Genomic DNA, 55,400 nt, shown 5'->3' with positions numbered 1-55,400 from the left:
TCGGCGTACGGGCCGAGCCGGCCGCGGATGATCTCCGCGGCCCGTCCGAGCACCGCGGCCCGCTCCGCCGGGCCGGTCCGCGACCAGGCCCCGAACGCCTCCCGGGCCGCGGCACAGGCCGCCCGCACCTGCTCCACCGACGCCTCCGGCGCCTGCCCGACGGTCTCCTCGGTGGCCGGATCGATCACCGGGTAGTACCCGGCGTCCGGCTCCACCCACTGTCCGCCGACGAACAGCCGCTGCCCCTCGCTCACCTGGTGCTCACCGTCCCGGTGTCCCGCCCGGACCGCAGCACCCGGCCCGGTACGGCGCCGCTCACCACGTCGTCCCGGATCGCCTCGACCCCGTTGACCCACACGGCCCGTATCCCGAGCGCCCGGGAGTCCAGCCGCGGGCTGTCACCCGGCAGATCGCGCACCAGGGTGGCCTGCCCGGCGTCGATCCGCTCCGGGTCGAACAGCACCAGGTCCGCATGCCAGCCCTCCCGCACCCGGCCCCGCTCCCGCAGCCCGAAGAGCCGCGCCGGGTCGTCGGTCAGCATCTTCACCGCCTGCTCCAGACCGACCAGCTTCCGGCCCCGCAGACAGTCACCGAGGAACCGGGTGGTGTACGGCGCCCCGCACATCCGGTCCAGGTGCGCACCCGCGTCCGAGCCGCCGAGCAGCACGTCCTCGTGCTGCCAGGTCTCGGCGCGCAGGGCCCAGGAGGCGGGGTCGTTGTCGGTGGGCATCGGCCACAGGACCGTACGGAGCTCGTCGTTGGCGCAGACCTCCACCAGGCAGGAGAAGGGGTCCTGCCCGCGCTCGGCGGCGATGTCCCGCACCACCCGCCCGGTCAGCCCGCGGTTGGCCTCGCTGTACGTGTCCCCGATGACATACCGCCCGAAGTTCGCCAGCCGCCGGAAGACACCCGCCTCCTTCGACTCGGCCCGCCGCAGCATCTCCTTCCTGACCTCGGGGTCCCGCAGCCTGGCGATCCGCTCCGACACCGGCAGACCGAGGACCGGCCCCCACCCCGGGATGAGGTTCAGGGCGCAGAACGTACCCAGGGACATGTTCATCGGGGTCAGGATCGGCATGGTGAGCGCCACGACCCGCCCACCGGCCTTCCGTGCCCGCTCACTGGCGCTGAGCTGGCGGGGCACCCGCTCCGGAACGGCGGCGTCGATGGTCAGGACGTTCCAGTTCAGGGGCCGTCCCGCCACCGCGCTCATCTCGACGAACAGATCGATCTCTTCATCGCTGAACTGGTCCAGACAGCCGGCGACGATCGCCTCGATCTGCGTGCCCTCGTGCTCCCCGACGGCCCGGGCCAGCGCCAGCAGCTCCGCCGGCCGCGCGTGCCGGGAGGCCACGGGCTGCCCGTCACCGTCGGAGTGCGTACTGGACTGGGTGGTGGACAGCCCCCAGGCCCCGGCGTCCATGGCCTCGTGGAACAGCCGCAGCATCTGCTCCAGCTGCTCCTCGCTCGGCTGCCCGCCGACCGCGTCGGGCCCCATCACATACCGCCGGAGCGCGCAATGCCCCACCATGAACCCGGCGTTGACCGCGATCCGCCCCTCCAGGGCGTCCAGATACTCCCCGAAGCCGCTCCAGCTCCACGGCGCCCCGTCCTCCAGCGCCACCAGGGACATCCCCTCCACCTTGGACATCATCCGCCGGGTGTAGTCGGCGTCCTCGGGCCGGTCGGGATGCAACGGCGCGAGCGTGAACCCGCAGTTCCCCGCGGCCACGGTCGTCACTCCGTGGTTGAGCGAGGGCGTGGCGTACGGATCCCAGAAGAGCTGGGCGTCGTAGTGGGTGTGGGGGTCCACGAAGCCGGGGGCGAGGACGAGACCGTGCGCGTCCTCGGTGGTGCGGGCGTCTTCGGTGACCTTGCCGACGACGGCTATGCGACCGCCGCGTATACCGACATCCGCGGTGAAGGCGGGGGCACCCGTGCCGTCGACAACGGTCACTGCCCTGATCAGGTGGTCCAACATGCCGGGAGCCCCCCTTTACACGGCCTGACGGAACCGCGACGTCCGATGCACCGGATCCGTGTCGATCTTCGGAATCACATGCTCACCGATGAGCCGGATCGTCTGCAGCGTCTCCTCCTTCGGTACTCCCACCGGCAACCCGAAGCTCAGCTGATCCGCCCCCGCCTGCTCCCACCGCTTGCACTGCCGCAGCACCTCGTCGGGATCCCCGCAGATCAGCAGCTCCTCCTCGATGAGCAGCTCCACGAACTCCGGTGTGTACTGGGGCAGCGTCTCCGGCCACACCGGGAAGCCCTCGGGCCGCGGGAACGTGTCGTGGTACCGGAACACCAGCGAGGGCAGATAGTGCAGCCCGCCGTTCACCGCGATCTCGATCGCCTCGGCGTGCGTGGGCGCACAGATCGCCGTGGTCGTCACCATCACGTTGTCGTTGACGAAGTCCCCGACGGGCTCCGCGTTCACGACCGCCGTCTTGTACTGCTCCAGCACCCACTCCATGTCGGAGACCTTCTGGATGCTGAAGCCCAGCACGCCGAGCCCCTTCCTCGCGGCCATGGCGTACGAGGGCGGCGACCCGGCCGCGTACCACATCGCCGGATGCGACTTCCCGTACGGCTTCGGGAGCACCTTCCGCGGGGGCAGCTGCCAGTGCTTGCCCTGGAAGCCCACGTACTCGTCCTGGAGCCACATCTTCGGGAACTCGGCGATGGTCTCCTCCCAGATCTCCTTCGTGTAGTTCATGTCGGTGATGCCGGGCAGGAAGCCGAGGATCTCGTGGCTGCCCGCGCCCCGCCCGCTGCCGAACTCGAAGCGGCCCTCGCTGAGGTGGTCCAGCATGGCGACCTTCTCGGCCACCTTCACCGGATGGTTGACCTGGGCGAGCGGGTTGAAGATGCCGGAGCCCAGATGGATGCGCTCGGTCGCGTGGGCGAGGTAGCCGAGGAAGACGTCGTTGGCGGAGAGGTGCGAGTACTCCTCCAGGAAGTGGTGCTCTGAGGCCCAGGCGTACTTGAAGCCGGACTTGTCCGCCTGGATGACGTACTCGGTCTCCTCCATCAGTGCCTTGTGCTCGGCCAGCGGGTCGGTCTCGGCGCGCTTGCCCACATATCCCTGTACAAAGAGCCCGAATTCCACGGCGGTTCACCTTCCCCGGTTCAGGTTCTTACGAGTGCTACGAACTTTCTGACGTTGCGTCAGATTCGTCAATAGGTGACGGGCCGTCAGATCACGCTGACCCCGGCCAGCCAGCCCCCGTCGATCACGAACGGCTGCCCGGTGATGTAGGACGAGTCGTCCGAGGTGAGGAAGAGGGCCAGCCGGGCCACCTCCTCCGGCCGGCCGACCCGGCCGAGCGGCACGAGCTTGCGGTACAGCTCGTCCAGGGCCCGGCTCATCTCCTCCGGGTCCGCGTCCGGGTCCAGCCGGGCCGGGTTCGACATCGCGGTGTCGATGGCACCCGGACAGATGGCGTTGACCCGGATCCGCCGGCCCGCCAGCTCCAGCGCGGCCACCCGGGTCAGCCCGAGCACCGCGTGCTTGGTGGTCGCGTACGTCCCCACGGCCGCCATCCCGGTGAGCGCGGTGTAGGACGCGGTGTTGACGATGGTCCCGCCGTCCGCCATCTCCGGCGCGACCGTCTTCATGCCCAGGAAGCAGCCGACCTGGTTGACCTGCACGACCTGCATGAACTCGTCCAGCGGGGTGTCCACCAGCGCGTTGAAGCGCAGGATGCCCGCGTTGTTGACCAGCCCGTCGATGCGCCCGTACGCCTGCTTGACGGCGCCGACGGCCTCCCGCCAGCCCTCCTCCGTGCCCACGTCGAGATGGACGTAGAGGGCCCCTATCTCCTTGGCCAGGGCCTCTCCCTGGTCGTCCAGCACATCGGCGACGACCACCCGCGCGCCCTCCGCCCGGAAGAGCCGCGCCTCCTGTTCGCCCTGTCCGCGCGCCGCCCCGGTGATGATGACGACCCGCCCGTCCAGCTTGCCCATGTCCGCTCCTCAGTCCAGCCGGGGCGCGACCTCCGCCCCGAACACGCCGATCTGGTCGATGAGTTCGCTGCGGCTCCGGCTGCGGAACCGCACCTGGATCTGGTGCACGCCCAGCGCGCGGTACGCCCGCAGCGACTCGGCGATCTCCTCCGGCGCCCCGACGAGGGTGCGCCGCCCGACGTGCCAGTCGGCCCGGCCGATGTACAGCGGCTCGGTGATCGCGCCGATGGTGCAGGGCGCCTCGACTCCGTGCTCCTCGCGCAGCCGCCGCAGCCGCTCGATCTGCGCGGGCAGCCGGTCGCGGGGATCCCCCTGCGGCAGCCAGCCGTCACCCTTCAGCGCCGCCCGGCGGACGGCCGCGGTCGAGGAGCCCCCGATCCAGATCGGGACGCGCTCCTGCGCGGGCCGGGGCCGCTGGCCCAGGTCGGCGAAGTCGTACAGCTTGCCGTGGTGTTCGGGGAACTCCTCGGGCCCGAGGGCCGTCCGCAACGCGTCGATCGCCTCGTCCAGCACGGCTCCGCGCCGCTCGAAGTCCACCTGGAGGACCTCGAACTCCTCGCGCACGTGCCCGGCGCCCACACCGAGGATCAGCCGCCCGCCGGAGAGATGGTCGAGGGTCGCGTACTGCTTGGCGCTGAGCAGAGGGTGTCGCAGGCCCACGACGGCCACATGGCTGAGCAGCCGGACGCGCTCGGTCACGACGGCCAGATGGGCGAGGGTGGCGACCGGGTCGTACCAGACCGTGCTCATCGCCGGGGCCAGCCGGCGCGGGATGGCCACGTGGTCGCAGCAGGCGAGGTAGTCGAACCCGGCCCGGTCCACGGCCCGCGCGATCTCGACCAGGTCGGCGGGCCCGCCGGCGGCCTCCCAGCCCTCCGTGTAGAGGGTGCTCTGGGACTGGACGGGCAACTGGATGCCGTAGGCGAGACTCACGCGGACCCCTCCCACAGCCCCTCCGCCGTCAACCCCAGCAACTCGATGGCGTTCCCCCGGACGATCCGCTCGACCACGTCCGCCGGCAGATGCCCCATCTGGGCCTCGCCGACCTCGCGGGACTTGGGCCAGGTCGAGTCGGAGTGGGGGTAGTCGGTCTCGTACAGGACGTTGCCGACACCTATGGAGTCGAGGTTGCGCAGCCCGAAGGCGTCGTCGAAGAAGCAGCCGTAGACGTGGTCGGCGAAGGACTCGGACGGGGGCAGGTGGACCTTGTCGGCGACGCCGCCCCAGCCGCGGTTCTCCTCCCACACCACGTCGGCGCGCTCCAGGATGTACGGGATCCAGCCGATCTGGCCCTCCGCGTACATCACCTTCAGGTTCGGGAAGCGCTCGAACTTGCCGCTCATCAGCCAGTCCACCATCGAGAAACAGCAGTTGGCGAAGGTGATGGTGGAGCCGACGGCGGGCGGCGCGTCCTCGGAGGTGGAGGGCATCCGGCTGCTGGAGCCGATGTGCATCGAGACGACCGTGCCGGTCTCGTCGCAGGCCGCGAGGAACGGGTCCCAGTCGTCGCCGTGGATCGACGGCAGGCCCAGGTAGGGGGGTATCTCGGAGAAGGCGACGGCCCGGACGCCGCGGGCGGCGTTGCGCCGGACCTCCTCGGCGGCGAGGCGGGCGTCCCAGAGGGGGACGAGCGTGAGCGGGATCAGCCGCCCGTGCGCCTCGGGCCCGCACCACTCCTCCACCATCCAGTCGTTGTAGGCGCGGACGCAGAGCAGGGCGAGCTCGCGGTCCCGGGCCTCGGTGAAGGTCTGGCCGCAGAAGCGCGGGAAGGTCGGGAAGCACAGGGCGGACTGGACGTGGTTGACGTCCATGTCGGCGAGGCGCTGCGTGACGTCGTACGACCCGGGTCGCATCTGCTCGTAGGTGATCACTTCGAGCTTGATCTCGTCCCGGTCGTACCCGACGGCGGTGTCCAGCCGGGTCAGGGGCCGGTGCAGGTCCTCGTAGACCCACCAGTCGCCGACGGGGCCGTCGTCGCCCGGCTCACCCATGACGGGCTTGAACCGCCCGCCCAGGAAGGTCATTTCCTTCAGGGGCGCCCGGACCGTCCGTGGCCCGGTGTCCAGGTACTTCTTCGGGAGCCGGTCCTGCCAGACGTGCGGAGGCTCCACGGTGTGGTCGTCGACGGAGATGATCCGCGGAAAGTCACTCGGGATGTGCTGAGCGTCCTGGGTGTCCATGGCGCTCACGGTAGCGCCGATCTGACGGTCCGTCAGCTAGTGAGTCCGGCCTACTGTGTGCGAAGACCCTGTGAGGACCTTGTGTACTGAGGTGTACCGGTCTGCGATCGGCGTCTCCCCCGGCTGACGGAACCGCCAAGAACAAGGCAAACTGACGGGGTTGTTCGTGATGCCTAGGGGGGCGAACGCATGGACGGTCGGCCGCGAGTGCCTGAGCAGCGACGTCCCGGCTCCGCGGCCATCGCGGAGCCGGTGGCGTTGCGCTTCAGCGTGCTCGGTCCGGTGCGGGCCTGGCTCGGCGAGGAGACGCTGAACACCGGCTCCCCGCAGCAGCGCGCCCTGCTGGCCGCCCTGCTGCTGCGCGAGGGCCGTACGGCGACCGCGGCGGAGCTGATCGACGCGCTCTGGGGCGCCGAGCCGCCGTCGCAGGCGCTGGCGGCGCTGCGGACGTACGCGTCCCGGCTGCGCAAGATCCTGGACCCCGGGGTCCTGGCGAGCGAGTCCGGCGGCTACGCGGTACGGGGCCTCGGCGAGGGCGCCCTGGACCTGGCGGTGGCGCAGGACCTCACGACGGAGGCGGAGAAGGCGCGCAGTGCCGGGGATCTGAGTCGTGCGCGCGAGGCGCTGAACCGGGCCCTGGCCCTGTGGGACGGCGAGCCGCTGGCCGGCGTACCCGGCCCCTACGCCGACGCCCAGCGGGTCCGCCTGGAGGAGTGGCGCCTCCAGCTCCTGGAGTCCCGCCTGGACATGGACCTGGAGCAGGGCTGCCACGCGGAGGCGGTCTCGGAACTGACGGCCCTGACGGCGGCCCACCCGCTCCGTGAGCGCCTGCGCGAACTGCTGATGCTGGCCCTCTACCGCAGCGGCCGCCAGGCGGAGGCCCTCGCGGTCTACGCGGACACGCGGCGCCTCCTCGCGGAGGAGCTGGGCGTGGACCCGCGGCCCGGCCTGCGGGAGCTGCAACAGCGCATCCTCCAGGCGGACCCGGCCCTCGCGGAACCCTCCACCCCCGCCGCCGAACCCGCCGTGGTCCCGGTCCGCCCGGCCCAGCTCCCCGCCTCCGTACCGGACTTCACCGGCCGCTCGGCCTTCGTGTCCGAGCTGAGCGAGGTACTGGCGTCGGCGTCCGAGACGGAGGGCAGCGTGATGGCGGTCTCGGCGCTCGCCGGGATCGGAGGCGTGGGGAAGACCACGCTGGCCGTGCATGTCGCCCACAGGGCGCGACCTGCCTTCCCCGACGGACAGCTGTACGTGGACCTGCAGGGCGCGGGCCCCCGCCCGGCGGAGCCGGAGACGGTCCTCGGCTCCTTCCTGCGCGCGCTGGGCACGGCGGACTCGGCGATCCCCGACTCCCTGGAGGAGCGCGCGGCCCTGTACCGCTCGGTCCTGGACGGCCGCCGGGTCCTGGTCCTGCTGGACAACGCCAAGGACGCGGCCCAGGTACGGCCACTGTTGCCCGGCACCGAGGGCTGCGCGGCACTCGTGACCTCCCGGGTACGGATGCTGGACCTGGCGGGCGCCCACCTGGTGGACCTCGACGTCATGTCCCCCGACGAGGCACTGGCCCTCTTCACGAAGATCGTCGGCGAGGAGCGCGTGGCAGCCGAACGCGAGGCCGCGCTGGACGTGGTGGCCGCCTGCGGCTTCCTCCCCCTCGCGATCCGCATCGCGGCCTCCCGCCTGGCGGCCCGCCGCACCTGGACGGTCTCGGTCCTGGCGGCCAAGCTCGCGGACGAACGCCGCCGACTCGACGAGCTGCAGGCCGGGGACCTCGCGGTCAAGGCCACCTTCGAGCTGGGCTACGGCCAACTGGAGCCGGCCCAGGCCCGCGCGTTCCGCCTGCTGGGCCTGGCCGACGGCCCCGACATGTCCCTCGCTGCCGCAGCCGCGATCCTCGACCTCCCCGTGGAGGACACCGAGGACCTCCTCGAATCCCTGGTGGACACGTCCCTGCTGGAGTCGGCGGCGCCAGGACGCTACCGCTTCCACGACCTGGTCCGGCTCTACGCACGCGCCTGCGCGGAGAGGGACGAGCAGCCGCCCAGCGAGCGGGAGGCTGCGATGTCCCGCCTGCTGGACTTCTACCTGGCCACGGCGGCAGGGGTCTACGCGATCGAGCGCCCGGGCGACCGGCTGGTGGACCACTTGGAGCCGACCGAGTATCCGGGGTTGGTGTTCGAGGAGCGGCACCGGGCCCAGGACTGGCTTTATTCCGAGGCGATCTGCCTGCTCGCGTGCGTACGTCAGTCGACCCGCGCCGATCAACTGAGGCGGGCCGTGGACCTGTTGTGGGCGGCCATCGACCTCGCCGAATCGGGAGCCAACTCCAAGGAGTACGAGGCAACCGGAACCGCGGTCCGTGCCGCCGCACAGAGCTGCCGTGACGAGCGCGCGGAGGCCCGCGCCCTGGTCACTCTGGCCAACGGCCACCACATGTCCGGCCGCTTCGAACTGGCGGACCAGGAGGCCGCCGAGGCCGTGCGGCTGGCAGAGGTGGCGGGCGATCCCCTTCCCCAGTGCTGGGCGTCCAACATGCTCGGGGTCATCGCGCTGTACCAGAGCCGGTACGACGTCGGCGAGAGCCATCTGACACGGGCGATCGAGAGCTTCCGTTCCGCTGGAGACCGGCCCGGTGAGGCCAGCGCCCTGTGCAACCTCTCGCGGATACACCTGGCGACGGGCCGTACCGTGAGTGCGGTGTCCCTGGCCCAGCAGGGTACGGACATGTACGACGCCATGGGCCACGCCTTCAAGGGCGCCAACGGCCGCTACGCGCTGGGGCTCGCGCTCACACAGAGCGGTCAGCTCGATCTGGCCACCGAGCGCCTGGAGGAGGCTCGTGCCGTGTTCCGCGACATCCGGCAGCGGCTGTGGGAGGGCATGACCCTCTTCCGTCTCGCGGAGGTCGACCTCGCCGCCCGGCGTCTCGCCCAGGCCGCCACCAACGCGGAGTCGGCGCTGACCCTCCTCCGCGGAATCGGCGGCGAGTGGCGGCGCGGAAACGTGCTCACGGCCCTCGGCCGGGCGCTGAGCGGCATCGGGCAGAGCGGTCGTGCGCAGGTCTGTCTGCAGGAAGCTCTGGGCATCTTCGAGGGGCTGGGTGCACCGGAGGCCGATGAGGTGAGGGCTCTGCTCGCGGCACGCGCAGTGGTCTGAGAGCAGGGTCCTGCACGTTCATCGTTCGTTTATCGCCGCACGGCACTCTCAGTGGTGTCGTTCCGTCGCGTCGGGGGGCAGACGGGACGTCAAATGGGCGCACCTTAAGGTGTACCGGCCCATAAGTGCCCGCTCGGCCGCGCTCGGGGGAGCAGCCGGGCGGGCCTTTCGACCCATCGCACAGAGCATCAGGGGAGCAGTCATGAGCGACGCCAAGAAGACGACCCAGCCGGAGACCTCGGCCCCCGAGGTGACCACGCTGAACACGCACGCCACCAGCGAGCCGCTGAAGCCGATCACTCTGGCGGCGGGCGAGGACACCGGCGTGGCGACTCCGGACAACACCCACGCCACCGACGAGAAGGCCTGATCAGACCTTTCACCGGACGGGGAACGGCCGCGGCGGCGCGGAGGGGGAGCCGCCGCGGCCGAGGTGTCCCAGCAGCCTGATCGCAGGCCGGCCGGTTATCCACAGGGCGAGCGGCTGGTCATGGATTCTGCGATCTTGCCCGGGTGGAGCGAAGGGACTTGAGGGCGCTGGCGGACAGGGGTGTCCTGCTCACCTCACATGCCGTTGAGGCCGGCTGGCCCCGTCGCAGTCTCACGCGTGCACTGCGAGCAGAGGGCTGGACCCGGCTTCGGCACGGTGCCTGGGCCGACCACGCCGCCGAACCGGCCCGGCGTGCCGGCGAGGCGCGGCCGCGCCCCCTCCGCCAACGGCACGAGCGCAACCCGCCCAAGGGCCCATGCCGCCAGTCGCCCACTGCATCCCCGGCCGCCCGCTCGCTTCTCACCCGTGCTGGAGCGAGGGCTCGTGGAAGCACGACGATCGCCGAGAAGCGGGCGGCCCCACGGTCACTTCGCAGCGCCCTTCCGCAACTCCCCTTGCCGCAACTCCCCCTTCACCACCTTCCCGCTCGCATTCCGCGGCAGCTCACCCACGAACTCCACCGCCCTCGGCACCTTGTAGTTGGCCATCTCGCGGCGGGACCAGGCGATCAGGTCGTCGCCGGTGAGTACTGAGCCCGGGTGGCGGACGACGTAGGCCTTGCCGACCTCGCCCAGGCGGGGGTCGGGTACGCCGATGACCGCCACGTCGGCGACGTCCGGGTGGAGGCCCAGGAGTTGCTCTATCTCCGCCGGGTACGCGTTGAAGCCGCCGACTATGAACATGTCCTTGAGGCGGTCCGTGATGCGGAGGTTGCCGGAGGGGTCGAGGACGCCGATGTCGCCCGTGCTCAGCCAGCCGTCCGGGGAGATCGTCTCCGCCGTCGCCGCCGGGTCCTCGTAGTAGCCCCGCATGACGTTGAAGCCCCGGACCTCGACCTCTCCGGGTGTGCCGGGCGGGACCGGTACGCCTCCCGCGTCGACCACCTTCACTTCCGTACCGGGGATCGCGCGGCCCGAGGTGGACGCGATCACCGACGGGTCGTCGCCGCGGCGGCACATCGTGACGATGCCGCTCGCCTCCGAGAGGCCGTACGCCGTCAGGACGGTCCCCACGCCCAGTTCGCCTCTCAGGCGTTCCACCAGGCGCAGCGGCACCACCGCCGCTCCGGTCACCACCAGCCTCAGTGCCGAGAGGTCGTGGGTGTCCCGGGACGGGTGGTCCAGGAGGGACTGGTGGAGGGTGGGCGGGCCCGGGAGGACCGACACCCGTTCCGCGGCGATGTTCGCCAGCGCCGTGTCCACGTTGAACACCGGCTGCGGGATCATCGTCGCCCCGCGCATCAGGCAGGCGATCACCCCGGCCTTGTAGCCGAAGGTGTGGAAGAAGGGGTTGATGATCAGGTAGCGGTCGGTGGAGCGCAGGCCGGCCAGGTCGGCCCAGATCTCGTACGCCGTCAGCGTCTGTCCGTGGGTGATCATCGCGCCTTTGGGGCGGCCCGTGGTCCCGGAGGTGAAGATGATGTCCGACAGGCATTCGCCTTCCAACACATGGCCACGCGCGCGCACTTCGGCCTCCGCCACGCCCTCGCCCGTCGCCAGGAAGTCCTTCCAGGTGCGGAAGTCCTGGGGGGCGTCGTCCGCGAGGACCACCACCTGTTCGAGTGCCGGCAATCCCGGCAGCGGATGACCCGGGCCGTCGGACGTCCCCGCCGCCCGCCTCAGCGACGCCACGTACGACGTGCCCAGGAACGTGCCTGTCACGAAGAGCAGGCGGGCCCCGCTGCGGCGCAGCACGTCCGCCGCCTCGGTGCCCTTGAAGCGGGTGTTGAGCGGGACCAGGACCGCGCCCGCCGACACCGCGCCCAGGGCCGAGACGATCCAGTCGAGGGAGTTGGGGGCCCAGACCGCCACCCGGTCGCCGACCTGCACTCCGCTCGCCAGGCAGGCCGCCGCCGCGCGCTCCACGCGGGCGCCGAGTTGCGCGTACGTGATCCTCGTACGGCCGTCGACCACCGCCTCGGTGTCCGCGTACCGCTCGGCCGACCATCGCACCAGACCCGGGATGGTGCCCCAGTCACTCATAGCAGCCCCCTGCGCTCTAGCTGACTGACCGTCAGATTAGCTGTAACCTGACGGGCTGTCAGCAGAGGAAGGGTGGGTGCACCATGGCAGGAACGGGGCTCAGAGATGCCACCGCCATCGTCGGGATCGGGCAGACCGCCTTCGCCAAACACCTTCCGGAGGACGAGAGGACCCTCGCCTGCCGGGCCGTGCTCGCCGCCCTGGAGGACGCCGGGATCGCGCCCGGCGAGGTCGACGCCCTCGCCTCCTACACCATGGAGGAGACGGACGAGGTGGAGCTGGCCAAGGCGGTCGGCTTCGGGGACCTCACCTTCTTCAGCAAGGTCGGGTACGGGGGTGGGGGGGCCTGTGCGACCGTGGCCCATCTGGTTTCCGCCATCGCTTCCGGGCAGGCCAGTGTCGGGGTGGCGTGGCGGTCGCGGAAGCGGGGCAGCGGGCCCCGGCCCTGGACCAACACCGCCGTGCAGCTGCCCACACCCGCCCAGTGGACCCGGCCCTTCGGGCTGCTCCGGCCCGCCGATGAGATCGCCATGCTCGCGCGCCGTTACATGCACGAGTTCGGCGCGACCCGGGATCATCTCTTCAACGTCGCTCTCGCCTGCCGGAACCGGGCCAACCAGAACCCGGCGGCGGTGATGTACGAGCGGCCGCTCACCCGCGAGATGTACATGACCTCCCGCTGGATCAGTGAGCCCCTCTGTCTTTTCGACAACTGCCTGGAGACGGACGGCGCGCTGGCCTGTGTGGTCGTCAGCAGGGAGCGGGCCCGGGACTGCGCCAAGAAGCCCGTCTACGTCCACTCCGCCGCCCAGGGGCTGCCCGCCCAGCACCACGGCATGGTCAACTACTGGAACGACGACCCGCTCACCGGCCCGGCCTGGACCGCCGCCCGGCATCTGTGGAAGCACGCCGACTTCACGCCCGAGGACGTGGACGTGGCACAGATCTACGACGCGTTCACGGCCCTGATACCGCTCTCGCTGGAGGGGTACGGCTTCTGCGGGCGGGGTGAGGGCGGCGCCTTCACCGAGCAGGGTGCCCTGGAGATCGGGGGGCGGCTGCCCCTCAACACCGGGGGCGGCGGGCTCTCCGAGGCCTATGTGCACGGCTTCAACCTCATCAACGAAGGGGTGAAGCAGCTGCGTGGCACCAGTACCGCGCAGGTTCCCGGGGCCGCCACCTGTCTGGTCACCGCCGGCGAGGGTGTCCCCACCTCCGCCCTTCTGCTGAGGAGTTGAGGCAGTCATGCTGACCCCCGTCACCGACACCGACGGCGCCCCCTTCTGGGAGTACGCCGCCCGTGGCGAGCTGCGTGTCCAGGCCTGTGGCGAGTGCGGCGAGTTCCGGTTCCCGCCCCGGCCGTGCTGCCCGCACTGTCAGTCCTTCGCGAGCGAGTGGCGGGCGGTGTCGGGGCGTGGGCGCGTGTGGTCGTACGTCCTGCCGCATCCGCCGCTGCTGCCGGAGTACGCGGAGCAGGCGCCGTACAACGTGGTCGTCGTGGAGCTGGAGGAAGCGCCGCGGATACGGCTCGTGGGGAATCTGGTGAGCCGTGCCGGGGCTCCGCTCGACTCCCTCGATCCGCAGCGCATACGGATCGGCGGCCGGGTCCAGGTCGTCTTCTCCGACGGGCTTCCGCAGTGGGTGCCGGCGTGAACACCCTGCGGTTCTCCGCGGACAAGGACACCGGCGTCGCCGTCGTCACGCTGGACCGGCCCGAGCGGCTCAACGCCGTCGACGCGGGCGTGGTGGAGGAACTCGGCGCGCTGTGGCGGGAGTTGCGGTTCGACGACACCGTGCGCGCCGTCGTCCTGACCGGGGCCGGGGAACGCGCCTTCTGTACGGGCATCGACCGGGGCTTCGTCGTGCCGCAGCCCTCGTCGCCGTACATGCAGGACGATCCACTGCTGCGGATCGGGCCGAAGGCGAACGACCTGTGGAAGCCGGTGGTGGCCGCGGTACGGGGCATGGCCTGTGGTGGGGCCTTCTATCTGCTGGGCGAGAGCGAGTTCGTCGTCGCGGACACGACGGCGGCCTTCTTCGATCCGCACACGACGTACGGGATGGTCAGCGCCTACGAGTCCGTGCTGATGGCCGCGCGGATGCCGTACGGGGAGGTGGCCCGGATGATGCTCATGGGGACCGCCGAGCGGATCTCCGCACAGCGGGCCCACGAGATCGGGCTCGTGTCCGAACTGACCGAGCCCGGCGGTGCGTTGGAGGCGGCCGTGCGCTGTGCCGCCGTCATCGCCGGGTATCCGACGGAGGGCGTGCAGGGGACGGTACGGGCCCTGTGGGCGGCCCGGGAGGCGGGCCGTGCGCAGGCGTTCGCGCAGGCGCCGCACCTCATCGCCCTCGGCAATCTGCCGGCCGAGCGGCAGGCGGAGCTGTTCGAGGGGCGGCGCCAGGGAGGTTTCCGGACGCGGTGAGCCGTCAGCTCACGACGGTGGCGTTCGCCTGGGGCTCGCAGTGGTCGAGGCGTGCGAAGTAGGCCTTGTTGAACGGGATCCGGGCGGTCTGCCTGCCGTTGGCGGGGACGGTGACGTCCAGGTCGTCGTAGTCGATGAACTTGGAGCGCCTGTCCTTGTAGTAGACCGTCACCGAGAAGGTCGCGCTGCTGTCGTTCGGGTTGGTGACCTCGACCGTCGCGTACGGCTTCTTCCTCGTCGCGCAGCTCACGAGCTTGACCGTGGCGTCCTCCAGATAGCCGCTGCTGCCGCTGTCCGAGGTGTCGTCCGAGGTGTCGTCCGAGCCGTTGTACGAGGTGTCGTCCTCGTCGTCGTGATCCTGGTGCGAGCTGCTGCACCCGCCCCCGCTGCTGCTGTGGCCGCTCTTGTAGTGATGGCCGCGGCTCCGGCTGTGCCCCGACGAGAACCCCGTCAGGGCGAGGACGACGAACATGAGCACGGCCGTGAACCTGAGTGTGCGCCCCCGTGTTTTCATGCGGGTCACCCTAACGGCGCAGCGATCACCGCGTGGCAGTGCTCCCGCACCCGGGGTAGCGTCTCTCGTGAGACGGCCGCCGTCCGGAGCCCTTCCGTGCAGCCGGTACGACGGCCGTCACCCCGGCGCGATTCAGGTGGTGCGCGCGGTCCCCGTTCCCTTCTCCGCGTCGAGCGCGTACACGCAGCGGTCCTTGCTGCACGCGTACACCACCCCGTCCTTGACCACCGGCGAGCCGGTGATCTCGCCGCCGGTGGCGAGCTTCCACCGGAGCCGGCCGTCGTCGGCCTTCAGCGTGTACAGCAGATGGTCGGTGGAGCCGAAGTGGATGCGGCCCTCGGCGACGGAGGGGGCGCCCACGACGTCGCCGCCGGCCTGGAAGCGCCACTTGGGGGTGCCGGTGACCGCGTCCAGGGTGTACAGGCCCTTGCCGCTGCCGACGTGGACATGGCCGGCGGCGACCAGGACCGGTTCGACGGAGGAGCGGGCCTCGGTGGCGATGCGCCAGCGGTCGCGGCCGTCGGTGGCGTCCAGGGCGTAGACCGTGCCCAGGTAGTCGGCGAGGTAGATGCCGCCGCCGGTGACGGCCGGGCCCGGGGCGAAGGCGGGCGGGCAGAGGAAGACCGCGGGGGCCTCGAAGTGCCAGCGCACCATGCCGCTCGCCACGTCGATGGCGAGGACGCGGGTGCCGGCGGAGACGTAGACGTAGCCGTCGGGGGCCGGGGTGATGCGGACCGGGACGCCGCCGCAGGAGGCCGCGTCGCCGATGGGGTACGACCAGCGCTCCTCGCCGGTGCGGGCCTCCAGGGCGCGCAGCCGGGCGTCCTGCCAGACGTAGACGGTGCCGTCGTGGACGGCGGGGCCGGCCTCGGGGGACTCGAAGTCGGTCTGGCAGCCGGAGATCTCCCACAGCTTCTGGCCGCCGGAGGCCTCCCAGGCCTGGACGCCGCCGCCGCGGGTGCCGGTGACGACCGTGCCCCGGTCGGCGTGCAGGGAGTACACCCAGGCGTCCGTGGACAGCCGCCACAGGTCGGCGCCCTCGCGGGCGTCCAGGGCGAACAGGGTGGGGCCGTCGGAGGCGTGGATACGGCCGTCCGCCACAGCCATCGACCAGGCGACGTCCCGCGTCTTGAAGCGGCGGCGGCCGGTGGCCACGTCCAGGGCGTGCACCTCGAAGGAGGTGACGTAGACGAGGTCGCCGTCGACGGACGGGGTGCCCCAGACGTCGTTGGACATGCGGAACCGCCAGGGGCGCCAGCCGGACGCGTTCTCCGGGGGCGCGGGCGGTACGGCGGGGTCGGCGCCGTTGACGCCGGGGCGGGGGCGGGACCAGCTGGCGACCAGGCCGGCCTCCGGCGGGGGCGCCTTGACGGCGGCGGCGCGGGCGTCGGCGACCCGGGGGCCGGGGCCGATGGGCACCTGGGCGCCGGCCAGCCGGACCGGGCCGGTGTCGGGCGCGCCCGCCGCGCCGACGGGTGCGGGGGCCCGGACGGCGGGGTCGTAGGACGGCGGCGGGGGTACGGCCCCGCGGCCGGCGCTGCGAGGGCCGGGCGAGGTGGGGGCGGGCTTGGCGGCGGGGCGGCCGCCGCGGCGGGTCTCGATGAGGGCGACGGCCTTCTCCGGCAGCCAGGCGGAGGCGGTGCCGCTGTCGTCGGAGCCGGAGCCGAACAGGTGCGGGGCGAGCTGGGCCTGGAGGTCGGCCGGGGAGGGGCGGCCGGTTGCCTCCATCTGCATACAGACTTCGATGAGCGGGCGCAGCTCGTCGGGCAGGCCGGTGAGGTCCGGGCCCTCGCGCAGCAGCATGAAGACGGTCTCGACCGGGTTGGCGCCGTGGAAGGGCGGGTGGCCGGTGGCCGCGAAGACGAGCATGGAGCCGAGCGAGAAGACGTCGCTGGCGCCGGTGACGCTGCGGGAGTCCTTGGCCTGCTCGGGGGACATGTAGGCGGGGGTGCCGACGGCGACGTTCGTCATCGTCAAACGGGTGTTCGAGACGCCGGAGGCGATGCCGAAGTCGATCACCCGGGGGCCGTCCTCGACCACCAGGACGTTGGACGGCTTCAGGTCGCGGTGGACCAGGCCGGCGCCGTGGATGGACTGCAGGGCCTCCGCCACGCCCGCCGCCAGCCAGCGCACCGCCTGGGCCGGGAGCGGCCCGCAGTCGTTCACTATCTCCTCGAGGGAGGGCGCGGGGACGTAGGCCGTGGCGAGCCAGGGCACGGCGGCGCGCGGGTCGGCGTCGACCACGGCAGCCGTGTAGAAGCCGGAGACCGCCCGGGCCGCCTCCACCTCACGGGTGAAGCGGACCCGGAAGAGCTGGTCCTCGGCCAGCTCGGTGCGGACCGTCTTGATCGCCACGCGCCGGCCGGACGCCGAGCGTGCCAGATAGACCAGCCCCATGCCGCCGGCCCCCAGCCGGCCCAGCACCTCGAACGGCCCGATCCGCCGCGGATCGTGCTGCGTCAGCTGATCCACCACTTGCCTGCCACCTCCCCGTACGAGCCGCGCCACCCACATATGTACGCGACCGAAGTGCAGCGTCTCACCACCGCACCGCCATGGCGGCACGCACCCCGATTCTTCCTGGCCCGGCGCCCGGTTGCGAACCCGGTGACGAATCGGGGTGTCTCATGCCGAATACGGTCATTTCATCGCCGTGGTGGCTGCCTCACCGCTGCAGTACCGCGAACGACGCCCCCTGATTGTCGGTGACGACGGCCACTCGTCCGTACGACGTCTCGAAGGGTGGAGCCTGCACCCGCCCGCCGAGCCGCTGTACGGCCCCGACGGCGTCCTCCAGGTCCGTGACCCGGAAGTGGGTGAGGAAGTGCGAGGGCATCTCGGCCGGGAAGACGTCGGAGACCTCCGCGCGGCCGAAGTCGGGCTCGGCGTCGGCGCCGAACAGGGCGTCGTGGAAGAGGCCGCCGTAGAAGGTGTTCGCGGCGGCGGTGTCGCGGGTGTACAGCTCGACCCAGACGAAGGTGTTCGGCTCGTGCCGCCGCCCGAAGCCGGGGTGGCTCGCGGACTGCCACAGGCCGAACACGGCGCCCTGGGGGTCGGCGGCGAGGGCGGCGACGCCCAGGTCGCCCACCGGGAAGGGGGCCATGACCACCTGCCCGCCCGCCGCGACGATCCGCCGGCCGAGGGCCTGGGCGTCCGGAGTGGCGAAGGACACCGTCCAGACGGTGGGCATCCGGCCGTCCATCTTGGGGGCGAGCGAGGCGACGGGCTCGCCGCCCAGCTGGGCCCATACGGAGGAGCCGAGAGCATCCTCGAAGGTCCATCCGAAAAGTTCACCGTAGAACCGCTTGCCCGCCTCGACGTCGGAAAGCCGGGCGTCCACCCAGCAGGGGACGCCCTCTCCGTACATCGATGCCCTGTTTTCGGCCATGTCGTCAAAGTAACCGCGCCACGCGCACCCCGCAGACCAGCCACACCACCCCCGATGCACCCGTGCACCCCATTTGCAGTCGGCCGAATAGCGCTCCGATCACCCCTCGGTAAGCTGACGGCATGACAGGACAAGTGCGTACCGTCGACGGCCGCGTGGCCGGCCGGCGTGGGCAGGCGACCCGGCAGAAGCTGCTCGACTGCCTCAGCGAGATGCTCAGCTCCTCCCCCTACCGGGACGTCAAGGTCATCGATGTCGCCCGGAAGGCGGGCACTTCGCCCGCGACCTTCTACCAGTACTTCCCGGACGTCGAAGGTGCCGTCCTGGAGGTGGCCGACCAAATGGCCGCCGAGGGCGCCGGGTTGACCGAGCTGCTGGCGGGCCGGAGCTGGGCCGGCAAGGCGGGGTGGCAGACCGCGCAGGAACTCGTGGACGGGTTCCTCGAGTTCTGGCGGAAGAACGACGCCATCCTGCGCGTGGTCGACCTCGGTGCCGCCGAGGGGGACAAACGGTTCTACAAGATCCGTATGAAGATCCTGAACTCGGTGAACAACTCCCTCGTGGACTCCATCGCGGAACTCCAGTCCAAGGGCAGGGTCGACAAGGACGTGAACCCGGCTGCGGTGGCCGGCTCGCTGGTCGCGATGCTCGCGGCGGTGGCCGCGCACCAGAAGGGCTTCCAGACCTGGGGCGTCAAGCAGGCCGAACTCAAGCCGAACCTGGCGCTGTTGGTGCACCTCGGCGTGACAGGCAAGAAGCCGACGAAGTAGCGCCGGCCCCTTTTCCAGGTCCCAAGTCCTGTCTGGCAGGCGGTGGTTCACCCGAGTGGACCGCCGCCTGCTTTCTCTTCCGGCCCGGGTGCGCCGCCCGGAGCCCCGGTGGCGTCCGCTCCGCCCACGGCCTCGGTGACATCGGCCCAGCTCCAGTGTCCGGGCCCGTTCCCCGTCAGCCACTCGTGTGCGTACCCGAGCACCTCGGCCCGGCGGTCCAGGGGCGGCGCCGGGTCGCGCAGCAGGGCGAGGAGCAGGTCGGCCGCGATGGGCCGGGAGGCGTTCTCGGCCAGCCAGGCGAGCGCACGGGTCACGGCGGCCGCCCGCCAGGGGGCGGGTCCGGTGTGCCGGAGCAGTTCGGCCAGCGGGCGCCCCACCACCGCACGGGTCGCCCGGTGGTCCAGCCAGGCCAGGAACAGCTCGGCCGCGCGGGCCAGTTGCTCCTCACTGAGGTCGCGCAGGGCCAGCAGGTGCGCGTACACCGCGCTGGGGTTGCCCGTGCCGGGCGGGCCGAACTGGTCCAGCCAGGTCAGCGTGTGGTCGATCAGCGCCGCCCGCTGCGGTGCGCCGGCCGGCACCGAGTGCAGCAGCCCGATGAGGTGGGAGGCGGCCGTACGGCCGTTCCTCGTCCGTCCCCCCACGTACGGGACTAACCGGGCCGCGAGCTCAGGGGCGGGGCCCGGTCGGGCCAGCAGCGTCGCCAGCAGGGCGATGCCGCCGTCGGCCGCCGGGTGGCGTTCGAGCCACGCCACCGCCAGGGCCTCGGTCACGGCCCGCAGGTCGCCCGCCACGTCGGCGCGGGTCAGCAGCGGGCCCAGCACCCGGTCGGCGCCGGGGCTCGTCGCGTGGTCCCGGAGCCACCGGGTGGTGGCCCGCAGGGTGGCGGTGGCCTGGCCCGGACCGAGGGTCTGCAGGATGAGCAGCGGTTCGAGGACGAACCCCGCCTCGTCGCTCTCGGCGTTCTCCGTCAGCCAGGCCAGGGCGCGGTCCACCGCCTGCCCGGCCTGGTCCTCGGGGAGGCCGTCGTGGTGCAGCAGCAGGGGCCTCAGGACATAGCTCGCGTGCCCGTCGGTGCCGTGCTGGGCCAGCCAGTCCAGGGCGAGACGGGTGGTGTCCGGGCGGCCGGGCTCGGCGGTGAGGAGGTCGTCCAGCAGGAAGCTGGCCTCGGCGGCGGTGCCGTACCGCTTCAGCCACCGTACGGCCCGGTCGGACGCCTCGGCCCAGGCCTCGCCGCCCGGCGCGAGCCGGCGGAGCAGCCAGTGCAGCAGCGCGGAGTCCGGCCCCTGGCCGTGGATCCGCAGCCAGCGCAGGGTCGCGTCGACGACCTCCTGGAGGAGCGGCTTCGGCAGGTCGCCGCGCAGGAGGTCGGCCAGCAGGTGCTGCTGGGACTCGGTCACCGGCTGCTGCCGGAGCAGCGTGCCGACGCGCTCCGCGGCCGAGTCGTCCCAGCGCACCAGGGCGCCGAGGACGAACTCCTGCGGTTCTCCGGTGGTGCAGGCCAGCCATTTGTTGGCGTGTCCGACGGCCTGCTGGGCCTCCTCCTCGGTGAGGTCGAAGCGCAGCAGGGGGCGCAGCACGAAGGAGGCCTGCGGGCGCTCGCGGTGATCGCGCAGCCACTTCAGGGCCTGGCCGACCGCGCGGTCCCGGTGTCCCCCGAGGTCCGTGCGTCGCAGCAGGCGCGGCAGGACGAACGAGACGCCGGGGTTGCCGTTCTGCCGGACGACCCAGGTGAGCGCGGCGTCGAGCACGGCCTTGGCGTGGGGTCCGAGGTCGTCGCGGTCGAGCAGCGGGCCGAGCACCACGGAGCCGGCCGAGTGCCCCGGGTTGCGGCGTATCCACTCCCGAGCCGCCTCGACCAGCCGCCGGGCGGTCCCGGGGGTCAGCTCGGGGCGGCCGAGGGCGGCGGCCAGCAGCTGGACGGCGCGCCGTTCGCCCTGGTGGCGCCGCACCCAGGCCAGGGCCCGGTCGGCGACCACGTCCAGCCGGTCCGGCGTCAGGCCCTCCGCGTACAGCAGGGCCTGTAGGAGCAGGCCCGTCTCCGGGGCGTGGCGACGGGATTCCAGGCAGGTCAGGGCGCTGCCGAGCAGTTGCTGCGGCAGCGGTCCGACGATGCTGTCCACGGCCTGGGCGAGTACGGCGGGCAGGGCGCGGGGCCGCTCGCGCTCGATCTGGGCCAGCCAGGGTCCGACCAGCTCGTTCCAGAGCCGGAGCATCCCGGCCTGCCAGGGGGTGCGGGCCATCAGGTCGAACGCGGTCTCGCCGAGGGCGTCCGCGGCGAGCAGCTTGCCGATCGGGTCGGCCCGCACCTCCAGCCAGCGGGCGCACGCGTCCTCGATCCTGGCCCGCCGGGCCGCGTCCTGGTCGGTGGTCCAGCGGGAGAGGTGCCGTACGGCCTGGGTGAAGGCCGGGCCGCGGTCGAGCAGCGCGTCCAGGAGTTCCTCGGCGGTGCCGCTCTGGACGGTCTGCCCGGGGACCAGCGTGGCGCCGAGCAGACCGTCCGCGACGATGTCGTGGACCAGTTCGAGCCGGTCGGCGCCGCCCACCAGCCAGCCCTGGTCCCGCAGCAGGGCGAGCACGTCACCGCCGCGGAGCCCGAAGTCGCTGTCGGCGCGCTGGTCGAGGGCCCGGTCCACGGCCTCCCGCACGGTGGCGGAACGGTCCTGCGGACAGGCCAGCAGGGCCACCGTGGAGGCCAGCAGCGCCACGCGCGGACGGGACAGGCCCGCCTCGCGGTCCCTGGCGGTCGGGACACCGAAGTCGCGTTCGAGCCGCCGCCGCAGCCAGTCGAAGAGGCTGCCCCGGCGCAGGTCGGAGAGGTCGGGGGCGTCCTGTCCCGCCCGGGCCTGCTCCTCCAGCGCCCGCGCGATCAGCAGGGCGAGGACCGGCCGGTCGCTGCACTCGGCCACCAGCCGGTTCTCGCCCCACCGCCGCCAGGCCTCCGGGGCGACCTTCTGGAAGATCGCGGCGGCCACCCGGCCGCGGTACTCGTCCCCGTCCTCCAGGGGCACCCGGCCGAAGACCCCCTGCACCTCCGCTGCCTGGAGCGCACCGGGCCGGGCGGAGGCGAGGCAGGCCACCCGTCCCTCCGGGTCGAGGGTCTGCAGTTCCCGGCCCAGCTCCGTCAGCCCGAGCTGCGAGTAGCTGTCCAGATAGTCGAGGACGAGCAGGACCCGGGCCGCGTCCGCGACCGGCGCGTGCGCCAGGGCCGCCTGTACGAGGTGCTCGGCGGTCACGGCGGACCCGGGTGTCACATGCAGGACGAGCCAGCCGCCCGCCGGTTCCTGTCCGGCCAGCTTCGCCACCTCGAAACAGGTACGGGTCTTGCCGGCCCCGGCCACGCCCTCCAGCAGCACCCCGCGCCGCGGCTCCGCGTACCCGCCGGGCTCGTACTGCGCGTCGAGCCGGTCCAGGAGCCGGACCGGGGCGGCGCCGCTGCCCGGCCCGGGGCTGACGAACTCCAGCTGCTCCGCGGTGAGGTACTGCTCCTTGTCGTCGAGGTCCCGCAGCACCTGCCCGTGCGTGCGCAGGTGCGGGGAGAACCAGGACAGCTCCCGCGGGGCGAGCGCGGCGAGGTCCTCGGTCCTGGCCGTCCACACCGAGTCGCGCAGCCAGCCGTCGGTGCTGTTGTAGCGGGCGCTGACCACACCCAGGACCACGTCGTCGGAGACACGGCGCACGGGCGCGCCGCTCATGCCGCGCAGCAGGTCCTTGGTGCGGAGGCGGCCGAGGCGGACGCCGTCGTCCCGCTCGGTCGTGCGCTCGCAGCGCCCGCCGGCGCTCAGGTACCGGTAGGTGCGCCGGTCGTCGTAGGCGGGGACCTCCCCGAAGCCCTCGATGACCAGCTCGGTACCGGGTTCCACGGTCTCCGTCGGCATCGCGCGGGTCACGGACGCCGGAAGGGGGCTGTCGGAGCGCAGAACGGCCAGATCGTGCGCCTGGTCCACCCGTTCGACCGTGGCCGTGCCCGCCGGGCCGCCCGCCAGCGGGGCGAAGCGCACCTGCGCGCCCGGGACCGCGAGGCCGAGGCTCTCCAGGACATGGCAGGCGGTGGCGAGGACGCCGGGCGAGAGCTGGAAGCAGGTGCCCACCGGGTCGTCGGCGGCGGGGTGCAGGACGCTGCCCAGGTATCCGGGGACACCGGACAAGGAGGAGGACGAGGACGAGGGGGACGGGGAGGGCACGGGCATCACGACGCCTCGTCGTCCGCTGCCTCGTCTGCCTCGTCGCCGGTCGGCTGGGCTCCCCTCCCGTCATACGTCAGCTTCACCTTGAGGGTGACCTCGCCGCTCGCGCCGGCCACGATGATGTCGCCCTTGGCGGAGAACTTCAGCCCGAACTCCACCTCCAGGGCGTCCGGCCTGGCCGCCCGGCCCGCCTGGCGCAGGGCCGTCGCCGTGGAGGTCGCGATCTCCACGATCGTCGACTGCGCCTGCTGGAAGGCGTCCCGGACGTGCCCGGTGAGGTTCCCCGGCCGCGTGGCCGTCGGCTCCGATCCCGGCAGCCGCACGTCGGTGGCCTCCACCAGGACCTGGACACCGCCCACTTCGACCGGAATGTACATGCCGTTCATGTCCGCCCCCGTCTCCCGGATCCGCTGATCGCGTTCTCGGTGTACCACAGGCCGCACCCGCCCCACAGGGGGCAACACCCTGTCCGCACACTGCATTTGAGACATCGGTCGCCGGCCGGGCTACCCCCGTGTCGCGGGCAGCGGCCGGTCCTGCACCACGTGCTTCATCACCAGCGTCGAGGTCAGCCGCTGCACCCCGGGCAGGGTCGCGAGCCGCTCGTCGTACAGCCGCTGGAAGGCGGCGAGGTCGGCGGTGGCCACCCGCAGCAGGTAGTCGGGCTCGCCGAACAGCCGCTGGGCGTCCAGGACGTGCTCCAGCTCGCTGACCGCCCGCTCGAACTCGGCGACCGTCTCCCGGTCCTCCTGCCGCATGGAGACGAAGACCAGCGCCTCGAAGGTGAGCCCGAGTGCGGCCGCGTCCACCACCGCCCGGTAGCCCTGGATGGCACCGGAGCGCTCCAGCTCGCGCAGCCGCCGGTGGCAGGGCGAGACGCTCAGGCGCACCCGGGCGGCCAGCTCGGTCACGGTCAGCCGCCCGTCCTGCTGCAGCTCGGCAAGGATTTTCCGGTCCACGTCGTCCATGAAGAAGATAATTGCCCAGATCGCGCGATCATGGGCAAATTTCGGGAACACTTTCGGGCCATTCACGCCTAATGTCCCCAGCATGGACTCGGGACTGCTCTTCTCCTACCTCGCCGTGGACCTGCTGCTGGTGTGTGTGCCGGGCGCGGACTGGGCGTTCGTCATCGCGACCGCCCTGCGCGGCCGCTCGGTGCCGCGCGCGGTGGCGGGCCTGGTCTCCGGCTACGCCCTGCACACGGTCCTGGCGACGGCGGGTCTCGCGGTCCTGGTGGCGGGCTCACCCCGGCTGCTCACGGCACTGACGGTGGCGGGCGCCGGATATCTCCTGTGGCTGGGCTGGGGAGTGCTGCGCCGCCCGGCCGTCCCTGGGGCGGCGGACGAGGCCCCCGACGCCGACCGGCACCTGTTCCTGCGGGGTGCCACGATCAGCGGCCTGAACCCCAAGGGCCTGCTGCTCTACCTCTCCGTACTCCCCCAGTTCCTCACCCTCCGCGGCGCCCACCTGCCCATAGCCGCCCAGACCGCGGCCCTCGGCCTGCTGCACATGGCGTGCTGCGCGGCCGTGTACCTCAGCGTCGGCGCCCTGGCCCGAGTCCTGCTGGCGGCCCGCCCGGCGGCGGCCCGCGCGGTCACCCGCACCTCGGGCGCGGCGATGCTCGGAATCGGTGCGTTCCTGCTGGTGGAACGCCTGGCCACGCTCTGACGGTCACTTGCTCAGGAGCCGGAAGATCCTCATCTCCCGCTCCACCCGCGCCTGGTAGGTGGCGTACGGCGGCCAGAACGCCAGCAGTGCCTTCCAGGCGGCGGCCCGTTCCTCCCCCTCCAGCAGCCGGGCCGTGACGGGGATGTCCCGGCCCTTCCAGCTGATCGAGGCGTCCGGACGGGCGAGCAGGTTGTGGGTCCAGGCGGGATGGTCGGTCCGGCCGAAGTTGGAGCCGACGAGGAGCCAGCCGCGCCCGCCCTCCTCCGGCATGCAGGCCAGCGGGGTCCGGCGCGGCAGCCCGCTCCTCGCCCCCGTCGAGGTGAGGATCACGCCGGGCAGCAGCTGCGCGCTGAGCAGCGTCCTTCCCCGGGTGAGCCGGTGGACGGCGCGGTCGAGGGCCGGGACCACATGCGGGGCGACCTTCGCGAAGGCCCGGGTGGCGGACACCTTCTGCACGAACCGCACGCCGACGCCGGCCATCAGACCGCCACCTCCCCGCGCACGAACAGCCCGGCCTCCTCGGCGGCCCGGTCCCGCAGCCGGTGCACGGGCCCGAACAGCAGCTCGTCCCCGGCCGCCCGTTTGAAGTACAGGTGGGCCTCGTGCTCCCAGGTGAACCCGATCCCGCCGTGCAGCTGGATCGCCTCCCCGGCCGCACACCGCAACGCCTCCAGCGCCTGCGCGAGCGCGAGCCCGCCCAAGTGCCCACCCGTCTCCCGCCACCACCCTTCCCGCGAGGCTCCCCCAGTGCTGGACGCCTGGGGGCACCCCCATCGCGCCGCACCTGCTGATTCGTTCACCGTCGCCCAGGCGGCGTAGTACGCGGCCGAGCGGGCGGCCTGCACCCCCACGTACACATCCGCCAGCCGGTGCTTGACCGCCTGGAAGGAGCCGATGGGCCGCCCGAACTGCTCCCGCTGCCCCACGTACTCCACGGTCCGCTCCAGCGCCCGGTCGGCGGCGCCCACCGCCTCGGCGGCGAGCACGGCGGCGACGGTGTCGCCGAGTCCGGCGAGGGCGGGAAGCACGTCCTGGTCGGCCTGACCCAGCAACTCGGCCGGCACGTCCCGAAGTTGGATCCGCCCCTGCGGCCGGGTGGCGTCGAGCGCGGTCTGCCGGGTCCGTACGACCCCCACGGCGTCCCCCGCGACCAGGAACAGCAGAGTCCGGGACCGCGCGTACCCGCCGGTGTGCGCGGCGACGACGAGCAGCCCGGCACTGTGCCCGTCCAGCACCTGGTCGACCTGCCCGTACAGCCGCCACCCGTCCCCGCCCTGCCGGGCCTGCACGCCGCCCGCCCGGCCCCCGCCGGCCCACTGGCCGCCGTTGCCGCCGGTCAGGGTCAGGGCGGCGGTGAGGGCGGGGCCGGGGACGGCGAGGGCGGCGGTGAGGGTGCCGGCGGCGAGGCGGGGCAGCAGTTCGGTGCGCTGGGCCTCGGTGCCGAGGGCGAGGATCAGCGGGGCCGCGAGAACGGAGGTGGCGAGCAGTGGGGAGGGGGCGAGCGTCCGCCCCGTCTCCTCGCAGGCGAGGGCGAGTTCGGTGGCCGAGCAGCCGACGCCGCCGTAGGCCTCGGGGAGGGCGAGCCCGGGCAGACCGAGCCGGCCGGCGAGGACGGACCACAGGGCGGGGTCGTACCCGGCCGGGCTGTCGACGGCGGCCCGCAGCGCCTCGGCGCCACAGTGCTTCTGGAGCAGTTCACGCAGGGTCCGACGGATCTCGTCCTGCTCGGCGGTGAGACGCGTGTCCATGGCTGATCCGATCCCTCCGACCTGATCTGACGGTGCGTCATATTAGGACGGGCCGGAGACGAAGCCCAGAGGTGCGACACCTGCCGCGCGCCACCGGATCTGATGTACCGTCAGATTCATGAGACCCGGGAACCGGAAAGTCGCCGTGGCCGGGGTGGCCCTCTCCGACTGCGGCCGCGTGGACGACACGACCCCGTACGCCCTGCACGCCCAGGCGGCCCGCCGCGCCCTCGCGGACGCGGGCCTGGACCGAGCCCTGGTGGACGGCTTCGCCTCGGCGGGCCTCGGCACCCTGGCCCCCGTCGAGGTGGCCGAGTACCTGGGCCTGCGCCCCACCTGGGTGGACTCCACCTCCGTCGGCGGCTCGACCTGGGAGGTCATGGCGGCCCACGCGGCGGACGCGATAGCCGCGGGCCACGCGAACGCCGTCCTGCTGGTCTACGGCTCGACGGCGCGCGCGGACATCAGGGCGGGCCGCAGGACGGGAAACCTGTCCTTCGGCGCGCGCGGCCCGCTCCAGTTCGAGGTCCCCTACGGCCACACGCTGATCGCCAAGTACGCGATGGCGGCCCGCCGGCACATGATCGAACACGGCACGACGATCGAACAGCTGGCCCAGGTGGCGGTCCAGGCCCGCGCCAACGCCGCCCTGAACCCCGAGGCGATGTTCCGGGACCCGATCACGGTCGACGACGTCCTGTCCGGCCCGATGATCGCCGACCCCTTCACCAAGCTGCACTGCTGCATCCGCTCGGACGGCGGGGCGGCGGTCCTGCTGCTGGCCGAGGAGTACGTACGGGACTGCCGTACGGCCCCCGTCTGGATCCTCGGCGCCGGCGAGCACCTCTCCCACGCCACGATGTCCGAGTGGCCGGACTTCACGGTCTCCCCGGCGGCGGTGAGCGGCAGGCTCGCCTTCGAGCGGGCCGGGGTGCGCCCCGCCGAGATCGACTTCGCCGAGATCTACGACGCCTTCACCTACATGACCCTGGTGACCCTGGAGGACCTGGGCTTCTGCGCGAAGGGCGAGGGCGGGGCGTTCGTGGAGAAGGGCCGGCTGCTGGTCTCCGGGGAACTCCCCGTGAACACGGACGGGGGTGGCCTGTCTGCCCAACATCCCGGTATGCGCGGGCTGTTCCTGCTGGTGGAGGCGGTACGGCAGCTGCGCGGCGAGGCGGGCGAGCGACAGGTGCGGCGTCCGGGCGGCGAGTTGCCGTATCTCGGTGTCGCCTCCGGCACGGGGGGCTGGTTCTGCTCCTCGGGGACGGTGGTGCTGGGCCGGTGACGGGGCCGGCTCAGCGGTCGTCCACACCCTCCTCGCCCTCCTCGTCGCGCAGTCTGCGCCAGATGCGGGTGCGGTGCAGGACGTAGAGCGCGACGAACACGGCGACGACCTGCAGCCCGATGGCGAGCAGCCAGAAGACGGCCCTGCTCTCCAACTCGTCGGTCAGATACATGAAGTTCATGCCGAAGAACCCCGTCAGGAACGACAGCGGCAGGAAGATCACCGACACGATGGCCAGCCGGTTGATCACGGCGTTCTGCTCGCCGGAGACGAGGGTGGAGTAGCTGGCGAAGGCGCGCCGGGAAGCTTCCTGGAGGGACTCGATGTCCGTGTGCACCAGCGCCGCCGTGTGCTGGAACTCCTGGGCGAGCAGCTGGCGCTCCTCCGGGAAGCCGCGGTCCATCATCCTTCGGGTGAACATCTGGTCCATCACCTGGAGGTAGGGCAGGAGCGTGCGGTGCAGAAGGGCGGAGTGCCGTCGCAGCTGTGACAGCCGATAGATCTGGTCGGGGCGTCGTCCCTCGAACATCTCGTCCTCCAGGTCCTCCACCAGCAGCAGGTCCCGTACGGCGGACCGGCGGTACGTCGACAGGGCCTCCTGAAGGAGCAGGAAGAGCAGGGCCACGGTGTCGGAAGGCTGCTCGCTCCGCAGCTGCACGGTGAGGCTCTCCCGCAGGCCGGCCTGTCCTCGGTGCACCGTGAGCAGATACCGCTCGGTCACCAGGGCATGGACATGAGTGACCTCGTTCCCCTTGGCCACGGGCACGACGAAAGCGGCCTGGTCTCCGAGGAACTCGGCCCGCGCGGGTTCACCCTTCCTGCCGAGCCAGCTGAGGTCCTCCGCCTCCAGGCCGAGCTGGCGCGAGACCGGCGGCGCCCCGGTCGGCAGCTCCTCGGGCAGCTCCACGTCGACGAGCAGAAAACCGGCGGTGGCGAGCCGCTCACGTGCCTCCGCCACATCCGTACGCGTGACGCCCCCCTCCGGCATCGACACCACCGTTACGATCATCGCCCCTCACCGCCGGTCCCGAAGCCCGCAGGCCCCAGCCTGCGCACAGTCCGGCGCCCCCGCATGCGGAGGCAGTCCGGACGGCGTACGGGATCCATATGCGGGCCCATACTCGGGGACATGGAAACGGATCTTCACGGGCTGCTGCGGTCCCTGCGGGTGTGGTCACCCGAGGAGACCGAGCTACGGCCCTTCGACCCGGACAAGGCTCCTTCGGCACCGCTGCACCTGTTCACGAGCTGGTTCGCGGAGGCGGTGGAGGCGGGGCAGCCGGAGCCGCACACCATGGCGCTGGCGACGACGGACGAGGACGGTCTTCCGGACGTACGGATCGTGATGCTGCACGGCGCGGACGCGGACGGCTGGTCCTTCGCGACGCACGTCACGAGCCGCAAGGGCCGGGCCCTGAGCGTCCACCCGTACGCGGCGCTGGCCTTCTACTGGCCGGTGCTGGGACGGCAGGTGCGGGTGCGGGGTCCGGTGACGGCGGCGCCGTCGCAGGAGAGCCAGGCGGACCTGCACGCCCGCTCGACCGGGGCCCTGGCGGCGGCGCTCACCGGGCGGCAGAGCGCGGAGCTGTCCTCGCTGGACGAGCTGCGGCAGGCTTCGGAGGCCGCCTGGGAGCAGGCCCGGCAGCACCCGACGGAGCCGTCGGAGACCTGGACGCTGTACCGCCTCCAGCCGGAGGAAGTGGAGTTCTTCCAGGGAGACGCGGCCCGCAGACACGTACGTCTGACATACCGTCGCACGGAGGCCGCGGACGCCTCCGGCTGGTCCAGGCACCTGCTGTGGCCGTAAGAGGCTGAGGGGGACGACATGAAGTGGCCGATGCGGGACCGCAGGCCTCGTACCCAGGAGGTTCCGGGAGCGGGGCCGGTGGCACTGAGCGGTGTGGCCAAGACGGCCGGGCCGGCCCCGGTCGTGCTCTCGGCGGCACCTGCGCTGCTCGGGGCGGGCGGGCCGGTGCTGCAGCGGGTGTCCGGCGACGGGAGCCGGGTGGTGGAGCCTGCCACCGGCGCCGAGCCGGTGATCCTCGGCATCACGCACCACGGCCCCGGCCACTTCGTGGTGGACGCCCTGGACGGCAGGATGCGCTCCGGCAGCCAACTCGTCTACACCGACGGCCCCTTCGCCTGCCGGGCCCTGGTCAATGCCGACGACCGTCCCGTGCGTGCGCTGCGGATCCAGGCGGACGGCCCGTGGACGGTCGAGGTGACCGGCCTCGCCGACGCCGTCGTCCTCGACGGCCACGCCGAGCGCGAGGCCTCGGACGTCCTGCGCCACGAGGGCGGTCCGGCCCTCGCCCAGCTGCGCTGCACGGGCACGCCGCGCTCCGCCGACGGCGGCTACTTCCTCGCCGACGTCTTCGAGCCCGACGGCTCCGGCTTCCTCGACCAACTGGCCAACCACGTGGGCCCGTGGAGCGGGGAGGTCCCCCTGTCCGGCCCCTGTCTGCTGTACGCCCGGTCCGACGGGCCGTGGTCGATCACTGTGCGCCCGGTGGGCGGCCCGGCCTGAGGTCCGCGAACTCCCACACCGCGAAGTCCGCCACGCCCCGGTAGCCGATCCGCTGGTACAGCCCGTTGCTGGTGGGGTTCGCGAGGTCGGTGAAGAGGAGGATCTCCTCCGTCCCGGACTCCAGGGCCGCCCGGCTCACCTCGGCGGTCACCGCGCTCGCGTAGCCACGGCCGCGCAGGTGTGCCGGGGTGTACACCGTCTGCACCCGCACCTGGCCCGCCGTCGCCGGTGTCACCCCGGCCATGGCGACGGGGGTGCCGTCGGGGGTTTCCCAGAGGGTGAGTCCGCCATGGGCGAGGCGGGCGTCGGTCCACTCGCCCGCGCCCTGTCCAGCGCGCAGACCGGCCGTTGCCATGAACTCGCCGTACCAGCGCATCAGCAGGTCCCGGTCGGCGTGGCCGGCCACCCTGGGGCGCCCCTCCGGCAGCCGCTCCGGTGGGGTCAACTCGGTGAGCCGGTAGAGCCGTTGGCGCTGGTGGATCTCGCCCGCCGTGCCGGTGCGCTGCTGCCAGGCCGCCGTGAAGGCTGCCGCCGTGTCGTGTGCGGCGGAGATGCCGGAGACCGGGCGGCCGAGGTCCACCAGCCGGGCCGCCAGCGCATCGGCCTCCGCCGCAGCGAGCAGGGTGGCGTTGACCGGGAAGGGCGGGGTGTGCAGGAGGGTGGCCCGGACCCCGCCGCTCCCGTCGCTCAGCGTCCCGAAGAGCGGTGCCTCCTCGCCGAAGGCCCGCGGGCCCCGTCTGCGCAGCGCGTCCGTCACGGTCAGCTGCACCGTGTGCAGGGCCGGCCGGGAGCGGAGGAAGTCGTCGGCGCGGGCGAGGAAGTCGTCCAGGTCGTGGGTCAGGTGCCAGGCGTCCGGATGCATCCGTCCATGGTTCCGCTCAGCCGGCCGGCCCGAACACCGGTTTTCCCTCCCGGAAGGTCACCCGCAGGGGCATCCCGGCGGCGATGTCCTGGCACTCCACCAGCTCCGTCATCATCCGCGGGCCCTCCGCCAGATCCACCACGGCGGCGACGTACGGGGTGCGGTCGCCGAAGGGCGGGAGGTCGTTGCGGTGGACCGTGGACCAGGTGTAGAGGGTCGCCCGGCCGCTCGCCTGCTCCCAGGTCACGTCCTCGCTCCAGCAGTGCGGGCAGAACTCGCGGGGGTAGTGGTGGGCCCGGCCGCAGGCGGCGCAGCGGCGGATCAGCAGCCGTCCCTCGGCCGCCGCCGCCCAGTAGGGGCGCGTGAAGGAGTCGGTCTCCGGCTCGTCGAAACGCGCCGCGCCCATCAGAACCACCCCAGCGCCGCGTCCACCGACCACGTCTGCCCCGCCATGCCGAAGAAGCCGACCAGCGAGATCAGCGCCATCATCGAGTTCTGCCCCTGTTCCGCCCAGTCGTGGATCATGAGGACGAAGTAGAGGACGTTCAGGGCCAGGCCGCCCAGCAGGGCCACCGGGGTCAGGAAGCCGAGGATCAGGCCGAGTCCCAGGGCGAGTTCCGCGTAGGCAACGACGTACGCCATCGCCTTCGGCCGCGGTGTCACCACCGTCTCGAAGCCCGCCCGCACCGGGGCCCAGCGGTGCTTCTCCGCCACGCCCGCCGCCCAGGCGATACCGCCGCCCTCGAACCACGTCTTCTTGTCCTTGTGCCGCCAGCTCTCCAGCCACCACAGGCCGAGGCCTATGCGCAGCACCGCGAGCCACTCCGCGCCGTCGAGCCAGATCGCATCCATGGATCTGACGGTACGTCAGATCTTTGGAAAAGCCGAGGGGCGTTACCGGGACCAGGGACACGGCGCCAACATCGACCCGGGCGACTTCATCAAGTGGATCGCCGAGGTCACCGGGTACCGGAAGGCCCGCTAGAGGACCGCGGCGTCCGTGCACCACTTCCGCCCATCCGAGCCGCCTACGACACCTGTCCCACCCACATCTCCCACCGATGTGATCAATCCGCAACCAATTCCGGTCTTGACCGAGACCCATCAACGGGGTGGGTGATTACGCTCCCGCTCATGGCCGCCTCCCGCCCCTCCTCCGCGCACCTCTCCGCGACCCCCGCCGACCGTCCCGTGTACGTCATCGGCGCCGGTCCCGGCGGACTCGCCGCCGCGTACGCCCTGCGAGCACGGGGCATACGGGCCGTCGTGCTGGAGAAGGCCGACGAGGTGGGCGCATCCTGGCGGCGCCACTACGACCGGCTCCATCTGCACACCACCCGCCGGCTGTCCGCCCTGCCCGGGCTCGCGATGCCGCGGAGGTTCGGCCGCTGGGTGTCCCGGGACAACGTGGTGCGGTACCTGGAGAAGTACGCCGAGCACCACGAGCTGGAGATCGTCACCGGTGTGGAGGTGTTCCGCGTCGAGCGGTCGGCGGACGGGACGGGCTGGCTGCTGCACGCCTCCGGCGGGCGCGAGCTGACCGGCAGCGCGGTGGTCGTCGCCACCGGCTACAACCACACTCCGCGCGTGCCCGAGTGGCCGGGCCTGGACGGCTACGGCGGGGAGTTCCTGCACGCGGGCCGGTACCGGAACGCCGAGCCGTACGCGGGCCGGGACGTGCTCGTCGTCGGCGTCGGCAACACCGGTGCCGAGATCGCCGTGGACCTGGTGGAGGGCGGGGCCGCGCGGGTGCGGCTGGCGGTGCGGACCGTTCCGCACATCGTGCGCCGCACCACCCTCGGCTGGCCCGCGCAGTACTCGGGTGTGCTGGTACGGCGGCTTCCGGTGCGGTTCGTGGACCAGGTGTGCCGGATCCAGGCCAGGGTCGGCGTCCCGGACCTGTCCGCCCACGGCCTGCCCCGCCCGGACACCGGCCTGTACAGCAGGGTCAGACAGGGCGCCGTCCCGGTCCAGGACGTCGGCCTGATCGGCGCCGTACGGAAGGGGAAGGTGGAGATCGTGGCCGCCGTCGAGTCCTTCGAGGACGGAAAGGTGGTGCTCGCCGACGGCACCCGCGTCGAGGCGGACGCCGTGATCGCCGCGACGGGCTACCAGCGGGCGCTGGAGGGGCTGGTCGGGCATCTCGGGGTACTGGACAACCGGGGCAGACCCACGGTGCACGGCGGTCGTACGCCCGCCCAGGCGCCCGGGCTGTACTTCACCGGGTTCACCAACCCGATCAGCGGGATGTTCCGCGAACTGGCGCTGGACGCCGAGAAGATCGCGAAGGGCGTGACCAAGGAGTTCCGCACCAGGCGGTAACTTTGCCGCTCCGACCCATTCCTGACACTCCGTCAGTTAAAGTAATCTGACAGAGCGTCAGTTGATGTGGCTGTCTCACAGGAGCGGGCGGAACCGATGCTTGGATCAACCCACGGCACCCTCACCACCGACTCCCGCCGGGCCCGGGTCATCGCCTGCGGTGAGCAGCGGCCCGGACCCGTCGTCCACGACCGGGTCGACGACCTCGACGTCGGCGGGCGGCCGCTGTACGCGGACGTACCGGATCTGGCGCGGTTCTTCCGGCCCGGGTCGGTCGCTGTCATCGGCGCCTCGGACGCCGAGGGGCGGCCGAACACCGGGATCACCCGGCAACTGCTGGGCTGGGCCGAGCGGGTGGGGGCGCGGGTGCACCCGGTGCATCCGACCCGGCCGTCCGTGTTCGGCATCCCCTGCTCCGCCTCGGTCGCCGACCTGCCGGAACAGGTCGACCTCGCGGTGCTGCTGGTGGCCGACCCGCTGCCGGTGATCGAGGAACTCGCCGAGGCGAAGGTGAAGTTCGCGGTCGCCTTCGCCTCCGGGTTCGCGGAGACCGGCGAGGCGGGGGCCGAGGCGCAGCAGCGGCTCGCGGAGGCCGTACGGCGGTCGGGGCTGCGGCTGCTCGGACCGAACACCAACCTGAACGCCTTCGAGCGGTTCCGGGGCGACCTGGAGGGACCGGCCATCGCGCTGATCACCCAGTCCGGGCATCAGGGCCGGCCCGTCTTCGCCCTGCAGGAACTGGGCGTCCGGCTCTCCCACTGGGCGCCGACCGGCAACGAGGCCGACCTGGAGACCGCCGACTTCATCTCCTACTTCTCCGAGCAGCCCGAGGTCGGCGCCATCGCCTGCTACGTCGAGGGCCTCAAGGACGGCCGCGCCTTCCTGCTCGCCGCCGACCGCGCCGCCCGCCGCCGGGTGCCGGTGGTCGCGGTGAAGGTGGGCCGCACCGAGGCCGGGGCCCGTACGGCCGCCTCGCACACCGGCAAGCTCACCGGCGCCGACGACGTGGTGGACGCGGCCATGCGGCAGTACGGCGTCATCCGCGTCGACGGCCTCGACGAACTCCAGGACACGGCCGCCCTGTTGGCCCGAGCGCGGGCTCCGCGGGCCGACGGGGTCGTCGTCTACTCCATCTCCGGCGGCACGGGTGCGCACGTTGCCGACCTGGCCGCCGGGATCGGGCTGCGGCTGCCGAGACTGCCGGAGGACCGGCAGACCGAGCTGCACCAGTGGATCCCGGAGTACCTGAGCGTGGCCAACCCGGTGGACAACGGCGGGCATCCGGTGGGCGACTGGCGCGGCCGGAAGATCATCGACGCGATCCTCGCCGACCCGGAGGTCGGGGTGCTGATCTGTCCGGTCACCGGCCCCTTCCCGCCCCTCAGCGACAAGCTCGTACGCGACCTGGTCGAGGCCGCGGAGGAGACGGACAAGCTGGTGTGCGTGGTGTGGGGGTCGCCGGTCGGCACGGAGCCGGCGTACCGGGAGGTCCTGCTCGGCTCCTCCCGTGTGGCCACCTTCCGCACGGTCGGCAACTGCCTCACCGCCGTCCGCGCCTGGCTCGACCACCACCGCTTCGTCAGCGACTACCGCTCCCCCTTCGACGAGGCCCCGCGCCTCCCCTCCCCCTCCTTCCGCAAGGCCGACGCCCTGATGCGGCCCGGGCAGCAGCTCAGCGAGCACGCGGCCAAGCAGCTGCTGCGCGCCTACGGCATCCGGGTGCCGCGCGAACAGCTGGTGACCAGCGCGGCGGCCGCCGTCCGCGCGGCCGGGCAGGTCGGCTACCCGGTGGTGATGAAGGCGTCCGGCGCGCAGATCGCGCACAAGACCGAACTGGGCCTGGTGAAGATCGGTCTCACCTCGGCCAGCCAGGTCCGGGACGCCTACCGCGAGCTGACCGACATCGCCCGCTACGAGGGCGTCTCGCTGGACGGTGTCCTGGTGTGCCAGATGGTCGAGCAGGGCGTCGAGATGGTCGTCGGGGTGACCCACGACGAGCTGTTCGGGCCGACCGTGACCGTGGGGCTCGGCGGGGTACTGGTCGAGGTGCTGCGCGACGCCGCCGTACGGGTGCCGCCGTTCGGTGAGGAGCAGGCCCGGGACATGTTCGCCGAACTGCGCGGACGGGCCCTGCTGGACGGAGTCCGGGGCCGCCCGCCGGCCGACCTCGACGCACTGGTGGAAGTGGTGCTGCGGGTCCAGCGCATGGCCCTCGAACTCGGCGAGCAGATAGCCGAGCTGGACATCAACCCGCTGATGGTGCTGCCCCGCGGGCAGGGCGCGGTGGCACTGGACGCGCTGGTGGTGTGCCGATGAGCGACCTCAGGCACGAGGTCCGGGAGCAGGTCTCGCACCTCACCCTCGACCGCCCCGAGGCCCTCAACGCGCTCACACCCGCCCTGCGGGACCGCCTGATCGGACTGCTGGAGGAGGCCTCGGCGGATCCCGGTGTACGAGCCGTCGTCCTCACCGGGACCGGCCGGGGATTCTGCGCGGGAGCGGACCTGCGGGGCGGCTCGGGGGGCGCCGGGCAGCGGATCCCCGGCGATGTGGCCCGCGTCCTCCGCCTGGGCGCCCAGCGGCTCGTCTCGGCCGTGCTGGACTGCGAGAAGCCGGTGATCGCCGCCGTGAACGGCACCGCGGCCGGGCTCGGCGCGCACCTGGCCCTGGCCTGCGACCTGATCCTGGCGGCCGAATCGGCCCGCTTCATCGAGGTGTTCGTCCGGCGCGGACTCGTACCCGACGGCGGCGGCGCCTATCTCCTGCCCCGGCTGATCGGTCCGCACCGGGCCAAGGAGCTGATGTTCTTCGGGGACGCGCTCGCGGCGGCGGACGCGGAGCGGCTGGGCCTGGTCAACCGGGTCGTCCCGGACGGCGAGCTGGAGAAGACCGCCCGCGAGTGGGCGACCCGCCTGGCCACCGGCCCGACCCGCTCCCTCGCCCTCACCAAGCACCTGGTGAACACCTCCCTGGACGGCGACCGGGCCACCGCCTTCGCCGCCGAGGCGGCCGCGCAGGAGATCAACATGACGACCGAGGACGCCGGGGAGGGGCTGCGGGCGTTCGTGGAACGGCGGAGCCCGGAGTTCCGGGGGCGGTGAGGCTCAGGCCCCGGCGGGCTTGAGAATCCACAGCACGCCGCCGTCCGGGTCGCCGAAGAGGACGAACAGTTCGGGGCTGTCCTCGCTGCCGCTGATCGACCAGTGGGTGTCCTCACCGCAGTCGCCGTCGAGCTTGAGCAGCACGCCGTCCCGGTCGGTGTTGTCCGAGTCGCCGTCGGGCTCCCAGGTACCGGATCCCCGGCACCGGACGTAGTCCCGGACGTGGTCGTCGCCGAACGGGGGCTGCGTGGGCAGCTCGACGGCCTCGGCGCTGCCGTCGGGGCGCAGCCGCAGCTCGGCCCCGCTGTCGCCCCGCCAGACCCCGGCCAGCTGGGCGGGGGTCAGCTTCGGGGGCTCGTACTCCTGGATCAGACCGGTCTCGGTGGCGAGCACCCCGCCGCCGACGGCCGGCACGAGGAGGACGACCGAGCCGAGCGCAGCCCGCCACCACACGCCCGCCGGACGCCAGCCCCGCCTGCGGACGAGGCCGACCCAGAGGGTGGGCAGGAGCCCCAGGGCGGCCAGACCGGCGACCGTGGTGCCGAGCGGCCACCCGAAGAGCACGCCGGCCGGTACCCCCCAGAAGAGGGCGGGGCCGACCGGGGCCACCACATGCCAGCCCCGTCCCGGGCCGGGGAAGTGCCGGCCCGCGAGCCGCGCGAGCACCACCGAGGGCAGGGTCAGCACGAACGCCGACAGCACACCGAGGATCGGCAGCAGCAGCGGCGCGAAGAGGAGGAGACACAGCGCGCCGAGGGCCCCGCCCAGCCCGGCCCCGTAGCTGTCCTGGGTGGTGGTGTCGTAGATCCACCACAGCAGTCCGGCCGCCGGCAGCTGGGCGCCCCCGAGGGCCGCCGCCGCGCTCAGATCATCGGGTGCCCAGGTCAGCCGGGTACTCGGCTGCGTTGCATGCGTCTTCTCCCACCCCATGGGCGCAGCGTACGGGCGCGCTTTCGGCCATCCGCCGACCCCTTCCCATCTGACGCACCGTCAGCTTCAATGGGAGGGTGATGGGACATGCAGGGGCGGCGGCCGCCGCCGTCCGTTACCTCAGGTCGGCTCCGGCACCGGGGCTTGTGGAGGCGCTGCCGCGCCCGGAGTTGCGGTGCGTCCGCGAGGACGAGCGGGCACCGGTGGACCAAGCGGAGTTCCGGCGCGTGCTGGGGAACTTCGCGACCGGGGTGACCGTGGTCACGGCACCGCCGGCCGACGGTTCGGCCTCCCCCGCGGGCTTCGCCTGCCAGTCCTTCTCGTCCCTCTCCCTGGACCCGCCCCTGATCTGCTTCATGGTCGGCCGCACCTCCACGACCTGGCCCCGCATCGCCCGCGCGGGCGTCTTCTGCGTCAACGTCCTCGGCGCCGGGCAGGGCGAACTGTGCCGCGCCTTCGCGGTCAGCGGCGCCGACAAGTTCGCGGGGGTGGCGTACGACGCCGCGCCCGTCTCCGGTTCCCCGCGCCTCGCCGGCGCCGCCGCCTGGATCGACTGCACGATCCACGCCGTGCACACCGGAGGCGACCACCTCATCGTGGTGGGCCGGGTGAACGCCCTCGGGGCCGCCGAGCGGGAGGATCCGCTGCTCTTCCATCGGGGGCGCTTCGGGCGGCTGGACGGCGACTCCTCATGAGCCGGGTCAGCTGGCGCTCATTCCGCGCTCCGGCCAGCCGCCCCTCTCCTCGTACAGCGAGTTGATCTTCCGCGAGGCTTTGAGGAACAGGTGGTCGACCTCACCGTCGACCGGTTCCGACGAACGAGAGGCCGTGTTCAGCGAGAGCCGGCGATCCATCTCCGCCGGGTCGGCGCCGAAGGAGTAGCGGATGAACCCCGACTCCTCGGACTCCTTCTTGAAGTAGACCAGTGCGGCCACTGTCACTCACCCTCGAAGTATTTCCCCCGCCCCGTTCAGGACAGCGCGGGCACAGGAGCGGACGTGCGCCGGATCACCAGGGCCATCAGGGCCGCCGCCGCGCACAGGGTGCCGGAGGCGTACCAGACCATGTCGTAGGTGCCGAAGACGTCGCGGGCGACGCCGCCGAGGAAGGCTATGAGGGCCGCGCCGACCTGGTGGGAGGCGAGCACCCAGCCGAAGACGATGGCGCTGTCCTCGCCGTAGTGCTCCCGGCACAGGGCCAGGGTGGGCGGGACGGTGGCCACCCAGTCGAGGCCGTAGAAGATGATGAAGAAGACCATCGAGGGGTGGACGGACGGCCCCAGCAGCATGGGCAGGAAGAGGAGAGAGATGCCGCGCAGGGCGTAGTAGACGGCCAGCAGGCGGCGCGGTTCGAAGCGGTCGGTGAACCAGCCGGAGGCGATCGTGCCGACGACGTCGAACACACCGACGACCGCGAGCAGGGAGGCCGCCGCCGTGACGGGCATGCCGTGGTCGTGGGCGGCGGGCACGAAGTGGGTCTGGATCAGGCCGTTGGTGGAGGCACCGCAGATCGCGAAGGTGCCGGCGAGCAGCCAGAACGGACCCGTGCGCACGGCCGAGCCGAGGACCTTCAGCGTGCGGCGGGCGGCCCCGGTGACCGGCGCCGGCTTCGGCACGAACTCCTGGGCGCCGTACGGCTTCAGGCCCACGTCGGCCGGGTGGTCGCGCAGCAGGAGCCACACGAACGGGACGACGGCGAGCGCGGCGAGCGCGACCGTCACGGCGGCCGGACGCCAGTCGTAGGACTCGATCATCCACGACAGCAGCGGCAGGAAGATCAGCTGGCCGGAGGCGGAGGCGGCGGTGAGGATGCCGCTGACCAGCCCGCGCCGCTCGGTGAACCAGCGGTTGGTGACCGTCGCGGCGAAGGCGAGGGCCATCGAACCCGAGCCGAGGCCGACCAGCAGCCCCCAGCACAGCAGCAGCTGCCAGGCCGCCGTCATCCACACGGTGAGGCCGGAGCCGAGCGCGATCACCGTCAGCGCCACGGCGACCACCTTGCGGATGCCGAAGCGGTCCATCAGCGCGGCGGCGAAGGGCGCGGTGAGCCCGTACAGCGCGAGGTTGATCGAGACGGCCGCGCCGATCGTGCCGCGCGACCAGCCGAAGTCCTGGTGCAGGGGGTCGATGAGCAGGCCGGGCAGGGAACGGAAGGCGGCCGCGCCGATGATCGTGACGAACGTGACGGCGGCGACGAACCAGGCCCGGTGCACACGGTGGCGCCGGGCGGGCGGGGCCTGGACGGGAGCTGCGGCTTCGGTTGTCTGAGTCACGTCATAGAGGGTCCTGTCTCGGGCCCCGCACATCGAGTGGCCCGAAGGCCAGCATTCGTTAGGATCGGGCCATGGAGCATCGGGGCGTGGAGGATCGGGCCATGAAGGATCAGGTCATGACTGCCGGCCAGGAGTTCCGTCCGCACCGGATCGTCGTCCTCGCGCTGGACGGCCTGCTCCCCTTCGAACTGGGCATCCCGCACCGGATCTTCGGCCGCCCGCGGGACGCCGAGGGCCGGTACCTGTACGAGGTCGTGACCTGCTCGGTCCGGCCGCCCGGGCCGGTCGAGACGGACGCCGACTTCGCGGTGCACGTCCCGCACGGCCCGGAGGCGCTGGCGACGGCCGACACGGTGATCGTCCCGGCGTCCTACGAACTCGGCCCGGTCTACGACGAGGGCAGGCTGACCGAGGAACTGACCGCCGCCTTCGCCCGCATCCGCCCCGGCACCCGCCTCGCCTCCATCTGCACCGGCGTCTACGTCCTCGCCGCCGCGGGCCGGCTGGACGGCCGCCCGGCGACGACCCACTGGGCGGACGCCGAACGCTTCCAGCGCATGTTCCCGCGGATCAAGGTGGACGCGGACGTGCTGTTCATCGACGACGGGGACGTGCTGACCTCGGCCGGGGTGGCCGCCGGGATCGACCTGTGCCTGCACATGGTGCGCCGCGACCACGGCACGGCCGTCGCCAACGAGGTGGCCCGCCGCACGGTCGTCCCGCCCCACCGCGACGGCGGCCAGGCCCAGTACATCCACCGCCCCGTCCCCGACCCCCAGCTCGCCACCACCACCGCGGCCCGCGCCTGGGCCCTCGGCCGACTGCACGAGCCGATCCAGCTGCGGGACATGGCCGAGCAGGAGGCCATGTCGGTCCGCACCTTCACCCGGCGCTTCCGCGAGGAGGTCGGCATCAGCCCCGGCCAGTGGCTCACCCAGCAGCGCGTCGAACGCGCCCGCCACCTCCTGGAGTCCACCGGCCTCTCGGTCGACCAGGTGGCCCGCGACGCGGGCTTCGGCACGGCCCAGTCGATGCGCCAGCACCTGCAGCAAGCCCTCGGGGTGACACCTACGGCTTATCGGCGGACGTTCCGGGCGGGGTTCAGCGACGGGGCCGGGGACCCCGCGATGACGTAACAGAAGGGAACAGAAGGGAGCGGAAGGGGCAGAAGGGTGTGGAGCCTTCAGGGAGCCGTATGCATCCTGCTGCGGTCGCTTCCGTCGGTCACCGCCACCTCCCTCCGGCCCCGGGACCGCTCCCTGCGTATCTCGCCCCACCAGCCGATCCCGGTGAGGACCAACGTCAGCCCCACGCCGGCCAGGACCGCCGTGGAGGGGGCGGCCAGCTGCAGCAGAGCACCCGCCAGGGAACCCGTGGCCGCGTATCCCGCGCCCACGGCCGCGTACATGACCGAGTAGCCCGCGGCCAGCGCACCCGGCGGGAGGGCTTCGCGCAGGGACAGGTTCCGGGTGAGCATCGCTGCGGACTGGAGCAGCCCCGCCACGGTCAGGGCGGCCGCGATGCCGGCTGCGCCCGGTATCAGCGCGACCCCGGTCACCGCCGCCGACATCGCGCACAGCAGCACCACACTGCGGGTGGCGAGGCGCCCCGGCCAGGACCGCAGCCCGTACAGGAACGCGCCCACCCCCGCGGCCGCCGACATGCCGAGGAGCAGCGGGCCGGCCCAGCCGACGGCGATGCCGCGCTGTTCGAGCAGGGCCGGCAGGACGAGTTCGGCGAGGGCGAGCTGGGACAGGCCCGCGGCGCCGGTGACGTACGCCGGCCAGGCGCCGGCCAGGACGCGGAGCTTCGACGTCCCCCCGGCCCGCTCCTCCGTCTGCCAGCCCTCGGGCAGCAGCCACAGGCCCGCCACCGACGTCCCCATCAGGGCCGCCGCAAGCAGCAGCGGCACGCCCGGGGCGACGCCGAGCGCGAGTCCGGTGACCGCGGCCGGGGACAGCGCCCAGATGCCGGACATCAGCATCGACTCCACCGAGAGCGCCTGCGCGGCCGCGTGACCGGGCACCAGCGAGGTGAGCAGGGCCCGCAGGCCCCCGGAGGCCGCCGCGGGGGCGGCACCGGCGAGGGACGCGAACATCCCGAGTATCACGGGGTGCGCGCCCGGCAGCGCGCCGAGCCCGGCGAAGCCGACGGCACCCGCGGCGAGGCCCACCGCCAGGTGGGGACGGGCCCGGCGCGGGTTGAGACGCATGCCGAGGGCGGGAGCTCCGAGGATCTCGCCGAGGACGTAGACCGCGGCGAGTGCGGCGCCCAGCGGGTAGCCGCCCGGGCGTTCGCGGACCAGGAAGACCAGGGCGAGCGGCGCCATGGCCACCGGCATGCGGGCGCCGACGGCCACCAGGGCCCAGGTCAGGACCGGTCGGGAGACGACATCGCGGTAGCTCATGCGACGACGGTAGGGGGCGGCACGGACAGTCGGCGCCGCATTTCCCGCCGCCTGTGGACAACTCGCGGAACCACAGCCCACGCAGCACTCACGAGGACCGAACAAGAGTGCTCAGAACATCAGCACCCCTCGCGCCACCCGCCCCGCCTCCGCGTCCGCCCGCGCCTTCTCGAAGTCCTCCACCGGATAGGTCTGGGTCACCAACTCATCGAGCAGCAGGCGGCCTTGGCGGTACAGCTCGGCGTACAGGGGGATGTCCCGCTGCGGGCGCGAGGAGCCGTAGCGGCAGCCCAGGATGGCCTTGTCGAGGAACATCGAGGAGACGACGAAGGACGCCTCCGCGGTCGCCCGGGGCATGCCGAGCAGGACGGCCTGGCCGTGGCGGTCGAGGAGGTCGATCGCCCGGCGGATCAACTCCACGCGGCCCACGCACTCGAAGACGTGGTCGGCGCCCGTCGGCAGGATGTCCCGCACACCCTCCGCCGAGGTGAGGAAGTCGGTCGCGCCGAACTGCCGTGCCGTCGCCTCCTTCGCCGGGTTGGCGTCCACGGCCACGATCCTCAGGGCCCCGGCAAGACGCGCGCCCTGCAGGACGTTCAGGCCGATACCGCCCGTGCCGATGACGACCACCGTGTCCCCGCGGTCCACCCGGGCCCGGTTCAGGACGGCGCCGACCCCGGTCAGCACCCCGCACCCGATCAGCGCGGCCGACGACAACGGAATGTCCTTCGGGATGCGGACCGCCTGCACCGCCTTGACGACCGTACGTTCCGCGAAGGCCGAGTTGCAGGCGAACTGGTGGACCGGCCGGTCCCCGCGGCTGAAGGGTCGGCCCGGGCGACCGATCGCCTTGCGGCACATGGTCGGGCGCCCCCGGTCGCACTCCGGGCACGTCCCGCAGTTGGCCAGCGTGGACAGGGCCACATGGTCACCGGGCGCGACATGCGAGACGCCCGCACCGACCGCCTTCACCACGCCCGCGCCCTCATGGCCCAGCACCACCGGCACCGGGAAGGGAATGGTGCCGTCCACCACCGAGAGGTCGCTGTGGCACAGCCCGGCCGCCGAGATCGCCACCAGCACCTCGCCGGGCCCCGGCTCCCGTACCGCCAGATCGTCCACCACCTGCACCTGCTTGCCGTCGAACACCACACCACGCATCACGCGACCCCCTTCGGCTCTCTCGGCAGACCGAGCACCCGCTCGGCGATGATCGTGCGCTGGACCTGGTCCGAGCCGCCGTAGATGGTGTCGGCCCGGGCGAAGAGGAACAGATGCTGGTCGGGGTCGAGTTCGTACGGCGCCGCCGGCGCCCAGTCCGCGGGCCCCGCGGAAGCCTCCGCACCGCGCACCTGCACCGCCAACTCCCCGAGCCGTTGGTGCCAGTTCGCCCACAGCAGCTTCGCCACACTGGGCGCGCCCGGATCGCCGGAGCCGCCGAGGGTGCGCAGGACGTTCCAGCGCATGGCCCGCAGCTCGGCCCACTGCCGCACGAGCCGGGCCCGTACGACCGGATCGTCGACGGCACCGGTACGCAACGCCGCTCGCACGACCCGGCCCAACTCTGCTGCGAATCCGATCTGTTGGGCGAGTGTCGACACCCCGCGCTCGAAGCCCAGCAGGCTCATCGCCACCTGCCAGCCCTGGCCCTCTCCCCCGACGACGTGCTCCGCGCGCGCGTGCGCCCCGTCGAAGAAGACCTCGTTGAACTCGCTCGTGCCGGTCATCTGGCGTATCGGCCGCACCTCGATGCGCCCCGGCTGGTCCATGGGGACGAGCAGAAAGCTGAGGCCCTGGTGGCGACGGGACCCGGCATCGGTCCTGGCCAGCACGAAGCACCAGTCGGCCTCATGGGCGAGAGAGGTCCAGATCTTCTGGCCGGTGATCCGGTAGGACGCCCCCTCACGCACCGCCGCCGTCCGCACCCCGGCCAGGTCGGATCCCGCACCCGGCTCGCTGTACCCCTGACACCACAGCTCCTCCCCGGCGGCGACCGGCGGCAGGAAACGGCTCTTCTGCTCCTCGGAGCCATGGATGATCAGGGTGGGGGCAAGCAGGTTCTCCCCGATGTGCCCCGAACGCGGGGGCGCACCCGACCGCGCGTACTCCTCGGCCCAGGCGACCTGCTGGGTGAGGGTGGCGGTCCGATTGCCGTAGCCGGCCTCGGGCCAGCCGATCCCGATCCAGCCGGCTTTCCCGAGGGTACGTTCCCAGGTACGACGGTCCTGCGCGCTGTCGGCATGCGCCGCAAGCCAGCCGCGAGCCTCGGTACGGAACGCCTCGTCCTCGGAGGTGAATTCAAAGTCCATGGGACCTCCCTTGTCGGCACGAGCTCTCAGGCGTTGGGCCGCTCCCCGTCCCGCGCAGCCCTTTCCATCCCCGCCACCTGCGCCAGCATCGGCATCGGATCCACCCCCACCGACCCCGGCAGAAACTCCGCGATCCGCTCCGGCGTCCAGGCCTCCTCCCCGAAAGCCGAACGGAGTTCCCGCGGCTGCGCCCACACCGCGATCTTCGGTCCGGCGATCGTGTACACCTGTCCGGTGACGCCCTGCTCCTTCGCCGCGTCGGACAGCAGGTACACCACCAGCGCCGCCACGTCCTCCGGCGCCCCGATCTCCTTCAGCTCCATCGGAACGTTCGCCGACATCCGCGTACGCGCCACCGGGGCCACCGCGTTCGCCGTCACCCCGTACTTGTGCAGCCCCAGCGCCGCGCTGCGGACGAGCGAGATGATGCCGCCCTTGGCGGCGCTGTAGTTGGCCTGGGAGACGGAGCCCTGGTGGTTGCCGCTGGTGAACCCGATCAAGGTTCCCGCCCGCTGCTTCCGCATCACGGCGGAGGCGGCCCGGAACACCGTGAACGTGCCCTTGAGGTGGGTGGCGATCACCGGATCCCACTCCTCCTCGGACATGTTGAACAGCATCCGCTCACGCAGGATCCCGGCCACACACACAACCCCGTCGATGCGTCCGAACGACGTCAGCGCCGCGTCCACGACCCGCTGCCCGCCCGCCATCGTGGAGATGTCGTCGGCCACGGCGATCGCCTCGCCCCCGGCCGCCTCGATCTCCTTGACGACGGCCTCGGCGACCTCGCTGGTCGGCGAGGTCCCGTCCATGGAGACGCCGTAGTCGTTGACGACGACCTTCGCACCCTCGGCAGCGGCCGCGAGTGCGACCGCGCGCCCGATGCCCCGTCCGGCGCCCGTCACGGCGACCACCTTGCCTGCCAAGAAGTTCCCCACGTCCGGCCCCTTCCCGCGGTTTCTGACGGACCGTTAGATTTTATGGCGCGTCAGACGTGCGGACACAAGCCCCGGGGAGGCATCGGATGTCACTGCCCGACGAGTTCCACGAGATCGCCAAGCGCGTGAACAACTGGGGGCGCTGGGGAGCGGACGACGAGATCGGCACCCTGAACCTGATCACCGACGAGGTCGTCCGCGAGGCCGCCGCCTGCGTCCGCACGGGCCGCCGCGTCCCCCTCGCCCTCCCGCTCCAGCAGGACGGCGTGCAGACCGGGATGATCCCTGGACGGGTCAATCCGCTGCACGCGATGGTGCAGATCAACCAGGAGCTGTTCGGGCCGGGCACGGTGGCCTGCAGCGACGACGCGGTGACCATGGGGCTGCAGGCGGGCACCCACTGGGACGCGCTGACCCATGTCTCGCACTCCGGGAAGCTCTACAACGGCCGCCCGGCGCACACGGTCACCCCGCACGCCGGCGCGCAGTTCAGCGGCATCGACAAGGCGCGGCACGTCGTCTCGCGCGGGGTGCTGCTGGACGTGGCACGCGCGCGTGGCGTGGACCGGCTGGCGGGCGGGCACGGGGTCACGCCGGAAGACCTGGAGGCGGCCGAGGAGTTCGGCGGGGTGCGGGTGCGGGCCGGGGACGTGGTCCTGGTGCGAACCGGGCAGGTGCAGGTGTATCTGGCCGGGGACAAGCACGGGTACGGCTATCCGTCGCCGGGGCTCTCGGTGCGCTGCCCGGAGTGGTTCCACGCGCGCGATGTGGCCGCGGTCGCGAACGACACGCTCACTTTTGAGATCTTTCCGCCCGAGATCGAGAATCTGTGGTTGCCGGTCCACGCGCTGGACCTGGTGGAGATGGGGATGCTCCAGGGTCAGAACTGGAATCTCGAAGAGTTGTCCACAGCCTGTGGAGAAACGAACGGGTACGCGTTTCTGCTGTCGGCGATGCCGGAGCCGTTCGTCGGCGCGACGGGGACACCCGTGGCACCGATCGCTGTCCTCTGAAGCCCGGTTGGCGGCGCGCCCCCCTGCGCCGACCACGCGCCGCCACCCGGCGCGACCCACACTCGACGAGGACCGACGTCACCCGGGCCCTCGCCGTCCCCTCGCGGCGAATCGTCGCCCACAAGCGTGTTCAAACGGACACATGCCGTCAACACCGATACGGCGATTCATGACGTACGCCCGATTCACGGTGGCCGCGCACGGATGCACCCCCGGCGCACGCCACACCGGTGCCTACACCGCTTCGAACGCGAGGTCCTCGCACGCGGACCGCCCGCCCCCGTACGCCACGGCTGCGCCCTCCCGGGGCTGCGAGCAGCGGTCCAGCTCGCACCAGATGCTCTTGCCGGCGCCCTCGGGGCTCCAGCCCCAGCGGTCGGCGAGGCAGTCGACGAGCGCCAGGCCCCGGCCGCCGGTGGCGTTACTGCCGGCGCAGCGCGGGACGGGCGCACGGGGGCTGGTGTCGGCCACCTCGAGGCGGACGGTGGCGGATTCGACCGTGCCCGGGGGCAGGGACAGCCGCAGCACGGCCGGACGGCCGGTGTGCACCACGGCGTTGGTGACCAGTTCGGAGACGAGCAGAATCAGCGTCTCGGCGAGCGGTTCGTCGGCGTCTATACCGGACCCTGCCAGGCGGGAACGGGCCCATCTCCGGGCTCGCCCCACCTCCGTGGGGTCGGGCCGGACTTCCAGCTGCACCTGAAGCACCTGCACCGCTCACACCATCCGAACCGGCGGACACATGACCCCGCGCCGCGCACACGCCGCGACGAGGGCCACGATCGTAGCCATTCTCTGCATGGCCAGGACAACGGCCAGCGCAAGGGTCACGGAACGTGACTCCCTTACGAGACAGCATGGTTGACGTACAGTCACCCCAACAAGCGCTTCGGGCATATTCCAGCGCGAAGGATTACCCGTGCGGCATACTGTGCGACGCTCGCAGCAGGGAGTCGAACAGGCCTGATCCGGCGGCACCCCGGGGGCATCACCGGCACGGCTCGCGCTCGCAGCCACTCGCATCCCACAGAAGGTACCGGAGTGAGGCGCCGACTCCAGGACGTGACGGGTCACACGATGGACACAACCCGGTATCGACGCTCCGTGATTCCGGTACGCCACGATCCGCGACATCTTGGGCCACGACTTTATGCAGGGCCCAGCCCAGCGCGTCGCCTCACCGTCAGGCCACCAGATCGGCGGCCAACACTTCCTCACTCTCCGTGCTCCCCCCGCCGCGCTGGGCCCGCGCCCAGGCCCGTTTGAGATGCAGATGGACCTCTGCTTCCCAGGTGAAGCCCATGCCGCCGTGCACCTGAAGGCAGTCGCGGGCCCCGCGCACGGCGGCCTCGTCGGCGAGCAGCCGGGCGGCGGCGATGTCGGTGGGGTCGGCGGTCACGGCGGCCGCGTAGACCGCCACCCGGGCCGTCTCGGCGCGCACCAGCAGGTCGGCGCACAGGTGTTTGACGGCCTGGAAGGCCCCGATCGGCTGCCCGAACTGCTCTCGCGCCCGGGCGTGTTGCACGGCCAGCTCGCATGCGCGCGTGGCCGTGCCGAGCTGCTCGGCGGCGGTGAGGAGCACGGCCTCCGGATCCGGCGCGCCGACGCCGCCCTCGGGGACGCGGTGCAGGGGCGTCAGCGGGTCCACCGACCGCAGGGGTACGGCACCGGAGGCGTCCCCCATCACGGTGTCCGCCGCGTCCAGCCACTCCACCAGGGGGCCGTCCGCACGGGCCACCACGGTCTCCCCGGTGGCCGCCCCGGGTACGGTCCCGGCGGCGAGGTGGGTGGCCAGTACCGGCCCCGGCAGCAGTGCACGGCCGGTCTCCTCGAAGACCAGCACCGCCTCCGGCAGCCCGAGACCGACCCCGCCCCGGGCCTCCGGCACCCGCAGCGCGAACAGGCCCGCCGCGCCCAGCTCCCGCCACAGGTCCCGGTCCAGGTGCCCGGGCCGGGCCACGGCCGCCCGCAGCGCGTCCGCGCCGAACCGGCGCTCCAGCAGCTGCCGTACCCCGGCCCGCAACGCCCGTTGCTCCTCGGTGAGTCGGAAGCGCACGGTCACCGTCCCTTCGGGAGGCCGAGGATGCGCTCGGCGACGATGTTGCGCTGGATCTGCGAGGTGCCGGCGGCGATGGTGTACGACAGCGAGGAGAGCCGGTCGAGGACCCAGGGCCGGTCCAGGTCGAGACAGTCCGGGCCGAGCACCTCGGCGGCGGTGTCGTACAGCTCCTGACGGACGTGCGAGTACCTCAGTTTGAAGACCGAGCCCCCGACGCCCGGCACTCCGCCGCCGGCCTCCGCCTCGCTCACGTTCCACTGGGTCAGCCGCCACAGCGCCCGGAACTCGGCATGGAGCCGCCCGAGCCGCCGGCGCAGCACGGGGTCGTCCCAGCGGTCGTTCTCCCGCGCGGTGCGGGCGAGTTCGCCGAGCACCCGGCGGCAGGCGACGACCTCGCCCACGAAGGCCGTGCCGCGCTCGAAGGAGAGCGTCACCATGGTCACGCGCCAGCCGTCGTTCTCCGCCCCGACCCGGTTGCCGACCGGCACCCGGACCTCGTCCAGGAACACCTCCGCGAACTCCGCCGACCCGGCGAGCGTGCGCAGCGGCCGTACCGTGACGCCCTCGGCGTCCATCGGCATGGCCAGCCAGGTGATGCCCTTGTGCCTGGGCGCCTCCGGGTCCGTACGGACGAGCAGTTCGCACCAGTCGGCCACCTCGGCGTGCGAGGTCCAGATCTTGGACCCGCTCACCACGTAGTCGTCGCCGTCCCTACGCGCGCGCGTGCGCAGCGCGGCGAGGTCGGACCCGGCGTCCGGTTCGCTGAACCCCTGGCACCACACCTCGTCCCCGCGCAGGATCGGCGGCAGCCAGCGGTCCTTCTGCTCGGCCGTGCCCTCGGCGGCGACCGTCGGCCCGGCATGCAGCAACCCGACGAAGTTCGCACCCACATAGGGCGCGCCCGCCCTCTCCGTCTCCTCCAGGAAGATCAGGCGTGTGGTCGGGGAGGAGTCCCAGTGGACGTCGGCGTACCCGGCGTCGTACAGCATCCGCTGCCAGCCGAGGTCGTGGGCGCGGCGGCCGGGCCAGTCGTCCGGGGACGGCTTGGCGGGCAGGGTGGGCAGCACCTTGGCGAGCCACTCCCGCAGCCGGGCCCGGAACTCCTCCTCCTCGGGCGTGTACGAGAGGTCCATCACTTGTCGAAGTCCAGGCCCAGCATGCGGATGGCGTTGCCCCGCATCAGCTTGTGGACGGTCTCGTCGTCGAGGCCCTTCACATGGTCGAGGGCGACCTCCTTGGTGTGCGGGAAGGTCGAGTCGACGTGCGGGTAGTCGGTCTCGAAGGTGGCGTTGTCGCGGCCGACGACGTCCAGGGACGCGACCCCGTGCTTGTCGCGGAAGAAGCAGCAGAAGATCTGCCGGTAGTAGTACGTCGACGGCGGCTCCGGGATCAGATCGCGCACCCCGCCCCAGGCGCGGTGCTCCTCCCACACGTCGTCGGCGCGCTCCAGGGCGTACGGGATCCACCCCATCTGCCCCTCGGAGTAGGCGAGTTTGAGGGTGGGGAACTTCACCAGCACCCCGCTGAAGAGGTAGTCCATCATCGAGGCCATCGCGTTGTTGAAGCTGAGCGAGGCCTGGACGGCGGGCGGCGCGTCCGGGGAGGCGGCGGGCATCTGCGAACTGCTGCCGATGTGCATGTTGACGACGGTCCCGGTCTCCTGGCACACCGCGAAGAACGGGTCCCAGTAGCCGGAGTGGATGGACGGCAGCCCGAGATGGGTGGGGATCTCGGAGAAGGTCACCGCCCGCACCCCCCGCGCGGCGTTGCGCCGGATCTCCGCGACGGCCAGCTCCACGTCCCACAGCGGAATGAGGCACAGCGGGATCAGCCGGCCCCCACTGCCCCCGCACCACTCCTCCACCATCCAGTCGTTGTAGGCGCGGACGCACGCGAGCGCGACCTCCTTGTCGTGCGCCTCGGCGAAGGTCTGCCCGCAGAAGCGCGGGAAGGTCGGGAAGCAGAGGCTGGCCTCGACGTGGTTGAGGTCCATGTCCTCGAGCCGCGCCTTGGGGTCCCAGCAGCCACGCCGCATCTGCTCGCGCGTGATCCCCTCCAGGGTCATCTCGTCCCGGTCGAAGCCGACGGCGGCGATGTTGCGCTTGTACGGGAACTTCAGGTCCTCGTAGATCCACCAGTCCGTCGGCTGGCCCTCCGGGTCCATGGTGATCTGGTACTTCCCGCCGATGTACGCCAGCTCCCCGATCCCGGCGGTCAGCGGCTTGGGACCCCGGTCCCGGTACTTCGCCGGCAGCCAGGTCTCGAAGAGGTGGGCGGGCTCGATCACGTGGTCGTCGACGCTGATGATGCGGGGCAGTTCGGTCACGATGGTCCCCTCCGCCGGACAGTACTTATCTGATGGTCCGTCAGATAGCATGGCACCTGACGAGTCGTCAGCCAAGCAGGGGGCATACGTGAACGAGACCCCGCACTCCCTGAGTTCCTCCCGCACGCTGTGGGACCTGGTCGTGCGCCGCGCCGACCTCACCCCCGACCGCCCCGTCCTCCTCCAGGAGGACCGCCGGCTGACCTTCGGCGAGCTGCGCGAGCGGGCCGAGCGGGTGGCGGCGGGCCTGTACGGCATGGGCGTCCGCCCCGGCACGGTGGTCGCCTGGCAGCTGCCCACGCGCATCGAGACGGCCCTGCTCTCCTTCGCCCTGGCCCGCCTGGGCGCCGTCCAGTCCCCGGTCATCCCCTTCTACCGGGACCGCGAGGTCGGCTTCGCGCTGCGCGAGTCCAGGGCCGAGTTCTTCGCCGTACCGGGCGTCTGGCGCGGCCACGACCACACGGAGATGGCCCGCCGCCTCGGCGCGAAGGGCGTCTTCGAGGCGTACGACACCCTGCCCGAGGCCGACCCGTCCACCCTCCCCGCACCCCCCGCCGAGGGCACTTCGGTCCGCTGGATCTACTGGACCTCGGGCACGACCTCCGACCCCAAGGGCGTCCTGCACACGGACCGTTCCCTGATCGCGGGCGGCTCCTGCCTGGCCCACGCCCTGCGCCTCACCCCGGACGACGTGGGCTCGATGGCGTTCCCTTACGCGCACATAGCCGGCCCGGACTACACGGTCATGCTGCTGCTGTACGGCTTCCCGGCGGTGATGTTCGAGCAGTTCGCCCTGCCGGACGCGCTGGAGGAATACCGGCGGCACGGGGTCACGGTGGCCGGCGGCTCGACGGCGTTCTACTCGATGTTCCTGAACGAGCAGCGCAAGGAGCCGGACACGAAGGTGATCCCCTCCCTCCGCCTCCTCGCGGGCGGCGGCGCCCCCAAACCCCCCGAGGTCTACCACTCCGTGGTCCGCGAGATGGGCGTACAGCTCACCCACGGCTACGGCATGACCGAGGTTCCGATGATCACCATGGGAGACCCCGAGGACACCCCCGAGAACCTCGCGACGACCGAGGGCCGCCCACCGGAGGGCATGGCGATACGGATCGTCGACGGCGAGGTCCGCCTGCGCGGCGAGGCCGTCTGCCAGGGCTACCTGGACCCGGGCCAGACAGCCGCGGCCTTCGACCCGGCGGGCTTCCTGCGCACCGGCGACCTCGGCCACGTCACCGGCTCCGGCCACCTCGTGCTCACCGGCCGGCTGAAGGACGTGATCATCCGCAAGGGCGAGAACATCTCGGCCAAGGAGATCGAGGACCTGCTGGCCGCACATCCGGCGGTGGGAGACGTGGCGGTCATCGGCCTGCCGGACGCGGAGCGGGGGGAACTGGTCTGCGCGGTGATCGAACAGCCGTCCGGCGCCGCAGAGTTGACGCTGCCGTCGGTCGTCTCGTACCTGCGCACGGAAGGGCTGTCCGTCCACAAGCTGCCGGAGCGGCTGGAGGTGGTGGACGCCCTTCCACGGAACGAGACGCTGCGGAAGGTGCTGAAGTACAGGCTGCGGGAGCGGTTCGCGCAGCCGCCGGCCGCTACTCCGGAACGGTGAAGTAGCGCGCGAACGCCGGGATGACCTCCGCCTCGCCGATCCTGCCGTCGCCGTCCGTGTCGAGGGCGGTGGCGGTGGCGCGGGCGATGTCGGCCGGTACGTGGAAGACGCGGAGGACGCGGACCGTGTCGGTGAGGGTGGCGTGGCCGTCCGAGTCCGGGTCGGCCACGGCCAGGGCCGCGTGCAGGAAGGGGCGGGCGATCTCGGCGAAGCGGTCCGGGTTGTCGCGCAGGCGCTTGACCGCGCCGGTGACGAACTCCTCGCGGGTGATGCGCTGGTCACCGTCCCGGTCCGCGATGCCCGCCATGCCCTGCCAGAAGGCCTCCGCACCGGCGTACAGCGCCTGGCCCTTGTCCGAGCGGGCGGTGACGGCGAACTCGGCGAGCAGCGCCTTGGCCGCCGCGTTGAAGTCCTCACGGTCGATGTAGCCGTTGCCGTCCTGGTCGAAGGTGGCGAACCGGGCGGCGATCCTGCGCTCGTACTCGGTGCTGACCATGTCTGTTCGGGCCGCCTTACGTTGACGTGGGGGTGGATCTGGCAGGGAGCGTACGTCGCGGGAGGCGGTGAGGTGACGGAAAAGCGGGGGTTGTGCCAAGACCGGGGGAATTCTGCGACAACCTCGTGGCGTCGGCGTGGCGCGGCTCAGGCAGAGAGGGGGCCCGCCTCGTCGGTGACGGCGGACTCGACGTCGGGGCGGACGTCGAAGAGGCGGCGGACGCCGAGCGCGCCGAGGACCCGGTTGACGTGCGAACCGTCGTCGGCGCCCCGGTCCGGCAGGATCAGCCGCAGCCGGCCCTGGCAGGAGCGGATCAGCCGACGGGCGGCGATCAGCACGCCGACCCCGCTGGAGTCGCAGAAGAAGACCTCGGAGAGGTCCAGGATCAGGCTGTGGTGGCCCTCGGCGACCACGTCATGGACCCGCTGGCGCAGCACCGGCGAGGTCATCAGGTCCAGTTCCCCGGACACCCGGAGCACGGCCCACTCACCCAGTGCGCCCTGTTCGTCGTCGGTCACCTTGAATGCCACGGCCACGCCCCTCCGCTCGCCGGATCTCCCGGAACCGCCCGGAAACGGAAGCAGTTCCTACGTTTCTCTCCGCGCGGCTGCCCAGCGGCGGTTCCCTGAAACTTCGGGCAACAAACCGTGAGCGATCAACAAGGGGCTTGTTTCAGTCACTACCGATCCTGTTCGATCGGAGTTGGACACGCTTTGAGTGAAGATTATGTGAAGAGGGCACTATCACCTGCGGCGCCTCGGGGGGCGCACATTGACACAAAGGGGCGTGCGTAGTCAGGAGTGCCGACTACATTCGAGATGAGGGTGCAGAGACGCTGGACGGGCCGGACGACGCGAGGGGAGGGGCAGCATGGCGCAGAAGGACGTACCGCCCCGCTGGGACCGCAAGATGCAGCAGCGGCTCGCGCGCGGTGAAGCCGCCGCGCTCGGCGAGCTCTACGACCGGTTCGCCTCCCTCGTGCACAGCCTCGCCCACCGCGTCCTCGGCGACGAGCGGGCCGCCGACGGTGTCACCCGTGAGGTCTTCGCCCATGTCTGGGAACACCCCGACAGCTACGACCCCAAGGAGGGTCCGCTGCGCTCCTGGGTCGCCGCGGTGACCCACCGGCTGGCCGTGCAGCGGCTGCGCGCCACCGAGACCGCCGCGCTCACCGGGGGCGAGAGCGGTTCCGCGGAGGAGCTGGAGAGCCTGGAGAGCAAGGTGCACCGCGCCTCGGTCGCCGCCCGCGCCGACTACATCGTCCACTCCATGCCCGCCCCGCTGCGCGCCGCACTCGAACTGGCCTATTTCCAGCGCCGCGACTACCGCCAGACCGCCACCGACCTCGGCGTCACCGAGGACGAGGCCCGCCGTCGGCTCCGCCTCGGCCTGCAACTGCTGTCCACCGCCCATGACGTCGGCACACCGCCGGGATACGGGGGTGCGGCGTGAACGGGCCGGGAGGGTTCGAGGCGCACGACGGGGACGACAGGTACGACAAGTTGGACGGGGACGACGCGTACGAGGGCGCTGCGGGAGCGGGCCCCGGTGACGGGCCGCCGCGTGCCGGTGGGTCGGGAACCGGCCGGTCGCCCCGGATACCGCTGCCCCGCGCCTCTGTCGAGGACAGCGGGTTGCCGTTGCCCGACCTCGCCGATCTGGGAGACCCTCCGCCCGTGCCGCTCGACCTGTCGCACGACGTCCTGAAGTCGCTCCTCGGCGCCTGGGCCCTGGCCGCCTGCTCGGCGGCCGAGACGGCGGCCGTGGAGGAACACCTCGGCAGCTGCGGGTTCTGCGCCGAGGAAGCGCTGCGGCTGCGCGAGGCGGTCGGCCTGCTGCACCAGCCCGAGAGCCTCGACCTGGACCCCGCCCTGCGCACCCGCGTCCTGGAGAGCTGCCTGGACCGCCGGCCGCCGCGCATCCCGGTGCCCGACTGGGCGGCTCCCTACGACGCCGAGAGCGCGCGGCTGGACGCGCTGCTGCAGGACTTCGGTGACGCGGAGTGGCATGCGCCGGTGCGGCTGCGGTGGTTCGAGGGCGACGCGCCGACGAGTCGTCGTACCACCGTGGCCGGGGTGATCGCGCATCTGCTGTCGGTGGACGGGCTGGTCGCGACGGCGCTCGGTCTGGAGGATCCGCTGGCGGAGGTCTTCGCGAAGGGCGAGAAGAGCGAACAGGGCGAGACGGGCGAGCTCGGCGGGCAGGGTGCTGCGGGGCCGGCCGGACGCACCGAGGCGTTCTGGCGGGCGTCCCACTTTCCGCCGACGCGGTCCGTGCGGGCGCCGTGGCGGGAGCAGAGCCACAACCTCGTACGGACGGTGTCCTTCACGGGCAGCACCGCCGACGGGCTCGCGGTGCCGTACGGCGCCTTCGAACTGCCGTTGCACGACGCCATGCTGGACCGCGCCTTCGAGTGCTGGGTGCACGCGGAGGACATCGCGGAGGCGGTGGACTATCCGT

At 72.2% G+C, this 55,400-nt stretch carries 52 protein-coding genes (2 of these 52 running past the window's edge); 20 read left to right on the top strand and 32 right to left on the bottom strand.

The window, feature by feature from the left end; genetic code table 11:
• From ACIRVH_RS25310 to ACIRVH_RS25285, 6 genes are all read right to left on the bottom strand, one after another.
• Nucleotides 1-254: the start of an aldehyde dehydrogenase family protein gene (locus ACIRVH_RS25310; RefSeq protein ID WP_403956989.1), read on the bottom strand. Its footprint begins 1,198 nt before the window's first position; only the first 254 of its 1,452 coding nucleotides appear in the window; it begins with the start codon at nt 252-254; the stop codon falls past the left edge of the window.
• On the bottom strand, nt 251-1,981 hold the full coding sequence (locus tag ACIRVH_RS25305) for an amidohydrolase family protein (protein WP_403956987.1): 1,731 nt from the start codon (nt 1,979-1,981) through the stop codon (nt 251-253). Before ACIRVH_RS25305 ends, ACIRVH_RS25310 begins: the two co-directional genes overlap by 4 nt.
• Nucleotides 1,982-1,996: 15 nt before the next feature.
• Nucleotides 1,997-3,115, bottom strand: a complete 1,119-nt coding sequence (locus ACIRVH_RS25300; protein ID WP_403956984.1) for an LLM class flavin-dependent oxidoreductase — start codon at nt 3,113-3,115, stop codon at nt 1,997-1,999.
• Between the two features lie 86 nt (nt 3,116-3,201).
• Nucleotides 3,202-3,972: an SDR family NAD(P)-dependent oxidoreductase gene (locus ACIRVH_RS25295; RefSeq protein WP_403956981.1), complete on the bottom strand. Its 771-nt coding sequence runs from the start codon at nt 3,970-3,972 to the stop codon at nt 3,202-3,204.
• A gap of 9 nt (nt 3,973-3,981) precedes the next feature.
• Entirely contained in the window at nt 3,982-4,905 is a 924-nt protein-coding gene (locus ACIRVH_RS25290) for an LLM class F420-dependent oxidoreductase (RefSeq protein ID WP_403956978.1), read from the bottom strand.
• On the bottom strand, nt 4,902-6,152 hold the full coding sequence (locus tag ACIRVH_RS25285) for an amidohydrolase family protein (RefSeq protein WP_403956975.1): 1,251 nt from the start codon (nt 6,150-6,152) through the stop codon (nt 4,902-4,904). The genes ACIRVH_RS25290 and ACIRVH_RS25285 overlap by 4 nt, the downstream gene beginning before the upstream one ends.
• A 189-nt stretch (nt 6,153-6,341) precedes the next feature.
• Here ACIRVH_RS25285 and ACIRVH_RS25280 point away from each other — a divergent pair, with 189 nt between their 5' ends.
• Together ACIRVH_RS25280 and ACIRVH_RS25275 are read left to right on the top strand one after the other, a co-directional pair.
• Nucleotides 6,342-9,308, top strand: coding sequence for a BTAD domain-containing putative transcriptional regulator (locus tag ACIRVH_RS25280; RefSeq protein ID WP_403956972.1), 2,967 nt, complete (start codon nt 6,342-6,344; stop codon nt 9,306-9,308).
• A 202-nt stretch (nt 9,309-9,510) separates the two neighbouring features.
• Nucleotides 9,511-9,678, top strand: coding sequence for a hypothetical protein (locus ACIRVH_RS25275; protein WP_403956969.1), 168 nt, complete (start codon nt 9,511-9,513; stop codon nt 9,676-9,678).
• A 485-nt stretch (nt 9,679-10,163) separates the two neighbouring features.
• Here the strand turns inward: ACIRVH_RS25275 and ACIRVH_RS25270 are convergent, their stop codons facing one another.
• Entirely contained in the window at nt 10,164-11,780 is a 1,617-nt protein-coding gene (locus ACIRVH_RS25270; protein ID WP_403956967.1) for a FadD3 family acyl-CoA ligase, read from the bottom strand.
• 83 nt (nt 11,781-11,863) lie between these two features.
• Here ACIRVH_RS25270 and ACIRVH_RS25265 point away from each other — a divergent pair, with 83 nt between their 5' ends.
• The 3 genes from ACIRVH_RS25265 to ACIRVH_RS25255 are packed head-to-tail and all read left to right on the top strand — an operon-like array spanning nt 11,864 to nt 14,206.
• Entirely contained in the window at nt 11,864-13,018 is a 1,155-nt protein-coding gene (locus ACIRVH_RS25265; protein ID WP_403956964.1) for a lipid-transfer protein, read from the top strand.
• A gap of 7 nt (nt 13,019-13,025) precedes the next feature.
• The gene (locus ACIRVH_RS25260) at nt 13,026-13,433 is read left to right on the top strand and encodes a Zn-ribbon domain-containing OB-fold protein (protein ID WP_403956961.1); all 408 of its coding nucleotides are present in this window, start codon (nt 13,026-13,028) and stop codon (nt 13,431-13,433) included.
• Nucleotides 13,430-14,206: an enoyl-CoA hydratase/isomerase family protein gene (locus ACIRVH_RS25255; RefSeq protein WP_403956958.1), complete on the top strand. Its 777-nt coding sequence runs from the start codon at nt 13,430-13,432 to the stop codon at nt 14,204-14,206. The genes ACIRVH_RS25260 and ACIRVH_RS25255 overlap by 4 nt, the downstream gene beginning before the upstream one ends.
• A 4-nt stretch (nt 14,207-14,210) precedes the next feature.
• Here the strand turns inward: ACIRVH_RS25255 and ACIRVH_RS25250 are convergent, their stop codons facing one another.
• The 3 genes from ACIRVH_RS25250 to ACIRVH_RS25240 all read right to left on the bottom strand — a co-directional run bounded on the left by ACIRVH_RS25250 (nt 14,211) and on the right by ACIRVH_RS25240 (nt 18,108).
• Nucleotides 14,211-14,720, bottom strand: a complete 510-nt coding sequence (locus tag ACIRVH_RS25250; protein ID WP_403956955.1) for a hypothetical protein — start codon at nt 14,718-14,720, stop codon at nt 14,211-14,213.
• Nucleotides 14,721-14,852: 132 nt separating this feature from the next.
• The gene (locus tag ACIRVH_RS25245; protein WP_403956952.1) at nt 14,853-17,195 is read right to left on the bottom strand and encodes a PQQ-binding-like beta-propeller repeat protein; all 2,343 of its coding nucleotides are present in this window, start codon (nt 17,193-17,195) and stop codon (nt 14,853-14,855) included.
• Nucleotides 17,196-17,385: 190 nt separating this feature from the next.
• Entirely contained in the window at nt 17,386-18,108 is a 723-nt protein-coding gene (locus ACIRVH_RS25240; RefSeq protein WP_403956949.1) for a VOC family protein, read from the bottom strand.
• A gap of 134 nt (nt 18,109-18,242) precedes the next feature.
• On the opposite strand from ACIRVH_RS25240, the gene ACIRVH_RS25235 reads away from it, so the two are divergent.
• The gene (locus ACIRVH_RS25235) at nt 18,243-18,878 is read left to right on the top strand and encodes a TetR family transcriptional regulator (protein WP_403957155.1); all 636 of its coding nucleotides are present in this window, start codon (nt 18,243-18,245) and stop codon (nt 18,876-18,878) included.
• A gap of 47 nt (nt 18,879-18,925) precedes the next feature.
• Here ACIRVH_RS25235 and ACIRVH_RS25230 read toward each other — a convergent pair whose 3' ends face one another.
• From ACIRVH_RS25230 to ACIRVH_RS25220, 3 genes are all read right to left on the bottom strand, one after another.
• The gene (locus ACIRVH_RS25230) at nt 18,926-23,065 is read right to left on the bottom strand and encodes a trypsin-like peptidase domain-containing protein (RefSeq protein ID WP_403956946.1); all 4,140 of its coding nucleotides are present in this window, start codon (nt 23,063-23,065) and stop codon (nt 18,926-18,928) included.
• A complete protein-coding gene (locus ACIRVH_RS25225) occupies nt 23,065-23,448 on the bottom strand; it encodes a CU044_2847 family protein (protein WP_403956943.1) in 384 nt (127 codons plus the stop codon). Before ACIRVH_RS25225 ends, ACIRVH_RS25230 begins: the two co-directional genes overlap by 1 nt.
• A gap of 120 nt (nt 23,449-23,568) precedes the next feature.
• Complete coding sequence (locus ACIRVH_RS25220) at nt 23,569-24,030, bottom strand: Lrp/AsnC family transcriptional regulator (RefSeq protein ID WP_386573484.1); 462 nt, start codon at nt 24,028-24,030, stop codon at nt 23,569-23,571.
• Between the two features lie 82 nt (nt 24,031-24,112).
• Here ACIRVH_RS25220 and ACIRVH_RS25215 point away from each other — a divergent pair, with 82 nt between their 5' ends.
• Nucleotides 24,113-24,733 (top strand): LysE family translocator, encoded by a 621-nt coding sequence (locus tag ACIRVH_RS25215; protein ID WP_403956940.1) that lies wholly within the window; start codon nt 24,113-24,115, stop codon nt 24,731-24,733.
• Between the two features lie 3 nt (nt 24,734-24,736).
• Here ACIRVH_RS25215 and ACIRVH_RS25210 read toward each other — a convergent pair whose 3' ends face one another.
• Both ACIRVH_RS25210 and ACIRVH_RS25205 read right to left on the bottom strand, forming a co-directional pair.
• Nucleotides 24,737-25,213, bottom strand: a complete 477-nt coding sequence (locus ACIRVH_RS25210) for a nitroreductase family deazaflavin-dependent oxidoreductase (RefSeq protein WP_403956937.1) — start codon at nt 25,211-25,213, stop codon at nt 24,737-24,739.
• Nucleotides 25,213-26,481, bottom strand: coding sequence for an acyl-CoA dehydrogenase family protein (locus tag ACIRVH_RS25205; RefSeq protein ID WP_403956934.1), 1,269 nt, complete (start codon nt 26,479-26,481; stop codon nt 25,213-25,215). The genes ACIRVH_RS25210 and ACIRVH_RS25205 overlap by 1 nt, the downstream gene beginning before the upstream one ends.
• 118 nt (nt 26,482-26,599) lie before the next feature.
• On the opposite strand from ACIRVH_RS25205, the gene ACIRVH_RS25200 reads away from it, so the two are divergent.
• Nucleotides 26,600-27,766, top strand: coding sequence for a thiolase C-terminal domain-containing protein (locus tag ACIRVH_RS25200; protein WP_403956931.1), 1,167 nt, complete (start codon nt 26,600-26,602; stop codon nt 27,764-27,766).
• Between the two features lie 10 nt (nt 27,767-27,776).
• Here the strand turns inward: ACIRVH_RS25200 and ACIRVH_RS25195 are convergent, their stop codons facing one another.
• On the bottom strand, nt 27,777-28,775 hold the full coding sequence (locus ACIRVH_RS25195; protein ID WP_403956928.1) for a CorA family divalent cation transporter: 999 nt from the start codon (nt 28,773-28,775) through the stop codon (nt 27,777-27,779).
• 120 nt (nt 28,776-28,895) lie between these two features.
• On the opposite strand from ACIRVH_RS25195, the gene ACIRVH_RS25190 reads away from it, so the two are divergent.
• Together ACIRVH_RS25190 and ACIRVH_RS25185 are read left to right on the top strand one after the other, a co-directional pair.
• On the top strand, nt 28,896-29,573 hold the full coding sequence (locus ACIRVH_RS25190) for a pyridoxal 5'-phosphate synthase (RefSeq protein WP_403956926.1): 678 nt from the start codon (nt 28,896-28,898) through the stop codon (nt 29,571-29,573).
• A gap of 18 nt (nt 29,574-29,591) precedes the next feature.
• Complete coding sequence (locus tag ACIRVH_RS25185; RefSeq protein WP_403956923.1) at nt 29,592-30,293, top strand: hypothetical protein; 702 nt, start codon at nt 29,592-29,594, stop codon at nt 30,291-30,293.
• On the opposite strand, the gene ACIRVH_RS25180 is transcribed toward ACIRVH_RS25185, so the two are convergent.
• The 3 genes from ACIRVH_RS25180 to ACIRVH_RS25170 are packed head-to-tail and all read right to left on the bottom strand — an operon-like array spanning nt 30,262 to nt 32,007.
• Nucleotides 30,262-31,155 carry a GNAT family N-acetyltransferase gene (locus ACIRVH_RS25180; protein ID WP_403956920.1) on the bottom strand — a complete coding sequence of 298 codons (894 nt, stop codon included), beginning with the start codon at nt 31,153-31,155 and terminating at the stop codon, nt 30,262-30,264. The genes ACIRVH_RS25185 and ACIRVH_RS25180 overlap by 32 nt on opposite strands.
• Nucleotides 31,156-31,171: 16 nt before the next feature.
• Nucleotides 31,172-31,561 carry a Zn-ribbon domain-containing OB-fold protein gene (locus ACIRVH_RS25175; RefSeq protein ID WP_403956917.1) on the bottom strand — a complete coding sequence of 130 codons (390 nt, stop codon included), beginning with the start codon at nt 31,559-31,561 and terminating at the stop codon, nt 31,172-31,174.
• Complete coding sequence (locus ACIRVH_RS25170) at nt 31,561-32,007, bottom strand: DoxX family membrane protein (protein ID WP_390852838.1); 447 nt, start codon at nt 32,005-32,007, stop codon at nt 31,561-31,563. Before ACIRVH_RS25170 ends, ACIRVH_RS25175 begins: the two co-directional genes overlap by 1 nt.
• Here ACIRVH_RS25170 and ACIRVH_RS25165 point away from each other — a divergent pair.
• The 4 genes from ACIRVH_RS25165 to ACIRVH_RS25150 all read left to right on the top strand — a co-directional run bounded on the left by ACIRVH_RS25165 (nt 32,006) and on the right by ACIRVH_RS25150 (nt 36,578).
• Entirely contained in the window at nt 32,006-32,140 is a 135-nt protein-coding gene (locus ACIRVH_RS25165; RefSeq protein WP_403956913.1) for a hypothetical protein, read from the top strand. The genes ACIRVH_RS25170 and ACIRVH_RS25165 overlap by 2 nt on opposite strands.
• A gap of 149 nt (nt 32,141-32,289) precedes the next feature.
• On the top strand, nt 32,290-33,477 hold the full coding sequence (locus ACIRVH_RS25160) for a flavin-containing monooxygenase (RefSeq protein WP_403956910.1): 1,188 nt from the start codon (nt 32,290-32,292) through the stop codon (nt 33,475-33,477).
• 96 nt (nt 33,478-33,573) lie between these two features.
• Complete coding sequence (locus tag ACIRVH_RS25155) at nt 33,574-35,793, top strand: acetate--CoA ligase family protein (RefSeq protein ID WP_403956908.1); 2,220 nt, start codon at nt 33,574-33,576, stop codon at nt 35,791-35,793.
• Nucleotides 35,790-36,578: an enoyl-CoA hydratase/isomerase family protein gene (locus tag ACIRVH_RS25150; protein WP_403956905.1), complete on the top strand. Its 789-nt coding sequence runs from the start codon at nt 35,790-35,792 to the stop codon at nt 36,576-36,578. The genes ACIRVH_RS25155 and ACIRVH_RS25150 overlap by 4 nt, the downstream gene beginning before the upstream one ends.
• Before the next feature lie 3 nt (nt 36,579-36,581).
• Here ACIRVH_RS25150 and ACIRVH_RS25145 read toward each other — a convergent pair whose 3' ends face one another.
• Nucleotides 36,582-37,508: a hypothetical protein gene (locus ACIRVH_RS25145; protein WP_403956902.1), complete on the bottom strand. Its 927-nt coding sequence runs from the start codon at nt 37,506-37,508 to the stop codon at nt 36,582-36,584.
• A gap of 80 nt (nt 37,509-37,588) precedes the next feature.
• On the opposite strand from ACIRVH_RS25145, the gene ACIRVH_RS25140 reads away from it, so the two are divergent.
• Nucleotides 37,589-38,203: a flavin reductase family protein gene (locus ACIRVH_RS25140; protein WP_403957152.1), complete on the top strand. Its 615-nt coding sequence runs from the start codon at nt 37,589-37,591 to the stop codon at nt 38,201-38,203.
• A gap of 6 nt (nt 38,204-38,209) precedes the next feature.
• Here ACIRVH_RS25140 and ACIRVH_RS25135 read toward each other — a convergent pair whose 3' ends face one another.
• Nucleotides 38,210-38,443, bottom strand: a complete 234-nt coding sequence (locus tag ACIRVH_RS25135) for a hypothetical protein (RefSeq protein ID WP_403956900.1) — start codon at nt 38,441-38,443, stop codon at nt 38,210-38,212.
• A gap of 35 nt (nt 38,444-38,478) precedes the next feature.
• Nucleotides 38,479-39,780, bottom strand: a complete 1,302-nt coding sequence (locus ACIRVH_RS25130; protein ID WP_403956897.1) for an MFS transporter — start codon at nt 39,778-39,780, stop codon at nt 38,479-38,481.
• 116 nt (nt 39,781-39,896) lie between these two features.
• Between ACIRVH_RS25130 and ACIRVH_RS25125 the strand changes: the two genes are divergently transcribed.
• The gene (locus ACIRVH_RS25125; RefSeq protein ID WP_403956894.1) at nt 39,897-40,916 is read left to right on the top strand and encodes a GlxA family transcriptional regulator; all 1,020 of its coding nucleotides are present in this window, start codon (nt 39,897-39,899) and stop codon (nt 40,914-40,916) included.
• Between the two features lie 47 nt (nt 40,917-40,963).
• On the opposite strand, the gene ACIRVH_RS25120 is transcribed toward ACIRVH_RS25125, so the two are convergent.
• From ACIRVH_RS25120 to ACIRVH_RS25105, 4 genes are all read right to left on the bottom strand, one after another.
• On the bottom strand, nt 40,964-42,187 hold the full coding sequence (locus ACIRVH_RS25120; protein ID WP_403956892.1) for an MFS transporter: 1,224 nt from the start codon (nt 42,185-42,187) through the stop codon (nt 40,964-40,966).
• Nucleotides 42,188-42,298: 111 nt separating this feature from the next.
• The gene (locus ACIRVH_RS25115) at nt 42,299-43,348 is read right to left on the bottom strand and encodes a Zn-dependent alcohol dehydrogenase (protein WP_403956889.1); all 1,050 of its coding nucleotides are present in this window, start codon (nt 43,346-43,348) and stop codon (nt 42,299-42,301) included.
• Nucleotides 43,348-44,496, bottom strand: coding sequence for an acyl-CoA dehydrogenase family protein (locus ACIRVH_RS25110; protein WP_403956886.1), 1,149 nt, complete (start codon nt 44,494-44,496; stop codon nt 43,348-43,350). The genes ACIRVH_RS25115 and ACIRVH_RS25110 overlap by 1 nt, the downstream gene beginning before the upstream one ends.
• Before the next feature lie 26 nt (nt 44,497-44,522).
• The gene (locus tag ACIRVH_RS25105) at nt 44,523-45,434 is read right to left on the bottom strand and encodes an SDR family NAD(P)-dependent oxidoreductase (protein WP_403956883.1); all 912 of its coding nucleotides are present in this window, start codon (nt 45,432-45,434) and stop codon (nt 44,523-44,525) included.
• 86 nt (nt 45,435-45,520) lie between these two features.
• Between ACIRVH_RS25105 and ACIRVH_RS25100 the strand changes: the two genes are divergently transcribed.
• Nucleotides 45,521-46,447 (top strand): cyclase family protein, encoded by a 927-nt coding sequence (locus tag ACIRVH_RS25100; RefSeq protein ID WP_403956880.1) that lies wholly within the window; start codon nt 45,521-45,523, stop codon nt 46,445-46,447.
• A gap of 234 nt (nt 46,448-46,681) precedes the next feature.
• Here the strand turns inward: ACIRVH_RS25100 and ACIRVH_RS25095 are convergent, their stop codons facing one another.
• From ACIRVH_RS25095 to ACIRVH_RS25080, 4 genes are all read right to left on the bottom strand, one after another.
• On the bottom strand, nt 46,682-47,146 hold the full coding sequence (locus ACIRVH_RS25095) for an ATP-binding protein (RefSeq protein ID WP_403956877.1): 465 nt from the start codon (nt 47,144-47,146) through the stop codon (nt 46,682-46,684).
• 484 nt (nt 47,147-47,630) lie between these two features.
• The gene (locus ACIRVH_RS25090) at nt 47,631-48,503 is read right to left on the bottom strand and encodes an acyl-CoA dehydrogenase family protein (protein ID WP_403956874.1); all 873 of its coding nucleotides are present in this window, start codon (nt 48,501-48,503) and stop codon (nt 47,631-47,633) included.
• Nucleotides 48,504-48,505: 2 nt separating this feature from the next.
• The gene (locus ACIRVH_RS25085) at nt 48,506-49,639 is read right to left on the bottom strand and encodes an acyl-CoA dehydrogenase family protein (protein WP_403957149.1); all 1,134 of its coding nucleotides are present in this window, start codon (nt 49,637-49,639) and stop codon (nt 48,506-48,508) included.
• Complete coding sequence (locus tag ACIRVH_RS25080) at nt 49,639-50,835, bottom strand: amidohydrolase family protein (protein ID WP_403957146.1); 1,197 nt, start codon at nt 50,833-50,835, stop codon at nt 49,639-49,641. Before ACIRVH_RS25080 ends, ACIRVH_RS25085 begins: the two co-directional genes overlap by 1 nt.
• An 85-nt stretch (nt 50,836-50,920) precedes the next feature.
• On the opposite strand from ACIRVH_RS25080, the gene ACIRVH_RS25075 reads away from it, so the two are divergent.
• The gene (locus ACIRVH_RS25075; RefSeq protein ID WP_403956871.1) at nt 50,921-52,444 is read left to right on the top strand and encodes a class I adenylate-forming enzyme family protein; all 1,524 of its coding nucleotides are present in this window, start codon (nt 50,921-50,923) and stop codon (nt 52,442-52,444) included.
• On the opposite strand, the gene ACIRVH_RS25070 is transcribed toward ACIRVH_RS25075, so the two are convergent.
• Together ACIRVH_RS25070 and ACIRVH_RS25065 are read right to left on the bottom strand one after the other, a co-directional pair.
• Nucleotides 52,428-52,940 carry an EF-hand domain-containing protein gene (locus ACIRVH_RS25070; RefSeq protein WP_403956868.1) on the bottom strand — a complete coding sequence of 171 codons (513 nt, stop codon included), beginning with the start codon at nt 52,938-52,940 and terminating at the stop codon, nt 52,428-52,430. The genes ACIRVH_RS25075 and ACIRVH_RS25070 overlap by 17 nt on opposite strands.
• Nucleotides 52,941-53,086: 146 nt before the next feature.
• Nucleotides 53,087-53,476: an STAS domain-containing protein gene (locus ACIRVH_RS25065; RefSeq protein ID WP_403956865.1), complete on the bottom strand. Its 390-nt coding sequence runs from the start codon at nt 53,474-53,476 to the stop codon at nt 53,087-53,089.
• A gap of 334 nt (nt 53,477-53,810) precedes the next feature.
• Here ACIRVH_RS25065 and ACIRVH_RS25060 point away from each other — a divergent pair, with 334 nt between their 5' ends.
• Together ACIRVH_RS25060 and ACIRVH_RS25055 are read left to right on the top strand one after the other, a co-directional pair.
• Complete coding sequence (locus ACIRVH_RS25060; protein ID WP_403956862.1) at nt 53,811-54,392, top strand: RNA polymerase sigma factor; 582 nt, start codon at nt 53,811-53,813, stop codon at nt 54,390-54,392.
• Nucleotides 54,389-55,400, top strand: the 5' portion of a protein-coding gene (locus ACIRVH_RS25055) for a maleylpyruvate isomerase N-terminal domain-containing protein (RefSeq protein WP_403956859.1). The gene runs 383 nt beyond the window's last position; 1,012 of the gene's 1,395 nt are visible here — the first part of the coding sequence; its start codon is at nt 54,389-54,391; its stop codon lies off the right edge, out of view. The genes ACIRVH_RS25060 and ACIRVH_RS25055 overlap by 4 nt, the downstream gene beginning before the upstream one ends.

The sequence above is a fragment of the Streptomyces sp. NPDC101165 genome (genome assembly GCF_044768135.1).
Classification (GTDB): domain Bacteria; phylum Actinomycetota; class Actinomycetes; order Streptomycetales; family Streptomycetaceae; genus Streptomyces.
The sequence above is the reverse complement of the archived record's forward strand: the minus strand, read 5'-3'. Positions and strand labels throughout refer to the sequence as shown.

Coding starts and splice junctions, on each gene's coding strand:
- ACIRVH_RS25305 (WP_403956987.1), bottom strand. CDS start 1,981: ATGTTGGACCACCTGATCAGGGCAGTGACCGTTGTCGACGGCACGGGT.
- ACIRVH_RS25295 (WP_403956981.1), bottom strand. CDS start 3,972: ATGGGCAAGCTGGACGGGCGGGTCGTCATCATCACCGGGGCGGCGCGC.
- ACIRVH_RS25285 (WP_403956975.1), bottom strand. CDS start 6,152: ATGGACACCCAGGACGCTCAGCACATCCCGAGTGACTTTCCGCGGATC.
- ACIRVH_RS25280 (WP_403956972.1), top strand. CDS start 6,342: ATGGACGGTCGGCCGCGAGTGCCTGAGCAGCGACGTCCCGGCTCCGCG.
- ACIRVH_RS25275 (WP_403956969.1), top strand. CDS start 9,511: ATGAGCGACGCCAAGAAGACGACCCAGCCGGAGACCTCGGCCCCCGAG.
- ACIRVH_RS25270 (WP_403956967.1), bottom strand. CDS start 11,780: ATGAGTGACTGGGGCACCATCCCGGGTCTGGTGCGATGGTCGGCCGAG.
- ACIRVH_RS25265 (WP_403956964.1), top strand. CDS start 11,864: ATGGCAGGAACGGGGCTCAGAGATGCCACCGCCATCGTCGGGATCGGG.
- ACIRVH_RS25260 (WP_403956961.1), top strand. CDS start 13,026: ATGCTGACCCCCGTCACCGACACCGACGGCGCCCCCTTCTGGGAGTAC.
- ACIRVH_RS25250 (WP_403956955.1), bottom strand. CDS start 14,720: ATGAAAACACGGGGGCGCACACTCAGGTTCACGGCCGTGCTCATGTTC.
- ACIRVH_RS25240 (WP_403956949.1), bottom strand. CDS start 18,108: ATGGCCGAAAACAGGGCATCGATGTACGGAGAGGGCGTCCCCTGCTGG.
- ACIRVH_RS25230 (WP_403956946.1), bottom strand. CDS start 23,065: ATGCCCGTGCCCTCCCCGTCCCCCTCGTCCTCGTCCTCCTCCTTGTCC.
- ACIRVH_RS25225 (WP_403956943.1), bottom strand. CDS start 23,448: ATGAACGGCATGTACATTCCGGTCGAAGTGGGCGGTGTCCAGGTCCTG.
- ACIRVH_RS25220 (WP_386573484.1), bottom strand. CDS start 24,030: ATGGACGACGTGGACCGGAAAATCCTTGCCGAGCTGCAGCAGGACGGG.
- ACIRVH_RS25215 (WP_403956940.1), top strand. CDS start 24,113: ATGGACTCGGGACTGCTCTTCTCCTACCTCGCCGTGGACCTGCTGCTG.
- ACIRVH_RS25210 (WP_403956937.1), bottom strand. CDS start 25,213: ATGGCCGGCGTCGGCGTGCGGTTCGTGCAGAAGGTGTCCGCCACCCGG.
- ACIRVH_RS25205 (WP_403956934.1), bottom strand. CDS start 26,481: ATGGACACGCGTCTCACCGCCGAGCAGGACGAGATCCGTCGGACCCTG.
- ACIRVH_RS25200 (WP_403956931.1), top strand. CDS start 26,600: ATGAGACCCGGGAACCGGAAAGTCGCCGTGGCCGGGGTGGCCCTCTCC.
- ACIRVH_RS25195 (WP_403956928.1), bottom strand. CDS start 28,775: ATGATCGTAACGGTGGTGTCGATGCCGGAGGGGGGCGTCACGCGTACG.
- ACIRVH_RS25190 (WP_403956926.1), top strand. CDS start 28,896: ATGGAAACGGATCTTCACGGGCTGCTGCGGTCCCTGCGGGTGTGGTCA.
- ACIRVH_RS25185 (WP_403956923.1), top strand. CDS start 29,592: ATGAAGTGGCCGATGCGGGACCGCAGGCCTCGTACCCAGGAGGTTCCG.
- ACIRVH_RS25180 (WP_403956920.1), bottom strand. CDS start 31,155: ATGCATCCGGACGCCTGGCACCTGACCCACGACCTGGACGACTTCCTC.
- ACIRVH_RS25175 (WP_403956917.1), bottom strand. CDS start 31,561: ATGGGCGCGGCGCGTTTCGACGAGCCGGAGACCGACTCCTTCACGCGC.
- ACIRVH_RS25165 (WP_403956913.1), top strand. CDS start 32,006: ATGGATCTGACGGTACGTCAGATCTTTGGAAAAGCCGAGGGGCGTTAC.
- ACIRVH_RS25170 (WP_390852838.1), bottom strand. CDS start 32,007: ATGGATGCGATCTGGCTCGACGGCGCGGAGTGGCTCGCGGTGCTGCGC.
- ACIRVH_RS25160 (WP_403956910.1), top strand. CDS start 32,290: ATGGCCGCCTCCCGCCCCTCCTCCGCGCACCTCTCCGCGACCCCCGCC.
- ACIRVH_RS25155 (WP_403956908.1), top strand. CDS start 33,574: ATGCTTGGATCAACCCACGGCACCCTCACCACCGACTCCCGCCGGGCC.
- ACIRVH_RS25150 (WP_403956905.1), top strand. CDS start 35,790: ATGAGCGACCTCAGGCACGAGGTCCGGGAGCAGGTCTCGCACCTCACC.
- ACIRVH_RS25145 (WP_403956902.1), bottom strand. CDS start 37,508: ATGGGGTGGGAGAAGACGCATGCAACGCAGCCGAGTACCCGGCTGACC.
- ACIRVH_RS25140 (WP_403957152.1), top strand. CDS start 37,589: ATGGGACATGCAGGGGCGGCGGCCGCCGCCGTCCGTTACCTCAGGTCG.
- ACIRVH_RS25125 (WP_403956894.1), top strand. CDS start 39,897: ATGACTGCCGGCCAGGAGTTCCGTCCGCACCGGATCGTCGTCCTCGCG.
- ACIRVH_RS25120 (WP_403956892.1), bottom strand. CDS start 42,187: ATGAGCTACCGCGATGTCGTCTCCCGACCGGTCCTGACCTGGGCCCTG.
- ACIRVH_RS25115 (WP_403956889.1), bottom strand. CDS start 43,348: ATGCGTGGTGTGGTGTTCGACGGCAAGCAGGTGCAGGTGGTGGACGAT.
- ACIRVH_RS25110 (WP_403956886.1), bottom strand. CDS start 44,496: ATGGACTTTGAATTCACCTCCGAGGACGAGGCGTTCCGTACCGAGGCT.
- ACIRVH_RS25100 (WP_403956880.1), top strand. CDS start 45,521: ATGTCACTGCCCGACGAGTTCCACGAGATCGCCAAGCGCGTGAACAAC.
- ACIRVH_RS25085 (WP_403957149.1), bottom strand. CDS start 49,639: ATGGACCTCTCGTACACGCCCGAGGAGGAGGAGTTCCGGGCCCGGCTG.
- ACIRVH_RS25070 (WP_403956868.1), bottom strand. CDS start 52,940: ATGGTCAGCACCGAGTACGAGCGCAGGATCGCCGCCCGGTTCGCCACC.
- ACIRVH_RS25060 (WP_403956862.1), top strand. CDS start 53,811: ATGGCGCAGAAGGACGTACCGCCCCGCTGGGACCGCAAGATGCAGCAG.